This is a genomic window from Burkholderia lata (assembly GCF_902499025.1).
GTDB lineage: Bacteria > Pseudomonadota > Gammaproteobacteria > Burkholderiales > Burkholderiaceae > Burkholderia > Burkholderia lata_C.
The window spans coordinates 1-56,627 of the sequence record NZ_CABVPW010000036.1 but is presented as its reverse complement, the minus strand read 5'-3'; the positions used below and the strand labels follow the sequence as shown (position 1 = coordinate 56,627).

The window sequence follows — 56,627 nt, the reverse complement described above, 5'->3', positions numbered from 1 at the left end:
GCAGGTAGTTCGAGCCGGTCGAACCCTGGTTCATGTGCGTGTCGTGGATGCCGTTGCCTTCCGAATACGAGCGACCGAACACGACGACGTCGAGGCCCTGCGACTGCGCGGCGTTCACGAGCCGCAGCAGCGACGGGATCGGCTCCTGATTCTCGGTGCCGTCCATCACGGCACTCGGGCGCCATGCGCCCGTTTCGTTCAGGATGTCGCTGCGCATGTAGTCGAGCGCGGGCAAGGCTGCCTGCCCCGTCAGGTCCGTGTAGCCTTCGGCCGCGGCCGCGAGCGTCCCCGTGATCGGATGGTGGAAATCGTAGACGAGCTTGTAGTTCAGCAAGTCGTCCGCGTCGTTGGTGCCGACGTTGATCGCGACGTCCCAGTCGCCTCCCGGCAACGCCAGCGTCAGGTGGATGTGATACTGGATCTCGCTGCCGTGCGGCGAGCCTTTCAGCTGCGCCACCGATGTCACCTTCGCCTTCACGAAACCGTAGTCCAGACTCATGCGTGCTCTCCGTGTCCCGATGGGCCGCCGATGCTACACGGCCCATGTGTCGGTTTGCAGGCGACCGGCAACGAGCGGCCGCCCCCATCGCTCCCGCACCGCGTGCGCGGCGCAACAGTCGAATGGAGTCACGTCAGCACGCACAAGTTCGACCCGAATCGCATGGCACGAAAAAAAAGGCTGTCACGGCATCCCGTGACAGCCTTTCGAAAGCCCGTGTGCGACGCGTCCGGCGTATGCCGTCGCGCGCCACCGGGCCCGCTCATTCACTCACTCATTCACCCAGGTACGCGGCACGCACCTTCGGATCGTCGAGCATCTGCTTCGCATCGCCTTCCATCGTGACCGTGCCCGAATCCATCACGTAGCCACGGTCGGCCGCCTGCAGCGCGAGGCGCGCGTTCTGCTCGACGAGCAGCACCGTGATGCCCTCCTTCGAGATTTCGCGCACCACTTCGAAGATCTTCTCGACCATGATCGGCGACAGGCCCATCGACGGCTCGTCGAGCAGCAGCAGCTTCGGCTTCGAGAGGATCGCGCGCGACATCGCCAGCATCTGCTGTTCGCCGCCCGACAGCGTGCCCGCGAGCTGCGTCGCACGCTCCTTCAGGCGCGGGAAGAAACCGAACATGCGATCGACGTCCTTCTTGATCTGCTCGGTGTCGTTGCGCAGGTACGCGCCCATCTGCATGTTCTCGATGATCGACATCCGCGCGAAGATCCCGCGGCCTTCCGGCACCATCGCGAGGCCGCGCTTGAGCAGTTCGTGCGTCGGCATGCCCTTGATCGACTTGCCGTCGTACTCGATGTCGCCTGCCGAATACGCCTTGAGACCCGTGATCGCCTTCATCGTCGTGGTCTTGCCCGCGCCGTTCGCGCCGATCAGCGTCACGAGCTCGCCCTGGCGGACTTCCATGTCAACGCCCTTGACGGCCTGGATGCCGCCGTAGTTGACCTGCAAGCCCTTGATTTTCAACATTGCCGCTGCCATCAGTGCACCCCTGCGCCGAGATATGCCTCAATCACCTTCGGATTCTTCTGCACGTCCTGCGGCAGACCCTCGGCGATCACCTTGCCGTAATCGAGCACCGTCATCCGGTTGCACAGCCCCATCACGAGCTTCACGTCGTGCTCGATCAGGAGAATCGTGCGGCCGTCCGAGCGGATCTTGTCGAGCAGGCGCGTGAGTTCGACCTTCTCGGTCGCGTTCATCCCGGCCGCCGGCTCGTCGAGCGCGAGCAGCTTCGGGTCGGTGGCCAGCGCACGCGCGATCTCGAGACGGCGCTGGTGGCCGTACGACAGGTTGCGCGACGTGTAATCGGCGTACTGAAGCACGCCGACGTATTCGAGCAGCTCGATCGCACGCTCCTTGATCTCGCGCTCTTCCTGCCGTTCGGCCGGCGTCTGGAACACCGCGCCGAGCAGCCCGTGCTTGGTGCGCACGTGGCGGCCCACCATCACGTTCTCGAGGGCCGTCATCCCGCCGAACAGGCGGATGTTCTGGAACGTGCGCGCGATTCCCGTCTTCGCGACCTGATGCACCGCGGTCGGCTTGTATTCCGTGCCGTCGAGCTTGAACTCGCCGGAGTCCGGCGTGTAGAGGCCCGTGATCACGTTGAAGAACGTCGTCTTGCCGGCGCCGTTCGGGCCGATCAGCCCGTAGATCTCGCCTTCCTTGATCTGCAGGCCGACGTCGGACAGCGCCTGCAGGCCGCCGAAGCGCTTGTTCACGCCCTGCACGGACAGTCGGATTTGTTTGTCGCTCATGTGTGTATCCCCTTGTCCGTAGGTTAAGCGCGCACCGGCTTCTTGCTGGCGCGCTTCGCCAGTTTCGCGATCTTGTCCTCATGCTTCGGCGCGGGCCACAGGCCTTCCGAGCGGTACAGCATGATGACGACCATCGCGAGGCCGTACAGCGCCTGACGGATCACTTCCGTATCGACGATGTCATGACCGAACAGCGCGTGCTGCAGCGGGCTCATCGTCGAGCGCAGGAATTCCGGGAAGATCGCGAGCAGCACCGCACCCAGGATCACGCCCGGGATGTGGCCCATGCCGCCGAGCACCACGCACGCGAGCACGACGATCGATTCCCAGAACGTGAACGATTCCGGCGACACGAAGCCCTGGAACGAACCGAACATCGCGCCCGACAGGCCGCCGAACGACGCGCCCATCGCGAATGCGAGCAGCTTCACGTTACGGGTGTTGATGCCCATCGCCTTCGCCGCGATCTCGTCTTCGCGGATCGCCGCCCATGCGCGGCCGATACGCGAGTGCTGCAGGCGCGTACACACCCAGATCACCAGCAGCGAGCACAGCACGAACAGGTAGTAGTACATGTAGACCGACGGCAGCTGGATCCCGAACAGCGAGTGCGTCTGCGCGAGGCTGAAGTCGCCGACGTGCACCGGGTCGATCCCCGTGATCCCCTTCGGGCCGTTGGTGATGTTCACCGGACGGTCGAGGTTGTTCATGAAGATCCGGACGATTTCACCGAAGCCGAGCGTCACGATCGCCAGGTAGTCGCCGCGCAGGCGCAGCGTCGGCGCACCGAGCAGGATCCCGAAGGTCGCCGCGAGCGCCATCGCGATCGGCACGATGATGAAGAACGGAATGTGCAGCCCGTTCGGTGCCAGCGCCGCGATCCACTCGAACTGCGAGGTCAGGTGCGGTGAGCTCAACAACGCCGCCGTGTACGCGCCCACCGCGTAGAACGCGATATAGCCGAGGTCGAGCAGGCCGGCGAAGCCGACCACGACGTTCAGGCCCAGCGCGAGCATCACGTACAGCATCGCGAAGTCGAGCACGCGGACCCAGTAGTTGCCGCCGGCCGAGCCGATGATGATCGGCGCGGCGATCACGAAGACCGCAGTCAGGAGGCCGATGATGACGGTCTTCGCGGTGTTGCGCTCTTCGACGAGCGACGTCGAGGATTCGATCGGTTGAATGGATGTCATGTTGTTTGCTCCCTTCAGTTACGCGCGATCCGCGACACGTTCGCCCAGCAGGCCGGACGGACGGAACACCAGCACGATGATCAGCACGATGAAGGCGAACACGTCCTGGTAGTTACTGCCGAACACACCACCCGTGAGGTTGCCGATGTAGCCGGCCCCGAGCTGCTCGATCAGGCCGAGCAGCACGCCGCCGACCATCGCGCCGCCGAGGTTGCCGATCCCGCCCAGCACCGCGGCCGTGAATGCCTTCATGCCGGGGATGAAGCCCATGTAGAAGTGCACGTTGCCGTATTCGGACGCAATCATCACGCCGGCCAGCGCGGCGAGCGCGGAGCCGATCATGAACGTCGCGGAGATCACGAAGTTCGGGTTCACGCCCATCAGGCTCGCGGTGTTCGGGCTTTCGGCGATCGCGCGCATTGCACGGCCGAGCTTGGTCTTGTGCACGAGCAGCAGCAGGCCGGCCATCACGATGAACGCCACCGCGATGATCACGATTTCAGTCACCGAGATCACGGCGCCGGGCGTCGTGTCGGTTGCCTTGATCACGTTGATCGGATCGGTCGGCAGCAATTGCGGGAACGGCAGCGGGTTGCGCGACCAGATGATCATCGCGGCGGTCTGCAGCAGGATCGACACGCCGATCGCGGTGATCAGCGGGGCGAGGCGCGGTGCGCGACGCAGCGGCCGGTATGCGACCCGTTCGATCGTGAAGCCGACGAACGCACAGACGACCGCGGCAATGCCCAGGCCGATCGTCAGCGTCGCAACGTTGCCGAGTCCGGGGAAATGGTTCTGCAGCACGGTGATGGCCGACAGGGCGACCATCGCGCCGATCATCAGCACGTCGCCATGCGCGAAGTTGATGATGCCGAGAATGCCGTACACCATCGTGTAGCCCAACGCGATGATGGCGTAGACACTGCCGAGCACCAGCCCGTTGAGAACCTGCTGGACGAAAATATCCATTTAAAGCTCCTTGGCCCGTGCTGCCGGAGGACGTTGCGCCCCGCGGGTAAGCGAGGAATCGCGCCTTCTCGGCGACACTGCGGGTACTAGTCGATACCGGTAAGGGTGGATCGTCCCGGCGCGCGCCGCCCGGCCTGTACGGCCGGACTTGCCGCCGGAGCGGATACAAAAACGGCACCGCACTGTTCCGGTGCCGTCATGAGTCCCGTCGCTAAATCGTCACGACATCGAGGACGGTGTTCGTGGCCTCCTTGAAGTCGTAGGGCAGCATGCCGAGACGGCCATCGTCCGGTTGCCCGGCATCCGTGCCTTTTTCCGTCCGGTGCGAGGCAAGCCCCGCACCCGGGCGGATCGGATTCCGTGCCGCGGCGCCTCGCAAGGCGCCGCGAACGACGCAGCCGACATTCGTCAGGACTGCGTCGGAATCCATCGTACGAACCAGACCGCGCGCCGCGACACCATTACTCGCGGCAACGCGCTGTTTCGTCGAATCGAAATGAAAGGGGACCGGCGACATCGGCACGCTGCCCGCATCGCCGGGCACCATGGCCGGCCTGCGTCGATCGGCGCGCACGGTCGCTGTCACGCCACGACCGGCGGCTTGCGGTGTTGCAACCTGCGTGCCCGCTGCCCGGCCGTTCGCCAGGCCAAGCGCGTTGATTTCCTCGATCGCCAAACGTGCCCCGTTTTCCTTGTCCTTGCCCAATTGCGCGATGCGGCACGCGAACGGTGCCGCACGACCGGTTCCGGCGACGCGCACGCCGCTGGCCGGCGGTGCCGCGAACACCGCAGCCTCCCTCCCCGCCTCGTCGTCGCTCTTTTTGCTGCAGCCGGCAAGCATTGCAACCGGTGCGGCGACGGACACGGCGTAAGCCAACTTCACATGCATTGAGTGGTCTCCCGCGCCTTGCCAAAATCCGATTTCAAAGCCATTCAGGCCTGAAAACGGGCGCATTGTAACTCCATTTATAGGACGCCAATAATCCTGATTCGATGGGGTTTTCCTGCATTGCAACCAATTTTGAGAGACGCTTGGATGCGAACAGAGCAACCCGGTTGCACCATTAATCCGAATAATGGTTGCGATTGCAGTTTCGACAGGCAAAAAAAAGCGCGCCGTAAGGCGCGCTTCGGTGTTCCGCAGGTGCGATGCGGCAATCAGGCAGCGGGCGGCAGGTTCAACCCGCGCGGCAGCGGAAACGACACGTTTTCCTCGATACCGTCGAGCGCGCGCACATTGCGCACACCGAGCTCGCGCAGTCGCGCGATCACGGCCTGGGCGAGCACTTCGGGCGCCGACGCGCCGGCCGTCACGCCGATGCGGCGCTTGCCTGCGACCCATGCCGGATCGATCTGGTCGGGCGCATCGACCATGTACGCGTCCACGCCGCGCTTCTCGGCCACTTCGCGCAGACGGCTCGAATTCGAGCTGTTCGGGCTGCCGACGACGATCACGACGTCGCACTGCGGCGCCATGAACTTCACCGCATCCTGGCGGTTCTGCGTCGCGTAGCAGATGTCCTGCTTCTTCGGCTCGCGGATCTTCGGATACTTGGCCTTCAGCGCGCCGATGATCTCGGCTGCGTCGTCGACGGACAGCGTCGTCTGCGTGACGAGCGCGATGCGCTCGGGATCGGCGAGCTCGAGCTTCTGTACGTCCTCGACGCTCTCGACGAGATGCATGCCGCGCTCGACCTGCCCCATCGTGCCTTCGACTTCCGGATGGCCCTTGTGCCCGATCATGACGATGTCGACGCCGTCCTGGCGCATCTTCGCCACCTCGACGTGCACCTTCGTGACGAGCGGGCAAGTCGCGTCGTAAATCCGCAACCCGCGCACGTCGGCTTCGTCGCGCACGGCCTTCGACACACCGTGCGCACTGAAGATCACGGTATTGCCGGCCGGCACTTCCTCGAGTTCCTCGACGAAGATCGCGCCTTTCTTCTTCAGATCCTCGACCACGTACTTGTTGTGGACGATCTCGTGACGAACGTAGATCGGCGCACCGTGCATCGCGATGGCGCGCTCGACGATCTCGATCGCGCGATCGACGCCCGCGCAGAAACCGCGCGGCTGGGCCAGCAGGATTTCGGCATCGGCTGCGACGGTCTGCCCGGACAGCGTATCGGTGGTGCTCATGATTACAGGATTCCGATGATTTTCACTTCGAACGTGAGCGCTTGGCCCGCGAGCGGATGATTGAAGTCGAACAGTGCCGAGGTTTCGCTGACTTCCTTCAGCACCCCGGCATATCGGCCGCCGTCCGGCGCGTTGAACTCGATCAGTTCGCCCGGCGTGAAATCGTCGCCGACCATCCCGTTCTCGCGCAGCGTCGACAGCGTCACGCGCTGGAGCATGTCGGGATTGCGGGGGCCGAACCCTTGTTCGGGGGCTAGCTGAAAAGTCGAGTGGTCGCCGACCCTGAGCCCGAGCAGAATCTGTTCCAGCGACGGCGCCAGTTGCCCCGCGCCCAGCAGCAGCGTGGCCGGTTTGTCGGTGAAGGTGTTGACGATGTCGGCGCCGTCGGCCAGTGCCAGCCGGTAATGCAACGTGACGTGGGAACCGGGCTTCACTTCGGATAGATCGATGAGGCTCATGAATTACTCGTTCAGTCGGCGCCCGATACGGCCGAAAGGCCCGGCGCAAAGCCAATATTGTAAGTCACCTGAGCGCGCAAGGCGGAAAGTGCGACGACGTCGCGCACACCGCCCGCCGCCAATGGAGTTTCAAGCATGCTGTCATCCTGCCCGGCACTGCCCCTGCCGCACGTCGAATGCCGCGACGCCGCCGACCTGCCCGCCGCCCCACCCGGCCGCGTGCTCCCGATCCGCCGGCGCAAGCGCCGTCCTGGCGACTGGCGGCCCGAGCGGCCGCGCGAGCGATTGCTGGAGCGCGGGCCGGCCGCACTGACCGACGACGAACTGATCGCACTGCTGCTCGGCACGGGCAAGCCCGGGCACGATGTATTCGTCACCGCTCGCGCACTGGTCAAGCAGTTCAAGACGCTGCGCGGACTGCTCGAGGCAACCGCCGACGATTTCGAGGCGCACCCCGGCATCGGCCCTGCGCGTTCCGCACGGCTGGTTGCGGTCATCGAGATCGCGCGGCGCGTGCTGAAGGAGAAAGCGCGCGAAAAGAAGCAGATCGATTCGCCCGGCGCGGTCGAGGATTATCTGCGGCTGAAGATCGGGGCGTACCCCTATGAAGTGTTCGCCGCGGTATACCTCGACGCGCGCAACGGCCTGATCGAAACGGAGGAAATCACACGCGGCTCGCTGACGCGCATGGCCGTCTACCCGCGCGAAATCGTGCGCCGCGCGATGGTGCACAACGCCGCGGCGCTGATCGTCGCGCACAACCATCCGTCGGGCGCGGTGCAGCCGAGCGCGGAAGATCGCCGCCTGACCCGCGTGCTGCACGACGCGCTCGCGCTCGTCGACGTGAGGCTGCTCGATCACGTCGTCATCGGCACCAGTGATACTTTTTCGTTCGCACGGGCCGGCTGGCTGTAGACTGTGCGGTTGCGGCCCGCCCGAGGGCGCCGCAACGGCGATGCGAAATTAGGTTTGATTTTCCTGAGATTTTTCTGCTAGAATCGCCGTCTGTATTTTTTCCAACCACAGTTCTAGCCATCGAAGGGCCTTGTCTGTAAGGGCTTCGGCGTTCTGAGTGCAGCCATGGATCACGTGGCGGTGCGATGGAACCTTCACCGGCGATCGAACCCCGAATTTAGCGTATTAGGAGTGCTCTCATGGCACGCGTATGCCAAGTAACTGGGAAAGCGCCGATGAGCGGCAACAACGTTTCCCACGCCAACAACAAGACGAAGCGTCGCTTCCTGCCGAACCTGCAAAACCGCCGGTTCTGGGTGGAGAGCGAAAACCGCTGGGTGCGCCTGCGCGTCTCGAACGCCGGCCTGCGCCTGATCGACAAGAACGGCATCGATTCCGTGCTCGCTGACCTGCGCGCACGCGGCGAAGCCTAAGCCCAAGGAGCACAATCATGGCAAAAGGCGCACGCGACAAGATCAAGCTTGAGTCGACCGCTGGTACGGGTCACTTCTACACGACCACGAAGAACAAGCGCAACATGCCGGAAAAGATGGCGATCAAGAAGTTCGATCCCGTCGTCCGCAAGCATGTGGAATACAAAGAAACCAAGATCAAGTAATCTCCGGTTTCTGCCAGCCTGACGGCGACCGAAAAGCCCCGCACATGCGGGGCTTTTTGTTTTGCGCGCACGCTCCGACGCGACGCGGTATGCTCTCCTCTTTCCGCGGCCACGGCCGCCGGAACGCACAAGATCAAAAGCGTAACGATGGAGATGCAGCATGAAATTCGACGTGGCGATCGTCGGCAGCGGCCTGGCAGGGCTGTCGGTCGCACTCAACCTGGCCAGCACGCGACGCGTCGCGCTGATCGCGAAACGGTCGATGATGGAGGGCGCGAGCGATAACGCGCAAGGCGGCATCGCCGCCGTCCTCGATTCGGCGGACAGCATCGAGAACCACGTCGACGACACGCTGGTCGCCGGTGGCGGCTTGTGCGACGAAGGCGCGACGCGCTACATCGTCGAGCACGGCCGCGAAGCGATCGAATGGCTGATCTCGCAGGGCGTGCCGTTCACGAAGGACGACGCAGCCGAGCTCGGCTTCCACCTCACGCGCGAAGGCGGCCACAGCCATCGCCGGATCATCCACGCGGCCGACGCGACCGGCCATGCGGTGCTCGCGACGCTGTCGGCACGCGCGCGCCAGCATCCGAACATCACGTTCTTCGAAAATCACCACGCGATCGACCTGATCACGTCGGACCGGCTCGGCCTGCCCGGCCGCCGCTGTCACGGTCTGTATGCGCTCGACGTCGACAACGACCGCACGATCACGATCGAGGCGCCGCATACGGTGCTCGCAACCGGCGGCGCCGGCAAGGTGTACCTGTACACGACGAACCCCGACACCGCGACCGGCGACGGCATCGCGATGGCGTGGCGCGCGGGGTGCCGCGTGTCGAACATGGAATTCATCCAGTTCCACCCGACCTGCCTGTTCCATCCGTATGCGAAGTCGTTCCTGATTTCGGAAGCCGTGCGCGGCGAAGGCGGCCTGCTGAAGCTGCCGGACGGCACGCGCTTCATGCCCGCGCACGATCCGCGCGCCGAACTCGCGCCGCGCGACATCGTCGCGCGCGCGATCGACTTCGAGATCAAGAAGCGCGGGATCGACTGCGTGTATCTCGACATCAGCCACCAGCCGGAAGCGTTCCTGCGCGAACACTTCCCGACGATCCACGCGCGCTGCCTCGAATTCGGCATCGACATCGCCAAAGAGCCGATTCCCGTCGTGCCGGCCGCGCACTACACGTGCGGCGGCGTCGTCACCGACCTCGCCGGACGCACCGATCTCGCGGGCCTGTATGCGGTCGGCGAAACGTCGTACACCGGGCTCCACGGCGCGAACCGGCTCGCGAGCAACTCGCTGCTCGAATGTCTCGTGATCGGCCGCGCGGCGGCCGAGGCGATCGAGGCAGCCGGCTTCGACGCCGAAACGCCGGGCACGCTGCCTGCGTGGGACGAAAGCCGCGTGTCGGATGCGGATGAAGAAGTCGTCGTTGCGCACAACTGGGACGAATTGCGCCGCCTGATGTGGAACTACGTCGGCATCGTGCGTACCGACAAGCGCCTCGAGCGCGCGAAGCACCGGCTGTCGCTACTGCGCGACGAGATCCAGGAGTACTACGCGAACTTCCGCGTGACGCGCGACCTGCTCGAACTGCGCAACCTCGTCGACGTGGCAACGCTGATCGTGAAGAGCGCGCACTCGCGCCGCGAAAGCCGCGGGCTGCACTACAGCCGCGACTGGCCGAACTCGCTGCCGAAGGCGCTGCCGAGCGTGCTCACGCCGCGCGCGCGTCGCTGAGCGACACGCCCTTCCCGGCTGCCGCCGCACAAGAAAAAAGCCGTTGGCGTTTGCGCGCCAACGGCTTTTTTTTGTGATCAACGGCGTTCGGTCAGTCGACGATCCGCATCGAATAATCCGTCGCGCGCACGTCCTTCGTCAGCGCGCCGATCGAGATACGGTCGACACCCGTTTCCGCGAACGCACGCACCGTATCGAAATTGACGCCGCCCGACACTTCCAGCACGGCCTTGCCGTTCGCCACGCGCACCGCTTCACGCATCATGTCGAGCGTGAAGTTGTCGAGCAGCACCGACTGCGCACGATGCGCGAGCGCCGTATCGAGTTGCGCAAGCGTTTCGACTTCGACCTGCACGGGCACGCCCGACTCCAGCGCGAACGCCGCGTCGAGCGCCTCGCCGACACCGCCTGCCGCCGCGATGTGGTTCTCCTTGATCAGGATGCCGTCATACAGCGCGAGACGCTGGTTCTCGCCGCCGCCGACGCGCACCGCGTACTTCTGCGCGAGCCGCAGGCCCGGCAGTGTCTTGCGCGTATCGAGGATCTTCGTGCGCGTGCCTTCGACACGATCGACGTAACGGCGCGTCGCGGTCGCGACGCCCGACAGCAGCTGCAGGAAGTTCAGCCCGTTGCGCTCGGCCGTCAGCAGCGCGCGCGCCGGACCTTCGAGTTCGCAGACGGTCGAATCGGGCGCCATGCGGTCGCCTTCGCGATAGCGCCATTGCACGACGATCGCCGGATCGATCCGGGCGATCACCGCCTCGAACCACGGCACGCCGCACAGCACGGCTTCCTCGCGCACGATGATGCGTGCACGGCGACGGCCGCCGGCCGGTACGAGCCGCCCGGTCTGGTCGCCGGTGCCGACGTCTTCCGCGATCGCATCGGCCACGTTGCGCGCGATCGCGTCGTCGAATGCCGCGCCGTATTGCTCGCGGACGATGTTGAACAGCGGGGATACTGAGGAGCTCGCGCCGCCTTCCGCCGGGCCGTCCCCAAGGAAGGTGGCAGCCCCCTCGGGGGGCACCGAACGAATGTGAGCGTGGGGGCTATTCATCATGCAGCCCCCACGTTCGCAAACAATTGCTGGTCGCGCTGCAGATCGCCGCTCGCCTGTACGCGCTTCTTGTGCGCGGCGGCGAAATCGAGCATCCGGTCGATCGGCAGGCGTGCACGCTCGCCGATCGCGGGATCGACGAAGATCTCGTTGTGACCGCGCTCGAGCACGTCGGCGAGGTTCGCGAGGCCGTTCATCGCCATCCACGGGCAGTGTGCGCAGCTCTTGCAGGTCGCGCTGTTGCCGGCCGTCGGCGCCGCGATGAAGGTCTTGCCGGGTGCCGCCAGCTGCATCTTGTGCAGGATGCCGAGATCGGTCGCGACGATGAAGTGCGTCGCGTCGAGCTTGACCGCCGCGTCGATCAGTTGCGTGGTCGAGCCGACCACATCGGCCTGCGCAACGACGTTTTCCGGCGATTCCGGGTGGACGAGCACCTTCGCGTCCGGATACTCGGCGCGCAGCAGGTCGAGCTCGATGCCCTTGAATTCGTCGTGAACGAGGCACGAGCCTTGCCACAGCAGCATGTCCGCACCGGTTTTCTTCTGGATGTAGCTGCCGAGATGGCGATCCGGTGCCCAGATGATCTTCTCGCCGCGTGCATGCAGGTCGGCCACGATCTCGAGGCCGATCGACGACGTGACCATCCAGTCCGCGCGCGCCTTCACGGCCGCGCTGGTGTTCGCGTAGACGACGACGGTGCGATCGGGATGCGCATCGCAGAACGCCGAGAATTCGTCGACGGGGCAGCCGAGGTCGAGCGAACAGGTCGCGTCGAGGTCGGGCATCAGGATTCGCTTGTTCGGGCTCAGGATCTTCGCGGTTTCGCCCATGAAGCGCACGCCGGCGACGACCAGCGTCTGCGCGTCGTGGTCACGGCCGAAGCGGGCCATTTCGAGCGAATCGGCGACGCAACCGCCGGTTTCGTCGGCGAGCTCCTGCAACTCGGCATCGACGTAGTAGTGTGCGACCAGTACGGCTTTTTCACGCACGAGCAATGCCTTGATGCGCTCCTTCAGCGCGACCCGCTCTTCGGCGGACGGTGCATCGGGCACCTTGGCCCAAGCCTGCCCCACGCCGCACACGGTCCCTGCTGCAACGGGCCGGTCGTACTCGACGGGTTTGATCGTCGATTGCATCTCCATATCTCCTGTCGGTGGGAGTTAGTGCTTTAGCACTTACTCCTACCCCATGCTTCGCGGTCGATCCGAGTTAGCGCTTTAGCGCTTACTCCGATCCCATCCCCTGATCTCGCCCCGGAACAACACTTCCACGCTGCCCCAAGCCTCATACCAATCCAGCCCTGCCGATCACCCTTCAAAAACCGGCGGACCAAATAAAAAACCCCGCCAACGCGGGGTTTTTGACGTCCTTAGATTCTAATCGATTTCGAATCAGGCGTAGCGGCGCAGGCGCGTCGCGAATTCCTGCAGCGCCTTGATGCCGCTTTGTTCTGCGCGATGGCACCAATCCTGCAATTGCGCGAGAAGCTGTTCGCGCGATGCGGTCGAACGATCCCAGATCGCGGCGAGATCCTGGCGCAGCTGGAAGTAGGTTTGCAGCTTCTGGCTGTTCGCGAAGATTTCCGGCAGCAGCTTCTTCTGCGGCTCGTCGAGGCCGTCGGCATCCTTGTGGAACCACTTGCGCGCGCCGCGCATCATCTGGTACTTCTCGCCGCCGATTTCCTTCAGGTGCGCGAGCTCCTGACGGTACGCACGCTTCACGGCCTTGCCGTAGCGCGCCATCACTTCGTAGCGGTTCGACAGCACGGCCTGCAGCGTTTCCTGGTCGAGCACCGTCTTCGGCTTGTTCAGGCGCGGCGTCGGCGCGACCTTCTTCACCTTCGCGAGACCGAACGCCGACATGATGCGGATGTACATCCAGCCGATGTCGAACTCGTACCACTTGTTCGACAGCTTCGCCGACGTCGCGAACGTGTGGTGGTTGTTGTGCAGCTCTTCGCCGCCGATCACGATGCCCCACGGGAACAGGTTCGTGCTCGCGTCGGCCGAGTTGAAGTTGCGATAGCCCCAGAAGTGACCGAAGCCGTTCACGACGCCAGCCGCCCAGAACGGAATCCAGACCATCTGCACGGCCCACACGGTGAGACCGATCACGCCGAACAGCGCGACGTCGATCACCATCATCAGGCTGATGCCGAGAATCGGGTACTTCGAATAGACATTGCGCTCGACCCAGTCGTTCGGCGTGCCGTGGCCGAACTTGCGCATCGTCTCTTCGTTCTTCGCTTCCGCGCGATACAGTTCCGCACCTTCGAGGAACACCTTCCAGATGCCGCGCGTCTGCGGGCTGTGCGGATCTTCCTCGGTCTCGCACTTCGCGTGGTGCTTGCGGTGAATCGCGGCCCACTGGCCGGTCAGCATGCCGGTCGTCATCCACAGCCAGAGGCGGAAGAAGTGGCTCGCGATCGGATGCAGCTCAAGCGCGCGGTGCGCCTGGCAGCGATGCAGGTAGACCGTCACGCCGATGATCGTGACGTGCGTGACGGCAAGCGCGAACAGCGCGACCTGCCACCACGAAAAATGCAGGAGCCCGTGGGAAAGAAAATCGAGCAGGGAATTCAACAAGGCAGTTACCTGTGATGAGAGCGACGCCGGCCCGCGCCAAGCGTCAGAAAAATGAAAGCATACCGCGTGTAGACCAGAATTTTACTTCAACCGTTCCAAGTCTTTGTAAAAAATGAATATTTTCTTGCCCTGACGCAACAAACGGAGTCCATGGGCGGACTTGGAAACGCCCGCGATCCGGTTCCGACCGCGGGGTCGATACGATTGGCGGCCGGCGCGCGCTACGCAGCCGGTCCGTGCCCGTCCGCCGCGCCGTTGCCGGCTGCCTCGCCGGCGGCGGGAAAGCCGTCCGGTAACCCGACGACGCGCACTTCGCGTTGCGGGAACGGAATCGAAATCCCGTGCTCGCTGAACAGCCGCCAGATGTTGCGATTCACGGTCGAACGCACGCCGGACGTGCCTTTCGCCGAATCCTCGATCCAGAAACCGAGCTCCAGGTCGATCCCGTCCGCACCGAAGCTCACCAGATACGGGGTCGGAGCAGGTTCTTCCAGCACACGCGGCACGCCCTTCGCGGCATCGGCGAGCAGCGCGAGCGCGTGCTCGACATCGCTCGTGTACGCGACCTGCACCGCGACCTTCGCGTAACCGCGCGTCAGGTACGACGACTGGTTCTGCACGACGTCGGTGATCAGCTTCTCGTTCGGGATCAGCGTCTCGTTGCCGTCGAGGCCGCGCACGACCGTGTAGCGCGTGCGGATCTGCGTGACGATGCCCTGCAGCCCGCCGACGCTGATCGCGTCGCCGAGCCGCAGCGAGCGGTCGAGCAGGATGATGAAGCCCGACACGTAGTTGCTGGCGATCTTCTGCAGCCCGAAACCGAGGCCGACACCCACCGCGCCGCCGAACACGCCGAGCACCGTCACGTCGATGCCGACCAGCGACAGCCCGATCAGGATCGCCGCGAACACGAGCAGCGCGCGGCCGACCCGCGACAGCACGACCTTCAGGTTCGCGTCGAGCGTGCTCGCGCGCGTGAGGCGATCCTCGAGCACCGAGCCGAGCCACATCGCGACCATCAACGTCACGCAGACCCACAACGCGCCCGAAATCACCGACAGCAGCGTGAGGTGCGCATTGGCGACACGGAACTGCACGCTGTCGAGCCAGCCGAGCACGTCGCGCTGGATGCCGAGCACGGTCAGCACCATCGCGGCCCACACGACGGTCGACACGATCTTTTCGACGATCGACAACCACGCATGCGTGTGGCCGTCGCGTGCGAACACGCGCCGCGCGAAGAAGAACAGCACGTAGATCAGCCCGATGCCGAACAGCGGTACGAGCGCGAGCGACAGCAGCGACGTCGACATGAACGGGTCGAACGCGAGCTGCGCGCCGCCCACGAACACGCTGCCGAACAGCGGGAACAGCGCACGCTTCAGGCTTTGCGCGCCCGCACCGGGCGCACGTCCGGCCGCCCGGCGGCGCGCGTCGATCCGGCCGTGCACGAAGCGCGCGGCCACCCACGCGAAGCACAGCGCGCCGATGAGGATCGCCGCCTGCCAGATCATCACCGGCTGGTGGAAATCGCGGATGACCGACGCCAGCCGGTGCGACAGCAGACGGCTCTGCAGATTCTCCATCGTCCGTCCGGCCCGCCGTTACTGCGCAGCGCGCCGTTCGAGCACCGCGGCGAAGAAGCCGTCGGTCGCGTGACGATGCGGCCACAGCGACAGGTAGTCGCCCGTCTCGAGCTCGATGCGCTGGTCATCCAGCACCTTCTGCGCCGGCACCAGCACGAACTCGGGATGGTCGGCCAGGAACTGTTCGACGATGCGTTCGTTCTCCGCGTCGAGCACGCTGCAGGTCGCGTAGACGAGCCGGCCGCCCTTCTTCACCAGGCGTGCGGCACTCGCGAGGATCGACGCCTGCTTTGGCGTCAGCTCGTCGATCGCGGTGCGCGTCTGGCGCCACTTCAGGTCCGGGTTGCGGCGCAGCGTGCCGAGGCCGCTGCACGGTGCATCGACCAGCACGCGGTCGATCTTGCCGGCGAGCCGCTTGATCTTCGCGTCATGCTCGCTGTCGATCAGCACGGGGTTCACGTTCGACAGCCCGCTGCGCGCGAGGCGCGGCTTCAGCTTCGCCAAGCGCTTTTCCGACACGTCGAACGCATAGAGGCGCCCGGTCGAGCGCATCATCGCGCCCAGCGCGAGCGTCTTGCCGCCCGCGCCCGCGCAGAAATCGACGACCATCTCGCCGCGGCGCGGTGCGACCAGCGAGCACAGCAGCTGGCTGCCTTCGTCCTGCACCTCGATCGCACCTTCCTCGAACAGCCGCAGGCGCGTCAGCGCCGGCTTGCCGACCACGCGCACGCCGAACGGCGAAAACGGCGTCGCGCCCGCATCGATGCCTTCCGCGCGCAACCCGTCGATGACCTGATCACGGCTGGCCTTCTGCACATTGGCACGCAGGTCGAGCGGCGCCGGGTAGTTCAGCGCAGCGGCGAGCTGCGCGAGCTCGTCGGCATCGAAACGGGCCGACAACGCCTGGTGGATCCAGTCGGGCAGGTTCGTGCGAATGCGCACCGGCAGGCTCGCCGGGTCGATCTTCGACACGTGCTCGAGCCACGCGGACTCGGTGTCGGACAGGAACGGCTTCAGCGCGTTGCGGCCGGCCGTCTGCATCAGGCCGAGCAGCGTGAGGCGCCGTGCGGGCGTGCCCGTGCCGCTCTCGGCGAGGTGCGAAAACTCCATCTTCCGGCGCAGCACCGCGAACACGGCCTCGGCGATCACGCCGCGCTCGGCATGCCCGAGCTTCGGGTGCGCGCGGAAGAACCGGCTCGTCGTCGCGTCGGCGGGGCCGGCGAACTTCAGCACCTCGGCCAGCAAAGTCTCGGTCTGGCCGATCAGGAATCCGTGCAGTTTCATACGCCCTCACTCGTTTCGGTATGCGGTTGATCCGCGAAAATCCAGCGCGCCTCTTCCGGCGCCACCACTGCACGGCCGTTCTCGAGGCGCAAACGGCCTTCGATGAACCAGCGCACCGCGCGCGGATACAGCACATGCTCGACCGTCAGCACGCGCTGTGCGAGCGCGGCCGCGTCGTCGCCCGCGCGCACGGGCACCGCGCCCTGCGCGACGATCGCGCCGCTGTCGAGCTCGGGAATCACGAAATGCACGCTTGCGCCATGCAGCGCGACCCCCGCGTCGAGCGCCTGCTGATGCGTGTGGATGCCCTTGAAGCTCGGCAGCAGCGACGGATGGATGTTCAGCAGCCGGCCTTCGTATCGTCTGACGAAAGCCGGCGTGAGAATGCGCATGAAGCCGGCAAGGACCACGAGATCGGGCGCGAATCGGTCGATCTCGGCGGCGAGCGCCGCGTCGAAGCTGTCGCGGCCGTCGAACGACCGGTGGTCGACCACCGCCGTCGCCACCCCGTGCGACGCGGCAAAAGCCAGCCCGGCCGCATCGGGCCGGTTGGCGATCACGGCGGCAATCTCGGCCGGCCAGCGTTCCTGCGCGCACGCGCGGACGATGGCCTCCATGTTGCTGCCGCGACCGGAAATCAGGATCACGAGTTTTTTCATCCGCGAATTTTACCATTCGCCCCCGCGTTTCCCCCCTTCTCGGCCGCCGACCCGCCCGAACGTTTATAATCTTCTGCTTTGCGGCATCCCACCGCCCATTCCCCGACGCTGCATCCGCTATCGTGAAAGTCTTCCGCGGCCTGCCCAACGCCGAGAGCCGCGCCCCGTGCGCGCTGACGATCGGCAACTTCGACGGTGTCCATCGCGGCCACCAGGCCCTGCTCGCGCGCGTGCGCGCGGCAGCGGACGCGCGCGGCCTGCCCGTGTGCGTGATGACGTTCGAGCCGCACCCGCGTGAATTCTTCAACCCGGCCGGCGCGCCGCCGCGCATCGCGATGCTGCGCGACAAGCTCGAGGCGCTGCGCGATCACGGCGTCGACCGCGTGGTCGTCGAGCACTTCAACCACACGTTCGCGAGCCAGTCGCCGCAGGCGTTCGTCGAACGCACGCTGGTGAACGGGCTGCACACGCGCTGGATGATGGTCGGCGACGATTTCTGCTACGGCGCGAAACGCGCGGGCACCTTCGACACGCTTAAGGCAGCCGGCGCCCAGTACGGCTTCGAGGTCGAGCAGATGGGCACGGTGGCCGGCAGCGACGGCACGCGCATCTCGAGCTCGGGCGTGCGCGCCGCGCTCGCGGCCGGCGATCTCGATGCGGCCGCGCAGGCGCTCGGCCACGGCTATGCGATCAGCGGCCACGTCGCGCACGGGCTGAAGCTCGGCCGCGACCTCGGCTTCCCGACGCTGAACCTGCCGATCGCACACAAGCGGCCGGCGCTCGCGGGCATCTTCGTCGTGCAGGTGCACGGCCTCGGCCCCGCCCCGCTGCCGGGCGTCGCCAGCCTCGGCCTGCGCCCGACCGTCGACGATTCGGGCCGCGTGCTGCTCGAAGTCCACCTGCTCGACTGGCACGGCGATGCATACGGCAAGCTCATCCGCGTCGAATTCCTGAAGAAGCTGCGCGACGAGGCGAAATTCGACGATCTCGAGGCGCTGTCGCGCGCGATCGCACTGGACGTCGCGAATGCGCGCGCGTACTTCATCGAGCGCGACCGTGCGCCGGGCAGCCGCGCCACGGGCTTCTCGACGTCGGCCACCGACCGAATTAGCTGATCCGGACGGCGGCGCCCCGCGCCGCACCCTCGCGCCGCTCACTCGCGCGCACACCCGATTCACGACGCTCGCGCGTCCCCCGAGATTTAAGATAGCGATCCCATCATGAGCAACAAGAAAGCCGATTCGAAACCGCAGGCCAAGTATCCGGTCAACCTGCTCGACACGCCGTTCCCGATGCGCGGCGACCTGCCCAAGCGCGAGCCGCAGTGGGTCAAGGAATGGGAAGAGCGCGGGCTCTACGAGAAGATCCGCGCGGCCAGTGCCGGCCGTCCGAAGTTCATCCTGCACGATGGCCCGCCGTATGCGAACGGTGACATCCACCTCGGCCACGCCGTCAACAAGATCCTGAAGGACATCGTCGTCAAGTCGCGCAACATGGCCGGCTTCGATGCACCGTACGTGCCGGGCTGGGATTGCCACGGGATGCCGATCGAGATCCAGATCGAGAAGCAGTTCGGCAAGTCGCTGCCGGCGGCCGAAGTGATGAGCAAGGCGCGCGCATACGCGACCGAGCAGATCGAGAAGCAGAAGGTCGGCTTCAAGCGTCTGGGCGTGCTCGGCGACTGGGCCAACCCGTACAAGACGATGAACTTCGTCAACGAGGCGGAAGAGATCCGCGCGCTCGGCAAGATCATCGAGAAGGGCTACGTGTATCGCGGGCTGAAGCCGGTGAACTGGTGCTTCGACTGCGGCTCGGCGCTCGCGGAAGCGGAAGTCGAGTACAAGGACCGCACCGACCCGACGATCGACGTGATGTTCGCGTTCGCGGAACCGGAAAAGACCGCGCAGGCGTTCGGCCTGTCGGCCCTGCCGCGCGCCGAAGGCGGCATCGTGATCTGGACCACCACGCCGTGGACGATCCCGGCGAACCAGGCGCTGAACCTCCATCCGGAAATCGTCTACGCGCTGGTCGACACCGAGCGCGGGCTGCTGATCATCGCGGAAGAGCGCGTCGCCGCGTGCATGGCCGACTTCAAGCTGACCGGCACGGTCGTTGCGACCGCGCCGGGCGTGAAGCTCGCGGGCCTGCGCTTCCACCACCCGCTCGCGTCGGCTCACCCCGGCTACAAGCGTACCGCGCCCGTCTACCTCGGCGACTACGTGACGACCGACACGGGTACCGGCGTCGTGCACTCGTCGCCCGCGTACGGTATCGAGGATTTCGTGTCCTGCAAGGCGCACGGGATGACCGACTCGGACTTCATCAACCCGGTGATGGGCGACGGCCGCTATATCGAATCGCTGCCGCTGTTCGGCGGCCTGTCGATCTGGGACGCGAACCCGAAGATCGTCGACGCGCTGAACGCGGCCGGCTCGCTGCTGCGCAGCGAGAAGTACACGCACAGCTACATGCACTGCTGGCGCCACAAGACGGCGATCATCTACCGCGCGACGTCGCAGTGGTTCGCCGGCATGGACGTGACGCCGCGCGACAACGGCAAGACGCTGCGCGAAACGGCGCTCGAAGGCATCGACGCGACCGCGTTCTACCCGTCGTGGGGCAAGCAGCGCCTGTTCAGCATGATCGCGAACCGTCCCGACTGGACGCTGTCGCGCCAGCGCCAGTGGGGCGTGCCGATGGCGTTCTTCGTGCACAAGGAGACCGGCGAGCTGCACCCGCGCACGCTCGAGCTGCTCGAGGAAGTCGCGAAGCGCGTCGAGCAGTCGGGCATCGAAGCATGGCAGACGCTCGACCCGCGCGAGCTGATCGGCGACGACGCGAACCTGTACGAAAAGAACCGCGACACGCTCGACGTGTGGTTCGATTCGGGCACGACGCACTGGCACGTGCTGCGCGGCTCGCACAAGGATCAGCTGCAGTTCCCGGCCGACCTCTACCTCGAAGGCTCGGACCAGCACCGCGGCTGGTTCCACTCGTCGCTGCTCACGGCGTCGATGATCGACGGCCGTGCGCCGTACAAGGGCCTGCTCACGCACGGCTTCACGGTCGACGGCGAAGGCCGCAAGATGAGCAAGTCGCTCGGCAACGGCATCGACCCGCATGAAGTCGCGAACCGCCTCGGCGCGGAAATCATCCGCCTGTGGATCGCCTCGACCGACTATTCGGGCGAGCTCGCGATCTCCGAGGAAATCCTGAAGCGCGTGACCGAAGGCTATCGCCGCATCCGCAACACGCTGCGCTTCCTGCTCGCGAACCTGTCGGACTTCGACTTTGCACAGCACGCGGTGCCGGTCGACGAATGGCTCGAGATCGACCGCTATGCGGTCGCGTTCTCGCAGCAACTGCAGACGGAGCTGCTCGGCCACTACGAGAAGTACGAGTTCCACCCGGTCGTCGCGAAGCTGCAGACGTACTGCTCGGAAGATCTCGGCGGCTTCTACCTCGACGTGCTGAAGGACCGCCTCTACACGAGCGCGGCCGATTCGCGCGCCCGCCGCTCCGCGCAAACGGCGCTGTACCACCTGACGCACGGCCTGCTGCGCGTGCTCGCACCGTTCCTGTCGTTCACGGCGGAAGAAGCGTGGAAGGTGTTCCAGCCGGCCAGCGACACGATCTTCACGGAAACCTACTACGCGTATCCGGAAGTCGCCGGCTCCGCCGCGCTGATCGAGAAGTGGGCGCTGCTGCGCGATGTGCGCGGCAACGTGACGAAGGCGCTCGAGGAAGCACGCACCGCGAACCGCATCGGTTCGTCGCTGCAGGCCGAAGTCGCCGTGCACGCGAGCGGCGCACGCTACGACGCGCTCACGAGCCTCGGCGAGGATCTCAAGTTCGTGCTGATCACGTCGGCTGCGACGGTCGTCAAGGTCGACGACGAAGCGCAGGAAAGCGTCGACGTGGCCGCGTCGAAGTACCAGAAGTGCGAACGCTGCTGGCACTACCGCGAAGATGTCGGCGCGCATGCCGATCATCCGACGCTGTGCGGCCGCTGCTTCTCCAACCTGTTCGAAAACGGCGAAATCCGGAGCGCTGCTTAACTATGGCGAAAACCCTGTCGAAACCGGCCAGCGGCGCGCTTGCGCCCTGGCTCGGCATTTCGCTGATCGTGATCCTGTTCGACCAGCTGTCGAAGATCTCGATCCTGAAAACGTTCGTGTACGGCGCGCAGCACGAGCTGACGTCGTTCTTCAACCTCGTGCTGGTGTACAACCGCGGCGCCGCGTTCGGCTTCCTGTCGACCGCGGGCGGCTGGCAGCGCTGGGCGTTCACCGCGCTCGGCATCGCCGCGACGCTCGTGATCTGCTTCCTGTTGAAGCGTCACGGCCAGCAGCGGCTGTTCAGCCTGTCGCTCGCGCTGATCCTCGGCGGCGCACTCGGCAACGTGATCGACCGGCTCGTCTACGGCCACGTGATCGACTTCCTCGACTTCCATCTCGGCGCCTGGCACTTCCCGGCGTTCAACCTCGCCGATTCCGCGATCACGATCGGCGCGGTGCTGCTGATCTACGACGAACTGCGTCGCGTGCGCGGCTCACGCTAAGCGCGCATACTCGGCGTCGACGGCCGGCTTCGCGCCGGCCGTTCCGTTTGACCCTTGGAGGCCTGAGTTGGCACACGCAGAACTCGCAGGAAAACACCTCGTTCTCGGCCTGACGGGCGGCATCGCCTGCTACAAGATCGCCGAGCTCACGCGGCTGCTCGTGAAGGCCGGCGCGACCGTGCAGGTCGCGATGACCGACGCCGCTACCCAGTTCATCACGCCCGTCACGATGCAGGCGCTGTCGGGCCGCCCCGTCTACACGAGCCAGTGGGACGCGCGCGTCGACAACAACATGGCGCACATCGACCTGTCGCGCGAAGCCGATGCGATCGTGATCGCGCCCGCGTCGACGGATTTCCTCGCGAAGCTCGCGCACGGGTTCGCGGACGACCTGCTGTCGACGCTGTGCGTCGCGCGCGATTGCCCGCTGCTCGTCGTTCCCGCCATGAACCGCCAGATGTGGCAAAACCCGGCCACGCAACGCAACGCCGCGCAACTGCGCGCGGACGGCGTGTCGGTGCTCGGCCCGGATTCGGGTGCGCAGGCGTGCGGCGAAGTCGGCGACGGCCGCATGCTCGAGCCCGAGGCGATCTATGAAGCGATCGTCGCGCACTTCGCGCCGAAGGTGCTCGCGCACCGGCGCGTGCTGATCACGGCCGGCCCGACGTTCGAACCGCTCGACCCGGTGCGCGGCCTCACGAACCGCTCGAGCGGCAAGATGGGCTTCGCGCTCGCGCGCGCCGCGCAGCAGGCCGGCGCCGACGTGCATCTCGTCGCGGGGCCGGTCGCGCTCGACACGCCGTGGGGTGTCTACCGCCAGGACGTGCAGACGGCCCAGCAGATGTACGACGCGGTCATGCATGCCGTCGCCGATGCCGACATCTTCATCGCGGTGGCCGCGGTCGCCGACTGGCGCGTTGCGCAGCCGTCCGAGCACAAGATGAAGAAGACGGCCGACCACAAAGTGCCCGCGCTCGCGTTCGTCGAGAACCCCGACATCCTCGCGTCGGTCGCGGCGCTGCCCGATCCGCCGTTTTGCGTCGGGTTCGCGGCCGAAAGCGGCGATCTCGACGTGCACGGCGACGAGAAGCGCAAGCGCAAGAACGTGCCGCTGCTGGTCGGCAACCTCGGCCCGCTGACGTTCGGTCGCGACGACAACGAAGTCGTGCTGTTCGAGGCCGCCGGCCTCACGCGCCTGCCGCGCGCACCGAAGGACGAACTCGCGCACACGCTCGTCGCGGAAATCGCGAAGCGCCTGCCCGACAACCGCCTGATCTGATCTCCCGCGCGGCGGCCGTTGCCGCTGCGCCCTTCCCGACCCATCCGACGACCGCATGAAACTCGACCTGAAGATTCTCGACGCGCGCATGCGCGACTACCTGCCCGCCTACGCGACCACCGGCAGCGCGGGCCTCGACCTGCGTGCGTGCCTCGACGCACCGGTCACGCTGCAGCCGGGCGAAACGACGCTCGTGCCGACCGGCCTTGCGATCCATGTTGCCGATCCCGGCTACGCGGCGCTGATCCTGCCGCGCTCGGGCCTCGGCCACAAGCACGGCATCGTGCTCGGCAACCTCGTCGGCCTGATCGACTCCGACTACCAGGGCCAGCTGATGATCTCGACGTGGAACCGCGGCCAGGCCGAGTTCGTGCTGAACCCGTTCGAACGGCTCGCCCAGCTCGTGATCGTGCCGGTCGTGCAGGCGCAGTTCAATATCGTCGATGACTTCGCGGAAAGCGATCGTGGCGAGGGCGGCTTCGGCAGCACCGGCCGTCACTGAACGACGCAACAAGAAAAGGGGCCTCGCGGCCCCTTTTTCTTTTCCATTGCCGTCATTCCTGGACGGTTTGCGCGATCCGCGCGGGTGTCAGGTCGCGCTGCCGCGATTGAGCCGCGATCGCATAGATCACCATCGCGACCAGCACGCCGAGCAGCACGGCCGATGAACCGATCGTGCCGAGCGCAAGGCCGCCCTTCGCAACCGGCTTCGTCAGCAGGTCGCCGACCGTCGCGCCAAACGGACGCGTGAGCACGAACGCAGCCCAGAACAGGAACACGCCCGAGATCCGCGTGAAATAGTGCGCGAGCACGATCACCGCGAGCAACCCGCCAATCAGCAGCGCGCCGCCACCGAAGCCGAGCCCCGAGCTGTCCGCGAGGAAGTCGCCGAGCGCGGTGCCGAGCGTGTTGGAGAACAGGATCGCGATCCAGTACAGCAGTTCGACCTTGCGCGTGCGGATCAGGTCGACCGACAGCGATTCGCCGCTGAGGCGCCACACGGCGAAGATGGCCAGCAGGATCGCGACGAGGATCGACGAGCCGGCCGCATAGCCGAGGCCGAGCGTGCGGTCCATGAAGTCCGACATCGTCGTGCCGGCCGTGCTCGTCGCGACGATCACGGCCCAGTAGATCGCCGGTCGATAGCGTGTCGTCCTGAGCTGCGCGCCCAGCGTGACGAGAAAGAAGCCGAACAGCAGAATGGAGCTCACCGCGTAGCCGACGTTCAGCGTCATCGACAGCAGGTCGCCGCCGGTTTCGCCGAGCGTCGTCGCGCAGATCTTCATGATCCAGAACGCGAGCGTGATTTCGGGAAGTTTGTTCATTCGAACCCCTTTTTGCAGGAAGGCGGCAGGCCGGCGCGGGCCGGCCTGTCTTGCAGACAGGATCGAATGTAGTCGCCGCGGGCTTAACGGAACCTTAGCGAACGGGGAATCGGCGCGGGCGGCCGCGCCGTGACCCTCAACGCGCGTGCTGGTGCCGGTAATGCAGCGCGTACGCGAGCGTGAGCAGCACGACGAAGACGACGCCGACCACCATCGTCATCCGGAATTCGCGCGTGAACGCGGTCGTGAACAGGATCGCCGCGACGAGCCCCGCGCCGAGCAGGCTGCCGAACGGGTGCCCCCACATCCGGAACGCGAGCGCGGGGCCGCGATACTGCGCACGGAAGCGCAGGTGCGTGACGAAGATCATCATCCACGTGAACAACGCGCCGAACATCGCGATCGCCATCATCACGGTGAACGCCGTGTCGGGCGCCAGCGCGACCAGCACGGCCGCCACCGCGACACCGCTCGTCGAGATCCACAGCGCCGCGCGCGGCACGCCGTTGGCGCCAAGCCGGCCGAACACCGCTGGCGCGAGCCGTGCGCGCGACAGGCTGAACATCATCCGCGTCGTCACGTAGAGCTGGCTGTTCATCGCCGACAATGCCGCGATCAGCAGCACGAAGTTGATCACGCCTGCCGCGTACGGCACGTGCGTCGCGGCCATCACCTTCACGAACGGGCTTTCGTCGGTGCCGGCCTGCGTCCAAGGCACGATCGCGAGCATCAGCGATAGCGTCAGCAGATAGAACAGCACGAGCCGGAATACGGTCGAGCGGAACGCGCGCGTGACCGCGTGCTGCGGATCGCGTGCCTCGCCGGCCGCGATCGCGACGGCTTCGATGCTCATGTAGCTGAAGATCGCGACGATCACCGCGACCCAGGTGCCCCACGGCCCCTTCGGCATGAAGCCGCCGTGCGCGGTGTAGTTCGCAAAGCCGATGCCCGATGCGGCCGGCGCCGACCACACGAGATACGCACCGAGCACGATGAACACGACGATCGCCGCGATCTTCAGCAGCGAGAATGCGTATTCGATCGTGCCGTACAGCGTGACGCTCGCGAGGTTGACCGCGATCAGCAGCGCGGAGAAGCCGATCACCCAGTACCAGCCGGGCACGGCCGGGAACCAGTACTTCATGAACACGGCGATCGCGCTGATCTCGGTGCCGATCGCGAACACGACCGCGAACCAGTACGCATAGCGCACCAGGAAGCCCGCGAGCGGACCGACATAGTGCTCGGCATACGCGCCGAACGAGCCGGCCGTCGGATGCGCGACCGTCATTTCCGCGAGCGCGCCCATCAGCAGCAGCGCGATCAGCGCACCGATCGCATACGAAACCAGCACGCTCGGGCCGGCGAGCCCGATCGCGAACCCGCTGCCGAGGAACAACCCCGTGCCGATCGCGCCACCGATCGCGATCATCGCCATCTGCCCTGACGTCAGCGCATGGCGCAAACCCTGTTCGCGCGCGACGATGTCGTCGAACGTCCGTTGTTGTTGTGTCACTGCGTTGCCACTCCCCTGCACCACCAACGCGCCGCCGGCGCCAGATAAAACGAAACGGCGCGGAAGACATCCCGCGCCGTTCGCATGAACTACCCGATTATCGCTTACTCGACTTCGACCGCCTCTTCGTTCGGCTTGTGCGGCGGATTCGCCAGCTTGTCGAACGACAGCTGCACCTTGTCGTTTTCGTCGACATCGACCGTCACGTGACCGCCGTTGACGAGCTTGCCGAACAGCAACTCGTCGGCCAGCGCGCGCCGGATCGTGTCCTGGATCAGCCGCTGCATCGGCCGCGCACCCATCAGCGGGTCGAAGCCGTGCTTCGCGAGATGCTTGCGCAACGCGTCGGTGAAGAGCGCGTCGACCTTCTTCTCGTGCAGCTGTTCCTCGAGCTGGATCAGGAACTTGTCGACCACGCGCATGATGATTTCCTCATCGAGCGAGCGGAAGCTGATGATCGAATCCAGGCGGTTGCGGAACTCCGGCGTGAACAGGCGCTTGATATCGGTCATCTCGTCGCCCGTCTCGCGGCGCGTCGTGAAGCCGATGGTCGCCTTCTGCATCGACTCGGCGCCCGCGTTCGTCGTCATGATGATGATGACGTTGCGGAAATCCGCCTTGCGGCCGTTGTTGTCCGTCAGCGTGCCGTGGTCCATCACCTGCAGCAGCACGTTGAAGATGTCCGGATGCGCCTTCTCGATTTCGTCGAGCAGCAGCACGCAGTGCGGCTTCTTCGTGACGGCTTCGGTCAAGAGGCCGCCCTGGTCGAACCCGACGTAGCCCGGCGGCGCGCCGATCAGGCGGCTCACCGCGTGACGCTCCATGTATTCCGACATGTCGAAGCGGATCAGCTCGATGCCGAGCGTGAACGCGAGCTGGCGCGCCACTTCGGTCTTGCCGACACCCGTCGGGCCGGAGAACAGGAACGCGCCGATCGGCTTGTCCATCTTGCCGAGGCCCGCGCGCGCCATCTTGATCGAGGCCGCGAGCGCATCGATCGCCGGATCCTGGCCGAACACGACGCTCTTCAGGTCGCGGTCGAGCGTCTGCAGCTTGCTGCGATCGTCCTGCGACACGCTCTGCGGCGGCACACGCGCGATCTTCGAGATGATTTCCTCGATCTCGCTCTTGCCGATCGTCTTCTTCTGCTTCGACTTCGGCAGGATACGCTGGGCGGCGCCCGCTTCGTCGATCACGTCGATCGCCTTGTCCGGCAGATGGCGGTCGGTAATGAAGCGCGCCGACAGTTCGGCCGCGGCCGACAGCGCACCCGACGAATACTTGACGCCGTGATGCTCCTCGAAGCGCGACTTCAGCCCGCGCAGGATCGCGACCGTCTGCTCGACGGTCGGCTCCGTCACGTCGACCTTCTGGAAGCGCCGCGACAGCGCCGCATCCTTCTCGAAGATGCCGCGATACTCGGTGAACGTGGTCGCGCCGATGCACTTCAGCACGCCCGACGACAGCGCCGGCTTCAGCAGGTTCGACGCATCGAGCGTGCCGCCCGACGCGGCACCCGCACCGATCAGCGTATGGATCTCGTCGATGAACAGGATCGCGTGCGGACGCTCCTTCAGCACCGTCTTCAGACGCTGCTCGAAATCGCCGCGGTACTTGGTGCCCGCGAGCAGCGCGCCCATGTCGAGCGAGTAGACCTGCGCGTTCGCGAGAATGTCCGGCACTTCGCCGCGCGTGATGCGATAGGCGAGCCCTTCCGCGATCGCGGTCTTGCCGACGCCGGCTTCGCCGACGAGCAGCGGATTGTTCTTGCGGCGACGGCACAGCACCTGGACCACGCGCTCGACCTCGGGCTCGCGACCGATCAGCGGATCGATCCGGCCGTCCTTCGCCATCTGGTTCAGGTTCTGCGTGAATTGCGCGAGCGGCGTTTCCTTCTGCGCATTCGCGTCTTCACTTTCCGCATTCGCGTCGGCCGACTTCGCGGCTTCGCCGTTGTTCGTCTTCGCGATGCCGTGCGAAATGAAGTTCACGACGTCGAGGCGCGTGACGCCCTGCTGCTGCAGGTAGTACACGGCATGCGAATCCTTCTCGCCGAAGATCGCGACCAGCACGTTCGCGCCGGTCACTTCCTTCTTGCCGTTCGACGTCGACTGGACGTGCATGATCGCGCGCTGGATCACGCGCTGGAAACCGAGCGTCGGCTGGGTATCGACATCGTCGGTACCCGGGACGGTAGGTGTGTTGTCGTGGATGAAATTGCGCAGGTTCTGACGCAAGTCCTCGATGTTTGCCGCGCACGCGCGCAACACCTCGGCTGCCGTCGGATTATCCAGCAGGGCCAGCAGCAAATGCTCGACCGTAATGAACTCATGGCGCGCCTGGCGTGCTTCCATGAACGCCATGTGCAGGCTGACTTCCAATTCCTGGGCAATCATGCTTCCTCCATCACGCACTGCAGCGGATGCCCGGCCTGCCGCGCATGGGTAACGACTTGCTCAACCTTGGTCGACGCGATGTCCCGCGTATAGACCCCACAAACCCCTCGCCCTTCGCGATGGACCTTCAGCATGATCTGCGTGGCCGTCTCGCGATCCTTCTTGAAATACTCCTGGACCACCATCACGACGAATTCCATCGGCGTGAAGTCGTCGTTCAGCAGCACCACCTTGTACATCGAAGGCGGCTTGAGCTTCTGCTGCTTGCGTTCCAGGACGGTGCTGTCCTGCTTGTCCGGGATAATCGCCATACACCCATTCTAAACAACTCGGACAGGCCCGCAATCCTGCCATTACCCGACCGACCGGCCGGCGCCCTCCCCGGAATCCCGGAACACGCGATCTTCTTCGTGCCATACGAAAGCCGGCTGCGGTGCCGGCTTTCACGCGTGGCGCGGAACACGAACCGTCAGGGGGAACTGCACCGGAACGTCGTGTCCGCATCCAGTATCCCACAAGCCGGGACGACTCGAACGCGTGTCACTCGAGCCTGGTATATGAGCCGATTATGCGGCTTTTCAAGAGCTCGCGCTCGGCCGCGTGCTGCCAAGCAAAGCCGGAAAAACCCTGAAAATGGGTTCTTTACAACGTCCCTCTAAACGTCTAAAAATTCCACTTGACACTCCAATAAAGAGCGCCAACAATCAAGCTGGCACTTTTTTCAATTTGCCGGTTGGCAAAATGAAAGAGGCCGAAGGTGAGCTTGTGAGGGGGGAACGGCTGTATTTTCCGGTCGTTTAGCTTTTCGAGCGTGCTCGTGGTAAGTAGCAGCGACTGTGTGACAGGGGAAGTAGGAAATGGCAACTGGTATCGTTAAGTGGTTCAACGACGCGAAGGGCTTCGGTTTCATCACTCCCGATGAGGGCGGTGAGGATCTGTTTGCGCACTTCTCGGCTATCACCATGAATGGCTTCAAGACGCTGAAGGAAGGCCAGAAGGTGAGCTTTGACGTCGTTCAAGGACCGAAGGGCAAGCAAGCGTCGAACATCCAGGCCGCTTAAAGGCATCGGATTTCGAATGAAGAAACCCGGCGCATTGCGCCGGGTTTCTTTTTTTGAGGCCGGCCAATCGATAATCGATTGGCCGGCCTTTTCGTTCAATCCCGATAATTGAACACGAATTGTCTTGTCACGCACACAGATCGGATACTCATCCGGCACGTGAAACATAATCGCCACTTCGTTACACGACCTTCAGCGTGCCCATCATGCCGAGATCCTCGTGTTCGAGAATGTGGCAATGAAACATGCGCTCGCCGGGCATGTCTTGCGTGACAAGAATCGTCACGGTCTCGCCGCTGCGAACATTCACGGTATCACGCCACGCGCGGAACGGTTCGCTCGTGCGCGCACCCTGCGACGCGCGCTCGATCACCTGGAACTGCGTGCCGTGAAGATGGAACGGGTGATCCATGTCGGTGGCGTTGCGGATCTCCCAGCGCTCGATGTCGCCGCGGCGGCTCGTCAGCGTCGCACGGTGCGCGGCGTAGGTCTCGCCGTTGATCGTGAAGCGCATGCCCGCCGGCCGGCCGTGCGCCCCGCCCTTCATCATCGCGTCCATGTCCATCTCTTCGCCAAACGCGACCTCCTTGTGCGCGACCGGCTCGCCCAGTGGCGGAATCGCGCGCAGGGTCGCCGGCAGCACACGGGCGGCGGCCGGTGCGAACGCGACGTCAGCCAGAGCCAGCGCCGGATCGGGTGGCAGACTGCCGTGCCCGTCATCGTGCGACATCGACATCTTGCGGCGATCGTATTCGGCCGCCTGCAACACCGCATGCGACGCCTGATCGCCGGCCCGCACCAGCAGCTCGGCGCGTTCGCCCGGCGCGATCAGCAGCGACGTGACGCGGCGCGCCGCACCGAACAGCCCGCCATCGGTGCCCGCATGCTCGAACGCGCGGCCGTCGTCGAACGCGACGCGCAGATAGCGCGCGCTGCACGCGTTCCACACGCGCCAGCGCTCGTCGCCCGCGACGTCGATCCGTGGCCGGCGCGCACCGTTGACCAGCACGAACTGGCCCTCGCGGCCGTTCATCCAGTCCATTATGTCGTTCGGCGCAATCGTGCCGTCGCGCGCAAGCTTCAGGTCCGACACGAACAGGTTGCGTTCGGGCCAGCCCGCCAGCGGATCGTCCGCGGCGCGCACGACAAACGGGCCGGCCAGCCCGCGGAAGACCTGCTCGGCCGTCATCATGTGCGGATGCGGGTGGTACCAGTATGTGCCGGCACTCCCCTTCGGCAGCGTGAAGCGGTACACGCGCGACCCGCCGGGCGCGACCGGATCGGACGGATTGCCGTCCTGGTCGGGCGGCACGGGCAGGCCGTGCCAGTGGATCGTCGATGGCTGCGGCAGCTTGTTCACGAACTTGATCTCGACCGTGTCGCCCTCGTGCACGTCGATCAGCGGACCGACGACGGGGCCCTGCGTGCCCGCGCCGAACTGCCAGAACGTGGTCGGCCGCGCGCCGTGCAGCATCGGGCGTGCCACCGGCTGCGCCACCAGCGTGGCCCGGAACGTACCGGGATCGCGGCTTTCGTTCGCGAGCGTGCGCAGCGGCGCGAGCGGTGCGCCGGCCGGCAGCGCGTCGGCGGCCGCGAGCGCGGCCGGTGCGGACTTGCCGTGCTGCCCGTGCCCCGCCATCCCTGACATGCCCGACATGCCGGGCATGTCGTCCATCGAATCCATGCCGGCCATGCCAGCGTGACCGGCATGCTGCGCCCACGCGGCGCGCGCGAACAGCGACGCGGCCGCGGCACCGATGGCGCGCGACAGGAAGGTTCTCCGTATCATCAATCGTTCCTCGTTATCCATGCTGCGTCGCGCAGCCACCGCGACGCCCGCGCCGGCCGGCTGGAGCGCCGGTGCGCGACGCAAATCCTGATGCCCGCGTCATCATAACCGCAGGCCCATATCGAAAAGCGCCACCGCCGGCCGGGCGGCGATAGGCCGCAGGGTGCGACGACATCACGCCGGATCCGGCACGCACCGATCGGGCGATGCATGGCCCTTCACTCGCGGCCGAAGCATCACTCCCCCCTGCCACTCGTCACGTCCAGGCGATCGCCTGGCGCCTGCCATTCAGCCCCACCGCGACGCCAGTCGCGCCACCGATCCGCAAACCCGCCAATATTTCACGATGCGGAACAAGTCTCTGCGTTGTAAAAATTCGTGGTGCAGGGCACAAATTTGCCGTTTCGCGATGCCAAAAAACGTTCCGCAATACAAAATGAACAAAATAATTATTTGTTTTTAAAAGGGAATTTTTGTTTAGTGAAGCCGTTCTACATGCACCATCCGACCGGGTCGCGGACGTAGACTTTGTTCCATGCACTGACGCTTCGCCACACGGTCGATACGGAACCCGGCGCAAGCAGCCAGTCGGGCCACCGCCGGTCGAACCGGCAAGCGGCACAACAGAATCGCTTGTGATCAGAAAGGGAGAACGGAAATGAAGGGATTTCGCTTTGGTTCAGCGCTCGGGTCGTTCTACATCCTGCCGGGCAACGGTGGCTGGGAAGCGACGTTCGGCAACGCCCTGCTCGGCGCGTTTTCGTGCCCTGAAGTGGCAGCCGACCACATCTCCCGCGGCGACTGCGAGCAACTGTCCGAACTGGACACGGCGACGCTCGAAGTGCCGCACGAAATCGCCGAATGGGAAATCGTTCACGTCTGAATGGCAAGCCAGCAACGAAAAACGCCCCGGGCGTCCGGGGCGTTTTTCTTTTGCAACGGGCGGCAGGCAGGCATGCCCGCCGCGCCGGCACTCGCAACGACTCGCGCGTTTGCGCGACCCGCGTCAGGCGACCGCGTCGACGATGCCGTTCAGCGTCGCGCTCGGGCGCATTGCCTGGCTCGTCAGATCGACGTTCGGACGGTAGTAGCCGCCGATCGCCTGCGCCTTGCCCTGCGCGGCCGCCAGTTCTTCCAGGATGCGCGCTTCGCTGTCGGACAGCGCCTTCGCCACGCCTTCGAACTGCGCCTTCAGCGCTGCATCCTCGGTCTGCTCGGCGAGCGCCTGCGCCCAGTACAGGCACAGATAGAAGTGACTGCCGCGGTTGTCGAGGCCGCCGACCTTGCGCGCCGGCGACTTGTTCTCGTCCAGGAACTTGCCGGTCGCCTGGTCGAGCGTCTTCGCGAGCACGAGCGCCTTCGGGTTCTGGTAGGCGTTGCCGAGGTGTTCGAGCGACGCGGCCAGCGCGAGGAATTCGCCGAGCGAATCCCAGCGCAGGAAGCCTTCCTCGACGAACTGCTGCACGTGCTTCGGCGCCGAACCGCCCGCACCCGTTTCGAACATCCCGCCGCCGGCCATCAGCGGCACGATCGACAGCATCTTCGCGCTGGTGCCGAGTTCCATGATCGGGAACAGGTCGGTCAGGTAATCGCGCAGCACGTTGCCGGTAACCGAGATCGTGTCCTTGCCCGCGCGGATGCGCTCGAGCGAGAAACGCGTCGCGTCGACCGGCGTCATCACGCGGATGTCGAGGCCGTTCGTGTCGTGATCCTTCAGGTAACGCTCGACCTTCGCGATGATCTGCGCGTCGTGTGCGCGAGCCGGATCGAGCCAGAACACGGCCGGTGCGCCGGTCGCACGCGCGCGGTTGACCGCGAGCTTGACCCAGTCCTGTACCGGCGCGTCCTTCGTCTGGCACATGCGCCAGATGTCGCCCGCTTCCACTGCATGCTCGAGCACCACGTTGCCCGCTTCGTCGGTGACGCGCACGACGCCGTCCGCCGGGATCTGGAACGTCTTGTCGTGCGAACCGTATTCTTCAGCCGCCTGCGCCATCAGGCCGACGTTCGGCACGCTGCCCATCGTGACCGGATCGAACGCGCCATGCTGCTTGCAGTCCTCGATCACGGCCTGGTAGACACCGGCGTAGCAACGATCCGGAATCACGGCCTTCGCGTCGTACAGCTGGCCGTCCGGGCCCCACATGCCGCCCGAATCGCGGATCATCGCCGGCATCGATGCGTCGACGATCACGTCGCTCGGCACGTGCAGGTTCGTGATGCCCTTGTCCGAGTTGACCATCGCGAGGCGCGGACGCACTGCGTATTCGGCCTTGACGTCGGCTTCGATCGCTTCGCGCGTGTCGGCCGGCAGGTCCTTCAGGCGCGCGTACAGGTCGCCGATGCCGTTGTTCGGGTTGAAGCCGACCTGCGCCAGCACGTCCGCGTGCTTCGCGAGCGCGTCGCGGTAGAACACCGACACGAAGTGACCGAACAGGATCGGGTCCGAGACCTTCATCATGGTCGCCTTCAGGTGCACCGAGAACAGCACGTCCTGCGCCTTCGCGTCGGCGATCTGCGCGTCGATGAAGCTGCGCAGCGCGTTGCGGCTCATCACCGAAGCGTCGATCACTTCACCGGCCTTCACGGCCGTCTTTTCCTTCAGCACCTTCTTCGCGCCGTCGGCCGTCGTGAGTTCGATCTTCACGCTGCCGGCATCGGCGATCAGCGCCGACTTCTCGCTGCCGTAGAAGTCGCCTTCGCTCATGTGCGCGACGTGCGCCTTCGACGTGGCCTTCCACGCGCCCATCTTGTGCGGATGCTTGCGTGCGTAGTTCTTGACCGACAGCGGCGCGCGGCGGTCGGAGTTGCCTTCGCGCAGCACCGGGTTCACCGCGCTGCCCTTGATCTTGTCGTAGCGGGCCTTGATCGCCTTCTCTTCGTCCGTCGACGGATCTTCCGGATAGGCCGGCAGCTTGTAGCCCTGCGCCTGCAGTTCGGCGATCGCGGCCTTCAGCTGCGGCACCGATGCGCTGATGTTCGGCAGCTTGATGATGTTCGCTTCCGGCTTCAGCGTGAGCTGGCCCAGTTCGGCCAGATCGTCGGAACCCTTCTGCTCGGGCGGCAGGACGTCTGCGAATGCCGCGACGATGCGGCCGGCGAGCGAGATGTCGCGCGTTTCGACGGCGACGCCGGACGAGCGCGTGAAGGCCTTGACGATCGGCAGCAGCGAATAGGTTGCGAGCGCGGGCGCTTCGTCAGTGAGGGTGTAGATGATCTTGGGCGAAGTGGACATGGTCGATGCGTTGCTACGTGAGAATTTGGACTGGGAGCGCCGGCGGGTAACCGGCGGGGAGCGACCGGGTCGGTCGCGAAAGGGGCACGCCGGCTCAGCCGGGCGGTGGTGTTGCGAGGGCCGTCATGTTCTACCTTGCAGGGCCTTCGGCCCGCATGCCGGACCGCCCTGCCAACAAACCTGCCATCCACGAAATGCTCCGGCGCCGGCAGTAGGCGCCGGGGCGGCCGGACATGCGCCGGCCCACCCCGGAAGGGGACTTACATGTTCTCGATCAGCACTTCACCGAAGCCCGAGCACGACACCTGCGTCGCACCTTCCATCAGGCGCGCGAAGTCGTACGTGACGCGCTTCTGCAGGATCGACTTCTCCATCGCGGCGATGATCGTGTCGGCTGCTTCCGTCCAGCCGAGGTGGCGCAGCATCATTTCCGCCGACAGGATCTCGGAACCGGGGTTCACGTAATCCTTGCCTGCGTACTTCGGTGCGGTGCCGTGCGTCGCTTCGAACATCGCGACCGAATCCGACAGGTTCGCACCCGGCGCGATCCCGATGCCGCCGACCTGCGCGGCCAGCGCGTCGGAGATGTAGTCGCCGTTCAGGTTCAGCGTGGCGATCACGTCGTATTCGGCCGGGCGCAGCAGGATCTGCTGCAGGAACGCATCGGCGATCGAATCCTTGATCACGATCTCGTTGCCCGTCTTCGGGTTCTTCACGCGCATCCACGGGCCGCCGTCGATCAGCTCGCCGCCGAATTCCTTCTGTGCAAGCGCGTAGCCGGCGTCACGGAACAGGCCTTCCGTGAACTTCATGATGTTGCCCTTGTGCACCAGCGTGACCGACTTGCGATCGTTGTCGATCGCATACTGGATCGCCTTGCGCACGAGACGCTCGGTGCCCTCGGTCGACACGGGCTTGACGCCGATCCCCGAGGTTTCCGGGAAGCGGATCTTCTTCACGCCCATCTCGTCCTGCAGGAACTTGATCACCTTCTTCGCCTGCTCGGAGCCCGCGGCCCATTCGATGCCCGCGTAGATGTCTTCCGAGTTCTCGCGGAAGATCACCATGTCGATCTTTTGCGGCTCGCGCACCGGCGACGGCACGCCCTTGAAGTACTGCACCGGGCGCAGGCACACATACAGGTCGAGTTCCTGGCGCAGCGCCACGTTCAGCGAACGGATGCCGCCGCCGACCGGGGTCGTGAGCGGCCCCTTGATCGACACCACGTATTCCTTGAGCACCTGCAGCGTTTCGTCCGGGAGCCACACGTCCGGACCGTAAACCTTCGTCGCCTTCTCGCCCGCGAAGATCTCCATCCAGTGGATCTTGCGCTTGCCCTTGTAGGCATGCGCGACCGCCGCGTCGACGACCTTGATCATGACCGGCGTGATATCGAAGCCCGTACCGTCACCTTCGATATAGGGAATGATCGGCTGATCGGAAACGTTGAGCGAGAAGTCCTTGTTGACGGTGATCTTGTCACCGCCTTCCGGAACCTTGATGTGCTGATACGGCATGATCGACTCCAGTGACGTGGCTGAGCAGGTGATGCTGGTCGAAGCTGCGCGCGCGGCGGGGGCGCGGCATGGCCACCCCGTGACGGCAACAGCGAGCCGCTATTCTAGCGCCCCAACCGGGCACTTCGGCATGAAGCGCGGCACTGCGTATCAAGACCCCACTTATGTCTTATATAAGACAGAGGACTTGCCGTTCCGTATTATGCATTAAGATTCCGCCATTTGCCATAGACCGCCCGCCCCCGCTTCCCGCGGCAGGCCGCGCGGGCGCCCCGTCATGAACCTGATCGCCCTCAACAAACCGTTCGGCACGATTTGCCAGTTTTCCGCACACGAGACGCGCCCGTCGCTCGGCGACTGGGTAAAAACGCCCGGCGTCTACGCGGCCGGCCGGCTGGACGCGGACAGCGAGGGGTTGCTGCTGCTCACCGACGACGGCGCGCTGCAGGCGCGCATCGCCGAGCCGCGCCACAAGCTCGTCAAGCGCTACTGGGCGCAGGTCGAAGGCGCGCCGGGCCCCGCCGACCTGAAGGCGCTCGCGCGCGGCGTCGACCTCGGCGACTATGTGACGCGTCCATGCCGCGCCGAATTCATCGAACCGCCCGACACGCTGTGGCCGCGCAATCCGCCGATCCGCTACCGGGCTGCGATCCCGACGACGTGGATCGAACTCGCGATCACCGAAGGCAAGAACCGGCAGGTGCGCCGGATGACGGCGGCCGTCGGCTTCCCGACGTTGCGCCTGGTGCGCGTCGGCATCGGCTCACTGGATGTATTCGCGCTCGGCATTGCACCGGGAGAAACAATCGCACTGCCGCCGCGCGCACCGTGGGACGGTTTCGCGCCCGCCGGATGACGAATTCGGGACGCGCGAATTTTTCGTCATCTTTTTCGTCAACCGCCTGCGAAGATCGCGCGTTAAACCACGCAGATGCCAACCTTAGCTATCCGGCATTGGCAGCTGAACCCGTGTTTGCGTCACGAAAGCGACGTTTTTATCGAATACGATTCGGCGCCCGCAGCGCAATGAGAAATTTCTCGAAGCGTCTGTCAACCGAAAGGTGGATGGCACCGTTAGACGACATGACTCCTATTGCCGGGTCATTTGGTTAATTAACTAAAGCTGAGGAACACAACATGAACAAACTGATCGCCGCTCTGGTCGCTGGCCTCTTCGCAACGGCTGCTTTCGCACAAGCATCGGCTCCGGAAGCTGCTCCGGCTGCTGCTGAAGCTGCTTCGGCACCGGCTAAGCACGCTGCTAAGAAGCACCACGCAGCTAAGAAGCACCACAAGGCATCGAAGAAGGCTGCAGCAAGCGACGCAGCAGCACCGGCAGCTGCTTCGAACTAAGTAAGCTGGCTGTAATAACGCAGTCAAGAACACGCAGTCTTGCCGTTCTTACGGCGTTGAAAGGCAGATCACCGCAAGGCGATCTGCCTTTTTCTTTTTTGTGCCCGTCAGCACGCATCGCGTACCATGCGGGTCTTGTTTTCCAGATAGGAGCCTTGCTGTGCAATTCTCCCTGCGCTCGTCGCTCGGCCGCCTTGCGCGCGCCGCCGTGTTTCCCGCCGCGCTCGCCGTCATGGCGTTCGGCATGCAGGCCGCCAGCGCGCAAGTGCCGCCCGGCGCCAAGCAGCCGAGCGAATTCCCGCGCGTGAAGCTGCGCGCCGGCATGTACGTGATCGACGCGGCCGTCGCCGCGAACGACCCCGACCGCGAACAGGGGCTGATGTACCGTTCGCAGCTCGCCCCGAACGAAGGCATGCTGTTCGTGTTCAACGAGAACGCGGTGCACTGCTTCTGGATGAAGAACACGCTGATCCCGCTGTCGATCGCGTTCATCCGCGCGGACGGCACGATCACCGACATCGACGAGATGAAGGCCGAGACGACCGACAACCACTGCCCGCGCAACAACGGCGTCTATGCACTCGAGATGAGCAAGGGCTGGTTCGCGGCGAAGGGCATCAAGCCCGGCATGAAGCTCGAAGGCCTGCCGCAGGCCCAGTAACGGCCATCGCCGCGGCGTCGCGCCGCGCACCGACCGAAGCCGGCCGCCCGTTGCGCGCCGGCTTTTTTTTCGCCCGCCGGCGATGGCGCCCGACTTGATTCCACCGGTGCCGGCCGCATCTGCAAAAGCCACGCGCAAGCGCTATGCTTTAAGTCTCGCTTGTCCAGTTCGGGCCGGCACTGTCGGCCCGCTTATATCCGAACCTAAGGAGGTTCACGTGCCCCGCAAAACCCCCATCGAGCGCTATCGCAATATCGGGATCAGCGCTCACATCGATGCCGGCAAAACCACGACGACCGAGCGCATCCTGTTTTACACCGGCGTGAGCCACAAGATCGGTGAAGTGCACGACGGCGCGGCCACGATGGACTGGATGGAGCAGGAGCAGGAACGCGGCATCACGATCACGTCGGCTGCTACCACGGCCTTCTGGAAGGGTATGGCCGGCAACTATCCGGAGCACCGGATCAACATCATCGACACGCCCGGGCACGTCGACTTCACGATTGAAGTCGAGCGCTCGATGCGCGTGCTCGACGGCGCATGCATGGTCTACGACTCGGTCGGCGGCGTGCAGCCGCAGTCCGAAACCGTCTGGCGCCAGGCCAACAAGTACAAGGTGCCGCGCATCGCGTTCGTCAACAAGATGGACCGCATCGGCGCCGACTTCTTCCGCGTGCAGCGGCAGATCGGCGAGCGCCTGAAAGGCGTCGCCGTGCCGATCCAGATTCCGATCGGCGCGGAAGATCATTTCCAGGGCGTCGTCGATCTCGTGAAGATGAAGGCGATCGTGTGGGACGACGAAAGCCAGGGCGTGAAGTTCACGTACGAGGACATCCCGGCGAACCTCGTCGAGCTCGCGCACGAATGGCGCGAGAAGATGGTCGAAGCCGCGGCGGAAGCGAGCGAGGAACTGCTCGAGAAGTACCTGCACGACCATGAGTCGCTGACCGAGGACGAGATCAAGGCCGCGCTGCGCAAGCGCACGATCGCGAACGAGATCGTGCCGATGCTGTGCGGCAGCGCGTTCAAGAACAAGGGCGTGCAGGCGATGCTCGACGCGGTGATCGACTACCTGCCGTCGCCTGCCGACGTGCCCGCGATTCTCGGCCATGACCTGCACGACAAGGAAGCGGAACGTCATCCGAACGACGAGGATCCGTTCTCGTCGCTCGCGTTCAAGATCATGACCGATCCGTTCGTCGGCCAGCTGATCTTCTTCCGCGTGTATTCGGGTGTGGTCGAATCCGGCGACACGGTGCTCAACGCGACCAAGGACAAGAAGGAGCGGCTCGGCCGGATCCTCCAGATGCACGCGAACGAGCGCAAGGAAATCAAGGAAGTGCGCGCGGGCGACATCGCGGCGGCCGTCGGCCTGAAGGAAGCGACCACCGGTGACACGCTGTGCGATCCGGCTCACCCGATCGTGCTCGAACGCATGATTTTCCCGGAGCCGGTGATTTCGCAGGCCGTCGAACCAAAGACGAAGGCCGACCAGGAAAAGATGGGCCTGGCGCTCAACCGTCTCGCTCAGGAAGATCCGTCGTTCCGCGTGCAGACCGACGAAGAATCCGGGCAAACGATCATTTCGGGGATGGGCGAGCTTCACCTCGAAATTCTGGTCGACCGGATGAAGCGTGAATTCGGCGTGGAAGCGACGGTCGGGAAGCCGCAGGTCGCGTATCGCGAGACGGTGCGCACGCCGGCGAAGGACGTCGAAGGCAAGTTCGTCAAGCAGTCGGGCGGGCGTGGCCAGTACGGGCATGCGGTGATCACGCTCGAACCGAACCCCGGCAAGGGCTACGAGTTCGTCGACGCGATCAAGGGCGGCGTGATTCCGCGCGAATACATTCCGTCGGTCGACAAGGGCATCCAGGAAACGCTGAAGAGCGGTGTACTGGCGGGCTATCCGGTCGTCGACGTGAAGGTCACGCTGACGTTCGGTTCGTACCACGACGTCGACTCGAACGAAAACGCGTTCCGGATGGCCGGCTCGATGGCGTTCAAGGAAGCGATGCGCCGCGCGAAGCCCGTGCTGCTCGAACCGATGATGGCCGTCGAGGTGGAAACGCCCGAAGACTTCATGGGTAACGTGATGGGCGACCTGTCGAGCCGGCGCGGCATCGTGCAGGGGATGGAAGACATCGCGGGTGGCGGCGGCAAGCTCGTGCGCGCCGAAGTGCCGCTCGCGGAAATGTTCGGCTATTCGACGTCGCTGCGTTCGGCCACGCAGGGCCGCGCGACCTACACGATGGAGTTCAAGCAGTACGCGGAAACGCCGGCCAACGTATCGGAAGGCGTGATCAGCGCGAAAGTGAAGTAAGTACGAGGCGCTCGCGCGCTGCCGCATGCAGGCAAGGCCCGTCCGGTTCCGGACGGGCCTTTTTTCATTCGCGCGCACCGTGCGCGCGGCCTATTTTGATCGTCACGCCCGGCATTTTTTTCGCGTGCCACAATGCATCGCGATTCGTCAGATGGAATGATCCCGATGCCGCCCACCCCCGCCCTGCGCCGCCTGCTGATCCTCTATGCCGGCCTGATCGCCGCGAACGCCGCCGTCTGGCTGTGGGCGCTCGCCGTGTTGCGCGATCATCCGCTGCTGCTCGGCACCGCGGCAATCGCTTACGGGCTCGGGCTGCGTCATGCGGTCGACGCCGATCACATCGCCGCGATCGATGTCGCGACGCGCAAGCTGATGCAGGAAGGCCAGCGTCCGGTGAGCGTCGGGCTGTTCTTCTCGCTCGGCCATTCGACGATCGTGATCGCCGCGACGCTCGGCATCGCGCTGACCGCGTTCGCGCTGCGCGACCGGTTCGATGCATTCCGCGAGATCGGCGGCACGATCGGCACGGCGGTGTCGGCCACCTTCCTGCTCGTGCTCGCGTGCGTGAACCTGGTGATCCTGCGCGACGTGTGGCGGCGCTATCGCGGCACGCGCGGGCACGCGCACGATGCCGTGCATGTGCACCGTCCTGCCGGGCTCGTGTCGCGGCTGCTGCGGCCGCTGTTCCGGTTCGTGTCGAAGAGCTGGCACATGTATCCGGTCGGCGTGCTGTTCGGGCTGGGTTTCGATACTGCAACCGAAATCGGCCTGCTCGCGATCGCCGCCGCGCAGGCGAGCCAGGGGCTGCCGATCTATACGGTGATGCTGTTTCCAGCGCTTTTCACCGCCGGCATGACGCTGATCGACTCGACCGACAACGTGCTGATGATTCACGCGTACGGGTGGGCGATGGACGATCCGCAGCGCAAGCTGCTCTACAACGCGAGCATCACGTTCGTGTCGGCGGCCGTCGCGCTGGCGATCGGCGGGATCGAGGCAGCCGGCCTGCTGGCCGACAAGCTGTCGCTGACGGGTCCCGTGCGCGATGCGCTCGACGCGGTCGGCGAACGCTTCGGCTCGATCGGTTACGGCATCGTCGCAATGTTCCTCGTCTGCTGGATTGCGTCGATCCTGTTCCATCGCTGGCAACGCGCGGCCGACGCGCCGGCGCGCTGAACATAGCTCAGACGTTTCATTCCGGAAACAAAACGCCCCCCAAAGACGTTGCATGCACCGTCGCGCGATCGCTTGCGCCTTGCGCGACGAGCGCTAGCGGCCGGTGGCACGAATCTCGCAGATAGGGATTCGCACGGCGGGCCCGCATGCCGTTCCGCGATCGCGGCTGGCGTCCAGCGCCCGCCCGAAAGCGATCGGCTGCCGACAGGACTACGAACCTTTACCGGCCCCCTGCACCACACGTAGATCGCCGCGCGGCGACGAGGCATCGCGCGCATGGGGAGGCCATGATGCTCAAGACGAAACAACCGTTCCGTACGCCGGGACGGCGCTATCGCGCAACCTTGTTCGCCGCAGCCGCGTTCGCGTGCTGCTGCTCCTATGCCGTCGCACAAGACGCGACACCGGACGCCGCGGCCGATGCAGTGGCCAACGCGGACGCCATCATGACACTGGTCGACGACGCATCGCCGTGCGCAGCCAATCCGGCTGCGTGCGCGGTGCACGTCTTCGCCGGTGGGCATGTCGGCGGTAATGGCGCGGGCACGAACGGCAATGGCAGTGGCAGTGGCAGTGGCAGCGGCGGCAGCCCCGGTGGCGGAAATGGCAATGGCGGCGGCAGCGGCAACAACGGGAACGGTACCGTCGGACCTGCTGGCGTCGGCGGAACGACAAGCGGAACATCCGGCGGCACGAGTGGCTCAGGCGGCTCGGGTCGCGGAGGGAATGCGTCTGGCAGCGGGGGGTCGGGTGGTGGTACTTCCGGTGGCGGTACTTCAGGCGGCGGTACTTCAGGCGGCGGCACTTCCGGTGGCGGTACTTCAGGCGGCGGTACTTCAGGCGGCGGCACTTCTGGTGGCGGTACTTCAGGCGGTGGCACTTCCGGTGGCGGTACTTCCGGTGGCGGCACTTCCGGCGGCGGCACTTCCGGTGGCGGTAGTTCCGGTGGCGGTACTTCAGGCGGCGGTACTTCCGGCGGCGGTACTTCAGGCGGCGGTACTTCAGGCGGTGGCACTTCCGGTGGCGGTACTTCCGGTGGCGGTACTTCAGGCGGTGGCACTTCCGGTGGCGGTACTTCCGGTGGCGGTACTTCCGGCGGCGGCACTTCCGGTGGCGGTACTTCCGGCGGCGGCACTTCCGGTGGCGGTACTTCCGGTGGCGGAGGTCATGGCGGACACGGTGGCCATGGTGGTGGTGACGGCGACGGCGGTGGTCACGGCAACGGCGGCCATGGCGACGGTGATGGCGGTGGTCACGGCAATGGTGGCCATGGCGATGGTGACGGCGGCGGCCACGGCAACGGCGGCCATGGCGACGGTGATGGCGGCGGGCACGGCAACGGTGGCCATGGCGATGGTGACGGCGGCGGGCACGGCAACGGCGGCCATGGCGACGGTGATGGCGGTGGCCACGGCAACGGTGGCCACGGCAATGGTGACGGCGGCGGGCACGGCAACGGTGGCCATGGCGATGGTGACGGCGGTGGGCACGGCAATGGTGGCCATGGCGATGGTGACGGCGGTGGGCACGGCAGTGGTGGCCATGGCAATGGTGACGGCGGCGGCCACAGCAACGGTGGCCATGGCGATGGTGACGGCGGCGGGCACGGCAACGGTGGCCATGGCGATGGTGACGGCAGCGGGCACGGCAATGGTGGCCATGGCGATGGTGACGGCGGCGGGCACGGCAACGGTGGCCATGGCGATGGTGACGGCGGCGGCCACGGCAATGGTGGTGGCCACGGCGACGGTGACGGCGGCGGCCACGGCAACGGTGGTGGCCACGGCGACGGTGACGGCGGCGGCCACGGCAACGGTGGTGGCCATGGCGACGGTGACGGCGGCGGCCACGGCAACGGTGGTGGCCGCGGCAATGGCAACGGCGGCCAGGGCAACGGTGGCCACGGCAACGGCGGTGGCAACGGCAATGGCAATGGCAATGGCAGTGGCGGCGCCGGCAATGGCGGGGCCAACGGTGTCGGCAACGGCCATGGCACCGGGACCGGCAATGGCGGCGGTCACGGCAACAGCGGATCGTCCGGAGGCAACCACTGACCTGCCGCGTTGCCCGGCCGGGTGTCGTCAGAGCATCTCGAGCGCGCGCTTGCTGCGTGGCGGACGGAAGTAGGCGTCAAGCTGCGCGCGCTCGTCATCGCTGAACATGAAATCGAGCGCGGCCCGGTTGTCGCGCACGTGTTCGAGCCGCGACGCCTTCGGGATCGCGAAAACGCCCGGCTGCGCGAGCACCCATGCGAGCGCGACGCGCATCACCGACACCCCGCGCTGCCGCGCAATCTCGTCGAGCGGCGAATGTTTCGGCAGCCGCCCGTGATCGACCGGACTGTAGGCCATCGCCGGCATCCGGTGCTCGGCGAGCCACGGCAGCAGGTCGAACTCCGGGCCGCGCCGCGCAATGTTGTAAAGGATCTGGTTGGTCGCGCACGCTTCGCCACCGGCTTCATCGACGAGTTCGGCCATGTCGGCCGTATCGAAGTTGCTGACGCCCCAGTGACGGATCTTGCCCGCGCGCCGCAGCGCCTCGAAGCCTTCGACCGTCTCCTCGAGCGGCACCGAGCCGCGCCAGTGCAGCAGGTACAGGTCGAGGCGATCGGTACGCAGGCGCTTGAGGCTCGCGTCGCACGCGGCGACGACACCGCGCCGGCTCGCATGGTGCGGATAGACCTTGCTGACGAGGAACACGTCGTCGCGCAGGCCCGTGAGCGCCTCGCCGACCAGTTCCTCGGTCGCGCCGTCGCCGTACATCTCGGCCGTATCGACCAGCGTCATCCCGAGCGCGACGCCTTCGCGCAGCGCGGCGATCTCGTCCGCGCGCCGGGCGGGCCGCTCGCCCATTTCCCACGTGCCCTGGCCAAGCTTCGGAATCGTCTCGCCGTCCGGCAGGACGACCGTGGCGATCGTGTCTGTCATGCGTTCCTCGTTGCGGATTCGTGGCCGCGCACCGCGGCCCAGCCATGGAATACGACGCATCAGTGTAGTCAATCGGCGCGCGATTCACCTATTGCACGGCAAAAACCGGCTATAACGGCGCCACGTGATGACTTAGAATGGCCGCAATCAGATCGATACCCACTCCATGAAGGCATCCACGGACGACCGCTGGCAGGACCTGCGCCCCGACCCCGACAACGACACGCCGCTCTACCTGCAGCTCGCCCGCAAGCTCGGCGATGCGATCCACGACAACCGCTGGACGGCCGGCGAGGCATTGCCCTCCGAGCGCGTGCTGTCCGATGCGCTCGGCGTCTCGCGCATCACCGCGCGCAAGGCGATCGCGCTGCTCGTCGAGCAAGGCCTGATTCGCCGCACGCAGGGCGCCGGCAACTTCATCCAGCCACGCTATGAAGATCCGCTGTCGCGGCTGTCGAGCTTCAGCGAAATGCTCGAACGGCGCGGCTTCAAGCCGAGCTCGCAATGGCTCGCGCGCGAGATCCAGCCGGCGAACCGCGACGAAGTGATCCAGCTCGGGCTGTCGCCGGCCGCATCGGTCACGCGCCTGAAGCGCCTGCGCCTCGCCGACGGCATCGTGATGGCCGTCGAGAATTCGACGTTTCCCGCGACGCTGATCCCCGATCCGCAGGCGATCGGCGGCTCGCTGTACAGCTATCTCGAAGCACGCGGCACGCCGATCGTGCGCGCGCTGCAGCATTTCCGCGCGGTCAACGCGACTGACGAGATTGCCGAGCAGATGGGCATCGCGCCGCACGACGCGCTGCTGCTGATCACACGAATCGGCTATACATCCGACCAGCGCGCGATCGAACTGACCGATACCTACTGCCGCAACGACTACTACGACTTCGTCGTCGAGCTGCGCAAGTAACACCCGCCACGCCGCCGGCGCTCACAGCCAGCGCGCATCGTCGGTGCCGAGCGGCACGGGCGGGCGCGTCAATGAAGGTGGTGTCGCCGACAACCGCTCGGCCGGCCGCACCGCGTCGAGCGTGCCGAACGGCGACGCAATGCGCTCGATCCGGTCTCTCACGTCAGGGCGCGCGAAATCGGGCGCCTGCAGGCCGTCCGGCACGATACCGAACGACTGCAGCCAGCGTCCCGTCTGCGCGAGCGACAGCCGCACGTGCCAGCTTCCCCCCTCTCGCGCCCGGCGCACGAGCGCGATCATCGCACCGAACGCCGCGAGATAGCCGGTTGCGTGATCGAGCGCCTGGCACGGCAGGTGGCGAGGCCCGTCCGCGTGCGCGGCCTGCTGCTCCTGCCACGCGATCCCGCTCGCCGACTGCACGAGGCTGTCGAAGCCACGCCGCTGCGCCCATGGCCCCGCGTGCCCGTACGCGGATATCGATACGTACACGATGCCGGGCCGCCGCGCCGCCAGCGCGTCCGGCGCGAAGCCGCGCGCCGCGAGCGCGCCGGGCCGGTACGACTGCAGGAACACATCCGCGTCGCGTGCGAGCGCGTGCAGCGTATCGATACCCGCCGCGTCCCGCAGGTCGATCCACGTCGAACGCTTGCCGCGCCCGTTGTCGATCACGAGCGGCGCAATGTTCGGCAGGTGCGGGCCGTTGACGAGCAGTGTCTGTGCGCCGTGCGACGCCAGCGTGCGGCCCGCGACCGGCCCCGCGATGATGCGCGTGAGATCGAGCACGCGCACACCGGCGAGCGGCTGGCTGGCTTCGCCGCGGCCGATCGGCTCGACCGGCGCGTCGCCGATCCGCTCGATCTCGAACAGCGGCAGCGATGCAATCGCGCGCGCCTGCTCGAGCGACGCCCACTCGTCAGGTGTTCTGATCAATGCGGCGCACAGTCCGGCCTCGGCCAGTGCGGTATCGAGCGCGGCGCCGTCCCGCGTGCGGATCGCCGCCGCAACGTCGTCCCGCTGCGCGCCGCAGCCGAGTACGTCGAGAATCCCGATCAGGTGATGCGGGAAGTTCGCGTGCAACTGGATCCAGCGTCCGTCGCCCGTCTCGAAGAAACCCGTCACCGGATGACGCAACTCCGGCGGCGGACCATCGTCCACGCGCAGGTAGCGCTCGCTGCGGAACGCGATGAGCGCGTCGCGCACCGACACGTCGACGGATTGCGCGATGCCCGTGCGAAGTCGATGGCATTCGGCCGCCGCAAGCCCGGCTGCCGCTACCGTCGCCGCGGCCAGCGTGCCGACCCGGAACGTCGACGGCAGTGTCGGATCCTGCCCTGTCACGGTCGCACGGGCCAGCGCGTCGAGGTCGCCGTGTGCGAGCCGCCACAGATGCGTCAACGCGAGTTCGGGTGTCATGGCGGAATGGGCGGTGGGGAGACAAGATCGAGTCTAGAAGTCGCGGCAGTCGCGAGCAATCCTGATTGCGCGAGCCAGCGCCTCACGCACGGTCGAAGCGCCGGTGCGTCTCCTGCGCCCCCGCCGGAGCGGCCAGCACCCCATCCCCGGCGCGCTGAGAGCCTGCCGGCATCGCCGGTGCCGGCGGGCTCCCTCCATGCGCCCGTGAACCGCAGCCTGCTGCACTCGCTGCCGCGTTGCACAACCGGGCGCCGCTGCCGGCAAGCGGCCAAAGTGCGTCGGCTCGCCCGCCGCCGTGCCGACGCGAAACGCTTGGGCGGCATCGCCGAACGGTCGCTCGATCAACGCGTATCGGAGCCCGGCTCGCCGATCACGCAGATCGCCGATAACCGCACGGCTGGCCGGATCGCGCATGCGCTCGAACGATGCGCGGTCAGAACGCCGATCCAGCCCCGAGCGTGCTAAGTCGGCAGCGACGCGGGCGCGTGACGCCGGCCGTCACGCCACGCGGCGAGCGGCCGCCACCACGCCTGCGCGGCGCGTCTGGCCGCCACCTCGACAGGACCGAACGCAAACGTCGCACTGTGCGACTCCGCGCTGACCCATACGCGCATGCCGGGCATCAGCATCAGCGAATCCCCGACGCCGAGCCAGTGATCGTCGTGCCGCCCCTCGATCGTCACCCAGACCTCGCCGTCGGCTACCTCCAGCGAGGTGCGATCGACGATCCGCCACCGACCGGCCGGCTCGTCGCCGTCGATCACATAAAGTCGCAGTTCGCGCATGGCAGCCTCCTGGTCGCACGGGTCCGATGGCATCAGTATTTCGGACAGTGGCAGCACACGGACAGATACGGCTGCAGACACTTTCGGCTGAACTGTACTGGTCACTCGACGAGGACGGGCACCCGCCGGCCGGACTTCGCGGCGCCCTTGCGCGGAACCTGCACAGCGCGATGGCTTTCCCTACAATGTCGGCTGTCCCGCGCCATCATCCCGCCCCCAATGTTCCAGCGCCCGCCTGCCGCCGCCCCCGGCGAAAAGAACCTCACCGTGATGCTGTGGCTCGTCGCAACGGGCTTCTTCATGCAGACGCTCGATTCGACGATCGTCAACACGGCGCTGCCGTCGATGGCCGCGAGCCTCGGCGAATCGCCGCTGCGCATGCAGTCGGTCGTGATCGCGTACTCGCTGACGATGGCGGTGATGATCCCCGTGTCGGGCTGGCTCGCCGATACCTTCGGCACGCGGCGGGTGTTCTTCAGCGCGATCCTGGTGTTCTCGCTCGGCTCGCTGCTGTGCGCAAACGCGCATACGCTGACGCAGCTCGTCGCGTTCCGCGTCGTGCAGGGCGTCGGCGGCGCAATGCTGCTGCCGGTCGGGCGGCTCGCGGTGCTGCGCACGTTCCCGGCCGAACGCTACCTGCCCGCGCTGTCGTTCGTCGCGATTCCCGGCCTGATCGGCCCGCTGATCGGGCCAACGCTCGGCGGCTGGCTCGTGAAGATCGCGTCGTGGCACTGGATCTTCCTGATCAACGTGCCGGTCGGCGTCGCGGGCTGCATCGCGACCTTCTACTCGATGCCCGATTCACGCAACCCGGCCGTCGGCCGCTTCGACCTGAAGGGCTATCTGCTGCTGACGATCGGCATGGTCGCGATCTCGCTGTCGCTCGACGGCCTCGCCGATCTCGGGATGCAGCACGCGGCCGTGCTCGTGCTGCTGATCCTGAGCCTCGCGTGCTTCGTCGCATACGGGCTGTATGCGGTGCGTGCGCCGCAACCGATCTTCTCGCTCGAGCTGTTCCGGATCCACACGTTCAGCGTCGGGCTGCTCGGCAACCTGTTCGCGCGGATCGGCAGCGGCGCGATGCCGTACCTGATCCCGCTGCTGCTGCAGGTGAGCCTCGGCTACTCGGCGTTCGAGGCCGGGCTGATGATGCTGCCGGTGGCGGCGGCCGGGATGTTCTCGAAGCGGATCATCACGCGCCTGATCACGCGGCACGGCTACCGCAAGGTGCTGCTGGCGAACACGATCATGGTCGGCGTGATGATGGCGAGCTTCGCGCTGATGCACGACACGGTGCCCGTCTGGGTAAAGGTCGTGCACCTCGCGCTGTTCGGCGGCTTCAACTCGATGCAGTTCACCGCAATGAACACGCTGACGCTGAAGGATCTCGGCACGGGCGGCGCGAGCAGCGGCAACAGCCTGTTCTCGCTCGTGCAGATGCTGTCGATGAGCCTCGGCGTCACGGTCGCGGGCGCGCTGCTCGCGACGTTCACCGGTATGCTGCGCACCGTGACGCCGAGCAATACGCTGCCGGCGTTCCATGCGACGTTCATCTGTGTCGGCATCATCACGGCAGCTTCCGCATGGATCTTCGCGCAGCTCGCGCCCGAGATCCGCAGCACCGCGCGCAAGACCGACCCGTCCGAGCGCGCCTGACGCACAAGCCTGACGCACAACACGCAGCACGCGCCGAACCGGGTCGGCACGCACCATTACGGTGCAGCGCGGCCCCGCGATGCGCATTTGAAACGCCTGCAATACCCGGCGGCCCGACCGCGACGCGCCGCCGCACGGGGTACGATGCCGTGCACGCTTCTTGCTCGCCTATTCTCTAGGTAAACTGGCAGTCTTCCTTCGGCCGACATCATGAGCATGATCGAAATCGATCCCCCCGGCTTTCAGCCGCCCCGCCCCGTCGCCGGCGACGACGGGAACCGGCGCACCGTGCTGTACGGCGGCTACACCGTGTTCAGCGTGTTCCAGCCCGTTTTCTCGGTGTCGCACCGCCGCGCGATCGGCTATCACGCGTCGCTGCGCGCGCACGACGAGGAAAGCCGCCAGGTGGCGTCGCACGAGGTGTTCACGCAGGCGGCGCGGCGCGGCGACCTGCTCGAGCTCGGCCGGCTCGCCGAATCGCTGCATCTCGGCAACTTCCATGCGTTCGACAGCCATGACGAATGGCTCTTCCTGAGCCTGCATCCGGCCGCGTTGATGGACACCGTCTACAGCGACGCGATGCTCGCGAACCTGAAGGCGCTCGGGCTGCCGCCGCACCGCGTGGTGCTCGAGGTGCCCGAGCAGGCGGGCGGCGAGACGCCGCGCTACGCGGCGATCGTCGACGGGCTGCGCAAGGCCGGCTTCCTGATCGCACTCGTCGGGTTCGGCGCGAAACATTCGAACATCGACCGCGTGTGGCACCTGCATCCCGACATCGTCACGCTCGACCGCGGCATCCTCGCGCAGGCGAGCGAGCACTCGCATCTCGAACGCGTGCTGCCGGGGCTCGTGTCGCTGCTGCACGAATCCGGGCAGCTCGTGCTGATGGGCGGGCTCGCGACCGAGCGCGACGCGCTGATCGCGCTCGAGTGCGACGTCGATTTCGTGCAGGGCCAGTACTTCGCCGGGCCGAGCGTCGAACCGGTGCAGCCGCAGGCTGCCGCGGGCTGCATGGATACGCTGTCGGCCGCGTTGCGGCTGCGCGTCGCGGAACGCGAGCGCACGCAGGCGGAACGGCTCGCGCCGTACGTCACGGCGCTCGAGGAAGCGAGCCGCAAGCTCGGCGCGGGCGAACCGCTCACCGACGCGGCAGCGGTGGTACTCGGGCTGCCCGAGACCGCGCGCTGCTTCCTGCTCGACGCATCGGGGCGGCAGATCGGCGACAACGTGCTCGCACGCGGCAGCGTATCGCAGCGCGCCAAGCGTTTCCGGCCGCTGCTGCATTCCGAAGGCGCGAGCTGGGAGCGTCGCCCGTACTTCATCGACGCGATGCGCGCGCCGGGCCGCGTGCACCTGACGCCGCCCTACCTGTCGATCAACGAGGCGCACCTGTGCGTGACCGCGTCGATCGCCGCGCCGGTCGCGACCGGCATGCAGGTGCTCTGCGTCGACATCAACTGGGAAGCGGCACTCAACCGCGAGTGAACGCGCCGCCGCACCGGCCTTCTCATGCGGCAGCGGCGGTCTTGCGTACGATCAGCCGGTGTACGCGCTTGCCGGACGACGCGCTGACGACCTCGTGCTCGTCGATCACCAGCGTACCGGCGCCGAGCGCCGCCCGCATCCGCGCCGAATCGAGCGGCGTGTAGAGGCGGCCGCGCTCGTCGCGCAATGCCCCGTTTCCGGCCACCCGCCAGCTCATGTACAACGTGCCGCCCGGCATCAGCAGCTCGGCCAACCGTGTGGCTGCGGCCGCCGCTTCCGCCTGTTCGAGATGCATGACGACCGTTTCGCACAGTACGTTGCGAAACGCGCCGGACGGCACGCCGGCCAGCGCCGGCAGCGCGGCCAGCTCGAAGGTGAGGTCCGGATGGCGGCGCCGCGCCTCGTCGAGCAGCGCGGCGCTCGCGTCGTAGCCGCGCACGTCGAAGCCGCGCGACGCGAGCCAGGCCGTATCGCGCCCGGCTCCGCAGCCGACATCCGCGGTCGGTCCCGGCGAGAAATGCTGCTCCAGCAGCGCGTACATGTCGTCGGGCGCAGCCTGGTCGAGCCAGTCCTGCGCGTATTGCGCGGCATGGGCGTCGTACGCATCGAGAGTCGGGCGATCCACCATGGTGACAGCTCCGCAAAGGCGTCGTATGACGCACCCCGCATCTTAGCCGTTGAACACCCCGTGCGGCATCACGCACGCTCGCACCGTGCGACGGGTTGCGCGGCCTACGCGGCCCGCACGTCGCCCGCGCGCAGCGCCTGCGCGGTCAGCTCGGCCCACAGCGCCTCGCCGCGCCAGGCAGGGCGCACCGCTGCACGTTCCGCATCGTGCACGAGCGCACACAGTCGCGCATTGACGGGCGCCTGCGCGCCGAAGTGCGCGGCCAGCTTCACGACCTCGCCGTTGATCCACTCGACTTCCGTTGCCCGCCCCGCCGCAAGATCGTCGGACATCGACGAGCGCGCGAGCGGGTCGATCGCGAGCATCCTGCCGCCGAGCACGCGAAAAGCGGCATCGGGCAGGTCGAGCACGGCCGGGATCCACGTGGCCGGCAATGGCGTCAACCGCGCGGGCCGGATCGCGGCCCGCGCCAGCCAGTGCAACGCTTCGCGCTGGGCGAGCGCGACGCAGCGCCGGTACGCGCGTTGCGCGAGTTCGTCGCGCAGCGGCAGGTTCGCGAGCGCGTTGACCGCGTTGTTCAGGTTGAGCAGCAGCTTTGCCCACTGCACGGCCCGCATGTCGCGATGCAACGCGAGCGGCAGCCCGGCGCGCACGAATGCACCGGTGAACGGCTGCAGCGCGGGGGACGCATCGGCCGCGAGCGCGCCGGCCGAGCCCTGGTGAAACGCACCGGGCGCGCGCTCGATCACGTTGAACGGCACCATGCCGGCCAGCACGGTTGCGCCCGGCAGCGCTTCGCGCAGCACGTCGGCGTTGTGCAAGCCATTCTGGAAGCTGATCACGATCGTGCCGGGCCGCAGCACGCCGGCAAGCTGCGCCGCAGCCTCATGCGTCGCGGCCGATTTCACCGCCACGAGCACGAGCCGCGCGGCCGCCGCAGCCGCCGGATCGGTCGAGAACGCGACATCGGCCGGCGCAAGCGTCGCGCGATAGCCGCGCTGGTCGGTCAGCGTCAACCCGTGCCGATGAAGCGCGTCGCCGATCCGTGCGCGGCCGACGAGCGTCACATCCGCACCGGCCGCCGCGAGCCGTCCACCGAGATAGCAGCCGACGGCGCCCGCGCCGAACACGCAGACCGATGCGTCAGACATGCGAATGCGCGCCACCGTGCACGGGGCCGGCCCGCCGCTCGACTTCACGGCGCACGTCGCCGCGCAACCCCGCGAAGAACGCGACCTCGGCGACGACGAACAGCGGCCCGACCATCAGGCCGACCAGATCGTCGACGAACGCGGGCTTGCGCCCCTCGAACCAGTGCCCGACGAACTGCACGATCCAGCCGACCACGAACGCGCCGATGCCGATCGCGAGCCATTGCGCGGTCGGCAGCAACGCAAGCGCTTGCGCGGCCCACAGGCCGAGCGCGAACAGCGCGGTCATCACGATCCCGAACCGCAGGTCGAGGCGCAGGTAGAACACCGCGAACGCGACGGCCAGCAGCAGCGCCGGCGACAGCGCAATGCCGCCCAGCATCCCGAGCGCCGGCCGCGACAGCAGCACCTCGGCCGCGAACACGATCATCGGAATGCCGACCAGATGCGTCGCGATGTTGCGCGCGTCGCGGTGGTAGGCCGCATACTGGGAAAGATGGTCTTCGAGCGTCTTCATCGCGTCTCCTGGTCGGTGGTTGAGCGCTATGATGCGCGTCACGCCCGAGAACCTCTGTCAGCTACCCGACATCGCGTGCCCATGCCCTCTTCGCTCGCCCCGTACCTGCCGCAGATCGAAGCGAACCCGTGGTTCGCCGCGCTGCCGCCCGCGTTGCGCGCGGATCTGCTCGGCCGCGCGGCGCTGCGCCGGCTGCCGGCCGGCCATGCGCTGTTCCGGCGCGGCGACCCGCCGTGCGGGCTGTACGCGGTACTGGCCGGTTCACTCACGATAGGTGCGGTCGACCCACAGGGCAAGGAAGCGCTGCTGACGGTCGCCGAGCCCGTCACCTGGTTCGGCGAAATCGCGCTGTTCGACGGCCAGCCGCGCACGCACGACGCGATCGCACTCGACGACGCGCTGCTGCTGCACATCCCGCAGACCGCGCTGCTCGCGATCCTCGACGCGACGCCGCAATACTGGCGGCAATTCGCGCTGCTGATGGCGCAGAAACTGCGCCTGAGCTTCCTGACCGTCGAATCGATGAGCGTGATGCCGGCCGCGCAGCGGCTCGCCGCCCGCCTGCTGATGATCGCCGACGGCTACGGCGGGATCAGCGCCGGCCGCACCCGCATCCGGCTGTCGCAGGAAAAGCTCGCGGCCATGCTGTCGCTGACGCGGCAGACCACCAACCAGTTGCTGAAGGCGCTGCAGGCCGACAGCGTCGTGCGGCTGCACGTCGGCGAAATCGAACTTGTCGACGTCGATGCGCTGCGGCGCGCGAGCGGATTGCCCGACGGCATCCGCTGAGCCCCGGCACGACCGCCCCGCGGCCTCCCCGCCGTCGCTGCGTTGCGCTATCGTGGCGGCACGTCCGTCCATCCGCCCGCACTGCCTTGAGCACGTCGACCGCCTCCGCTCCCTCCCGCCATCCGTGGCCGGTATTCGTCGCGTTCCTGCGGCTCGGCCTGACATCGTTCGGCGGCCCGGTCGCGCATCTCGGCTACTTCCGCACCGAATTCGTCACGCGGCGCGGCTGGCTCACCGAGCGCACGTATGCGGATCTCGTCGGGCTGTGCCAGTTCCTGCCGGGGCCCGCGAGCAGCCAGGTCGGGATGGCGATCGGCCTCGCGCGCGCCGGCTACGCAGGCATGTTCGCGGCGTGGCTCGGCTTTACGCTGCCGTCTGCGTTGCTGATGATGCTGTTCGCGCTCGGCGTGCACGCGACGGGCACGCCGATCGAAGCCGGCGCGCTTCACGGGCTGCGCATCGTGTCGGTCGCCGTGATCGCGCAAGCCGTGTGGGGCATGGCACGCACGCTGTGCCCGGATGCGCGCCGCGTCACGCTGATGGCCGCGGCCGCTTGCGTCGCACTGCTCGCGCCGGCCGCGTGGACGCAGGTTGCGGTGATCGTCGCGGCCGGGTTGGCCGGCCTCGTGCTGCTGCCGCAGCCGCCGCGTGGCGCACACGATCCGTTGCCGCTGCACGTGTCGCCCCGCGCGGGCGTGCTGTGGCTCGTGCTGTTCGCGGCGCTCCTCGTCGTACTGCCGTTCGCGGCCCGCGCGCTGCGCTCCGACACGCTTGCCGTGGTCGACGCATTCTTCCGCACGGGTGCGCTCGTGTTCGGCGGCGGGCACGTCGTGCTGCCGCTGCTGCAGGCGGCCGTCGTCGCGCCCGGCTGGGTCGGCGATGCGGCGTTCCTGGCCGGATATGGCGTCGCGCAAGCCGTGCCGGGGCCGCTGTTCACGTTCTCGGCGTTCCTCGGCGCGTCGCTGCGCCACGCGCCGAACGGCTGGCTCGGCGGCGCGATCGCCCTGGTGTCGATCTTCGCGCCGTCGTTCCTGCTGGTGGCCGGCACCGCGCCGTTCTGGGAGCGCCTGCGCCGCAGCACGCGGATGCAGGCTGCGCTCGCGGGCGTGAACGCGGCCGTCGTCGGGCTGCTGCTCGCCGCGCTCTATCACCCGGTCTGGACCGACACGATCGCGGCACCGCGCGACCTGGCCGCCGCGCTCGTCGCATTCGTCGCGCTGGTGTTCTGGCGCGTGCCGCCGTGGGCCGTCGTGATCGCGAGCGCGGCGCTAGGCTGGGGGCTCGGCGTCCTGGCCTGACCGGGCACGCGCGGCCGCTCCACGTCGACAGAAAACAAAAAAGCCCTCGAAACGAGGGCTTTTTTTGCTGGGTGCCGCGCGCCGTCGCGGCGCGCAGGCGCCGGACCTTACGCGAAGTTCTTCGCTGCGAAGTCCCAGTTCACGATGTTCCAGAACGCTTCGACGAACTTCGGACGTGCGTTGCGGTAGTCGATGTAGTACGCGTGTTCCCACACGTCGATCGTCAGCAGTGCCTTGTCGGCGGTCGTCAGCGGCGTTGCGGCGTTGCTCGTCGACACGATGTCGAGCGAACCGTCAGCCTTCTTCACGAGCCATGCCCAGCCCGAGCCGAACGTGCCGACTGCGGCCTTCGTGAACGCTTCCTTGAATGCGTCGTACGAACCCCACTTCGCGTTGATCGCATCGCCCAGCGCGCCCGTCGGTGCGCCGCCGCCGTTCGGCGACAGGCTGTTCCAGAAGAACGTGTGGTTCCAGATTTGCGCGGCGTTGTTGAAGATGCCGCCCGACGACTTCTTCACGATCTCTTCCAGCGACAGGTTTTCGAATTCCGTGCCCGGGATCAGATTGTTCAGGTTCGTCACATAAGCCTGATGGTGCTTGCCGTAGTGGTACTGGATCGTCTCGAGCGAGATGGTCGGCGCGAGTGCGTCTTCAGCGTACGGGAGCGGCGGGAGCGTATGAGCCATGGCGATTCCTTCGTTGAGTATGTAGGGAGGCTGTGTTGGATGCTGCCGAGCGTCCGATTGTAGGCGAGGACGAATAACCCCGCAAACTCACGGGCCATTTATCCGCGGTATGCGGAAAAGCGATGTTGACGCAACGTCCGGCAGGACGACCCGGCGTTGCGCAGCATCCGTTCCTGCGCGCGATTTGCCCGTTACGCGCCCTGCGCTGCGCTCGCGCCGGTTACGTCAGATCGTATCGGTCAGGCGCGGCTGCACGTCGGCGAGCGACACGTCGGCCGAGCCTTCCGCGAGATGCACGGTCAGGCGGCGCTGCGGCTTCAGCGCGTTCGGCGTGCGCACCGCGCGGCCCGTCTGTGCATCGATCAGCGCCGCATAGCCGCGCTCGAGCGTGCGCTGCGGGCTCAGCACCTCGAGCCTTGCCGCACAGGCTGACACGCGAGCCGTGTCGCGTTCGTGACGGCGCTGCAACGCCAGTGCAAGACGCTGCGACAGCCCCGCGAGCGCCTGGCGCGCCTGCGACGGATCGGGCCGCGCGCGCTGCCAGCGCAGCTGCGCGAGGGCGAAACGCGCACGCGCGTCGCGCACCGGCCGCGACGCCGCCGATGCAAGCCGCACCGCGAGCTGCTCGACGTGCGTGCGCTGGCGCTGCAGCCGCTCGGCCGGGCTCACCA

Annotated in this window: 52 protein-coding genes (1 of these 52 running past the window's edge); 22 read left to right on the top strand and 30 right to left on the bottom strand. The window is 66.3% G+C overall.

Going from position 1 to position 56,627, the window contains the following annotated elements; translation table 11 throughout:
* From BDI24065_RS30395 to BDI24065_RS41415, 9 genes are all read right to left on the bottom strand, one after another.
* Positions 1 to 499: the 5' portion of a DUF2278 family protein gene (locus BDI24065_RS30395; RefSeq protein ID WP_175034339.1), read on the bottom strand. Its footprint begins 173 nt before the window's first position; 499 of the gene's 672 nt are visible here — the first part of the coding sequence; its start codon is at positions 497 to 499; the stop codon falls past the left edge of the window.
* A 274-nt stretch (positions 500 to 773) separates the two neighbouring features.
* Positions 774 to 1,490: an ABC transporter ATP-binding protein gene (locus tag BDI24065_RS30390; RefSeq protein ID WP_011352944.1), complete on the bottom strand. Its 717-nt coding sequence runs from the start codon at positions 1,488 to 1,490 to the stop codon at positions 774 to 776.
* The gene (locus BDI24065_RS30385; RefSeq protein ID WP_174917512.1) at positions 1,490 to 2,266 is read right to left on the bottom strand and encodes an ABC transporter ATP-binding protein; all 777 of its coding nucleotides are present in this window, start codon (positions 2,264 to 2,266) and stop codon (positions 1,490 to 1,492) included. Before BDI24065_RS30385 ends, BDI24065_RS30390 begins: the two co-directional genes overlap by 1 nt.
* A 23-nt stretch (positions 2,267 to 2,289) precedes the next feature.
* A complete protein-coding gene (locus BDI24065_RS30380; RefSeq protein ID WP_175034338.1) occupies positions 2,290 to 3,459 on the bottom strand; it encodes an ABC transporter permease subunit in 1,170 nt (389 codons plus the stop codon).
* 18 nt (positions 3,460 to 3,477) lie between these two features.
* Complete coding sequence (locus tag BDI24065_RS30375) at positions 3,478 to 4,428, bottom strand: branched-chain amino acid ABC transporter permease (protein WP_011352947.1); 951 nt, start codon at positions 4,426 to 4,428, stop codon at positions 3,478 to 3,480.
* Positions 4,429 to 4,639: 211 nt separating this feature from the next.
* Positions 4,640 to 5,317, bottom strand: coding sequence for an amino acid-binding protein (locus tag BDI24065_RS30370; RefSeq protein WP_254609881.1), 678 nt, complete (start codon positions 5,315 to 5,317; stop codon positions 4,640 to 4,642).
* Positions 5,318 to 5,586: 269 nt separating this feature from the next.
* The gene (ispH, locus tag BDI24065_RS30365) at positions 5,587 to 6,567 is read right to left on the bottom strand and encodes a 4-hydroxy-3-methylbut-2-enyl diphosphate reductase (protein WP_011352949.1); all 981 of its coding nucleotides are present in this window, start codon (positions 6,565 to 6,567) and stop codon (positions 5,587 to 5,589) included.
* A gap of 2 nt (positions 6,568 to 6,569) precedes the next feature.
* Positions 6,570 to 7,025 (bottom strand): FKBP-type peptidyl-prolyl cis-trans isomerase, encoded by a 456-nt coding sequence (locus BDI24065_RS30360; protein ID WP_175034336.1) that lies wholly within the window; start codon positions 7,023 to 7,025, stop codon positions 6,570 to 6,572.
* Between the two features lie 11 nt (positions 7,026 to 7,036).
* The gene (locus BDI24065_RS41415; RefSeq protein ID WP_256989988.1) at positions 7,037 to 7,162 is read right to left on the bottom strand and encodes a hypothetical protein; all 126 of its coding nucleotides are present in this window, start codon (positions 7,160 to 7,162) and stop codon (positions 7,037 to 7,039) included.
* Between BDI24065_RS41415 and radC the strand changes: the two genes are divergently transcribed.
* The 4 genes from radC to nadB all read left to right on the top strand — a co-directional run bounded on the left by radC (position 7,161) and on the right by nadB (position 10,345).
* Positions 7,161 to 7,940: a RadC family protein gene (radC, locus tag BDI24065_RS30355; protein ID WP_175034335.1), complete on the top strand. Its 780-nt coding sequence runs from the start codon at positions 7,161 to 7,163 to the stop codon at positions 7,938 to 7,940. The genes BDI24065_RS41415 and radC overlap by 2 nt on opposite strands.
* A 239-nt stretch (positions 7,941 to 8,179) precedes the next feature.
* Positions 8,180 to 8,413: a 50S ribosomal protein L28 gene (gene rpmB / locus BDI24065_RS30350; protein ID WP_004186391.1), complete on the top strand. Its 234-nt coding sequence runs from the start codon at positions 8,180 to 8,182 to the stop codon at positions 8,411 to 8,413.
* Positions 8,414 to 8,430: 17 nt separating this feature from the next.
* Positions 8,431 to 8,598: a 50S ribosomal protein L33 gene (rpmG, locus tag BDI24065_RS30345; RefSeq protein WP_006478046.1), complete on the top strand. Its 168-nt coding sequence runs from the start codon at positions 8,431 to 8,433 to the stop codon at positions 8,596 to 8,598.
* 160 nt (positions 8,599 to 8,758) lie between these two features.
* Positions 8,759 to 10,345 (top strand): L-aspartate oxidase, encoded by a 1,587-nt coding sequence (gene nadB, locus BDI24065_RS30340; RefSeq protein ID WP_175034334.1) that lies wholly within the window; start codon positions 8,759 to 8,761, stop codon positions 10,343 to 10,345.
* A gap of 91 nt (positions 10,346 to 10,436) precedes the next feature.
* On the opposite strand, the gene nadC is transcribed toward nadB, so the two are convergent.
* The 6 genes from nadC to purN all read right to left on the bottom strand — a co-directional run bounded on the left by nadC (position 10,437) and on the right by purN (position 17,516).
* The gene (gene nadC / locus BDI24065_RS30335) at positions 10,437 to 11,402 is read right to left on the bottom strand and encodes a carboxylating nicotinate-nucleotide diphosphorylase (protein WP_254609884.1); all 966 of its coding nucleotides are present in this window, start codon (positions 11,400 to 11,402) and stop codon (positions 10,437 to 10,439) included.
* Positions 11,402 to 12,538 (bottom strand): quinolinate synthase NadA, encoded by a 1,137-nt coding sequence (nadA, locus tag BDI24065_RS30330; protein ID WP_175034333.1) that lies wholly within the window; start codon positions 12,536 to 12,538, stop codon positions 11,402 to 11,404. The genes nadC and nadA overlap by 1 nt, the downstream gene beginning before the upstream one ends.
* 255 nt (positions 12,539 to 12,793) lie before the next feature.
* Positions 12,794 to 13,987 carry a DesA family fatty acid desaturase gene (locus BDI24065_RS30325; protein WP_039368179.1) on the bottom strand — a complete coding sequence of 398 codons (1,194 nt, stop codon included), beginning with the start codon at positions 13,985 to 13,987 and terminating at the stop codon, positions 12,794 to 12,796.
* Between the two features lie 221 nt (positions 13,988 to 14,208).
* Positions 14,209 to 15,573 (bottom strand): mechanosensitive ion channel family protein, encoded by a 1,365-nt coding sequence (locus BDI24065_RS30320; RefSeq protein ID WP_175034332.1) that lies wholly within the window; start codon positions 15,571 to 15,573, stop codon positions 14,209 to 14,211.
* 18 nt (positions 15,574 to 15,591) lie between these two features.
* Entirely contained in the window at positions 15,592 to 16,857 is a 1,266-nt protein-coding gene (locus BDI24065_RS30315; RefSeq protein WP_011352957.1) for an RsmB/NOP family class I SAM-dependent RNA methyltransferase, read from the bottom strand.
* A complete protein-coding gene (gene purN / locus BDI24065_RS30310; protein WP_011352958.1) occupies positions 16,854 to 17,516 on the bottom strand; it encodes a phosphoribosylglycinamide formyltransferase in 663 nt (220 codons plus the stop codon). The genes BDI24065_RS30315 and purN overlap by 4 nt, the downstream gene beginning before the upstream one ends.
* A gap of 122 nt (positions 17,517 to 17,638) precedes the next feature.
* Between purN and BDI24065_RS30305 the strand changes: the two genes are divergently transcribed.
* From BDI24065_RS30305 to dut, 5 genes are all read left to right on the top strand, one after another.
* The gene (locus BDI24065_RS30305; RefSeq protein WP_175011512.1) at positions 17,639 to 18,631 is read left to right on the top strand and encodes a bifunctional riboflavin kinase/FAD synthetase; all 993 of its coding nucleotides are present in this window, start codon (positions 17,639 to 17,641) and stop codon (positions 18,629 to 18,631) included.
* Between the two features lie 105 nt (positions 18,632 to 18,736).
* A complete protein-coding gene (ileS, locus tag BDI24065_RS30300) occupies positions 18,737 to 21,574 on the top strand; it encodes an isoleucine--tRNA ligase (RefSeq protein ID WP_175034331.1) in 2,838 nt (945 codons plus the stop codon).
* Positions 21,575 to 21,576: 2 nt separating this feature from the next.
* The gene (gene lspA, locus BDI24065_RS30295; RefSeq protein ID WP_122946090.1) at positions 21,577 to 22,077 is read left to right on the top strand and encodes a signal peptidase II; all 501 of its coding nucleotides are present in this window, start codon (positions 21,577 to 21,579) and stop codon (positions 22,075 to 22,077) included.
* A gap of 67 nt (positions 22,078 to 22,144) precedes the next feature.
* The gene (gene coaBC, locus BDI24065_RS30290) at positions 22,145 to 23,356 is read left to right on the top strand and encodes a bifunctional phosphopantothenoylcysteine decarboxylase/phosphopantothenate--cysteine ligase CoaBC (protein ID WP_175034330.1); all 1,212 of its coding nucleotides are present in this window, start codon (positions 22,145 to 22,147) and stop codon (positions 23,354 to 23,356) included.
* Positions 23,357 to 23,411: 55 nt separating this feature from the next.
* Positions 23,412 to 23,858, top strand: coding sequence for a dUTP diphosphatase (gene dut / locus BDI24065_RS30285; RefSeq protein WP_175034329.1), 447 nt, complete (start codon positions 23,412 to 23,414; stop codon positions 23,856 to 23,858).
* A gap of 52 nt (positions 23,859 to 23,910) precedes the next feature.
* Here the strand turns inward: dut and BDI24065_RS30280 are convergent, their stop codons facing one another.
* The 4 genes from BDI24065_RS30280 to clpS all read right to left on the bottom strand — a co-directional run bounded on the left by BDI24065_RS30280 (position 23,911) and on the right by clpS (position 28,904).
* On the bottom strand, positions 23,911 to 24,681 hold the full coding sequence (locus BDI24065_RS30280) for a COG4705 family protein (RefSeq protein WP_175034328.1): 771 nt from the start codon (positions 24,679 to 24,681) through the stop codon (positions 23,911 to 23,913).
* 136 nt (positions 24,682 to 24,817) lie between these two features.
* Positions 24,818 to 26,197, bottom strand: coding sequence for an amino acid permease (locus tag BDI24065_RS30275; protein ID WP_175034327.1), 1,380 nt, complete (start codon positions 26,195 to 26,197; stop codon positions 24,818 to 24,820).
* A 104-nt stretch (positions 26,198 to 26,301) separates the two neighbouring features.
* Positions 26,302 to 28,593 (bottom strand): ATP-dependent Clp protease ATP-binding subunit ClpA, encoded by a 2,292-nt coding sequence (gene clpA, locus BDI24065_RS30270; RefSeq protein WP_175034326.1) that lies wholly within the window; start codon positions 28,591 to 28,593, stop codon positions 26,302 to 26,304.
* Complete coding sequence (gene clpS, locus BDI24065_RS30265; protein WP_006398529.1) at positions 28,590 to 28,904, bottom strand: ATP-dependent Clp protease adapter ClpS; 315 nt, start codon at positions 28,902 to 28,904, stop codon at positions 28,590 to 28,592. The genes clpA and clpS overlap by 4 nt, the downstream gene beginning before the upstream one ends.
* A 546-nt stretch (positions 28,905 to 29,450) precedes the next feature.
* Here clpS and BDI24065_RS30260 point away from each other — a divergent pair.
* Positions 29,451 to 29,654: a cold-shock protein gene (locus tag BDI24065_RS30260; RefSeq protein ID WP_006478030.1), complete on the top strand. Its 204-nt coding sequence runs from the start codon at positions 29,451 to 29,453 to the stop codon at positions 29,652 to 29,654.
* A gap of 181 nt (positions 29,655 to 29,835) precedes the next feature.
* Here BDI24065_RS30260 and BDI24065_RS30255 read toward each other — a convergent pair whose 3' ends face one another.
* Positions 29,836 to 31,443 carry a multicopper oxidase family protein gene (locus BDI24065_RS30255; protein ID WP_175034325.1) on the bottom strand — a complete coding sequence of 536 codons (1,608 nt, stop codon included), beginning with the start codon at positions 31,441 to 31,443 and terminating at the stop codon, positions 29,836 to 29,838.
* Positions 31,444 to 32,101: 658 nt separating this feature from the next.
* Here BDI24065_RS30255 and BDI24065_RS30250 point away from each other — a divergent pair.
* Entirely contained in the window at positions 32,102 to 32,326 is a 225-nt protein-coding gene (locus BDI24065_RS30250; protein ID WP_006490888.1) for a hypothetical protein, read from the top strand.
* A 123-nt stretch (positions 32,327 to 32,449) separates the two neighbouring features.
* Here BDI24065_RS30250 and BDI24065_RS30245 read toward each other — a convergent pair whose 3' ends face one another.
* The gene (locus tag BDI24065_RS30245; protein ID WP_175034324.1) at positions 32,450 to 34,678 is read right to left on the bottom strand and encodes an NADP-dependent isocitrate dehydrogenase; all 2,229 of its coding nucleotides are present in this window, start codon (positions 34,676 to 34,678) and stop codon (positions 32,450 to 32,452) included.
* 260 nt (positions 34,679 to 34,938) lie between these two features.
* Entirely contained in the window at positions 34,939 to 36,195 is a 1,257-nt protein-coding gene (icd, locus tag BDI24065_RS30240) for an NADP-dependent isocitrate dehydrogenase (RefSeq protein ID WP_006478026.1), read from the bottom strand.
* Positions 36,196 to 36,472: 277 nt separating this feature from the next.
* Between icd and BDI24065_RS30235 the strand changes: the two genes are divergently transcribed.
* The 6 genes from BDI24065_RS30235 to BDI24065_RS41195 all read left to right on the top strand — a co-directional run bounded on the left by BDI24065_RS30235 (position 36,473) and on the right by BDI24065_RS41195 (position 43,762).
* Positions 36,473 to 37,051: a pseudouridine synthase gene (locus tag BDI24065_RS30235; RefSeq protein WP_175034323.1), complete on the top strand. Its 579-nt coding sequence runs from the start codon at positions 36,473 to 36,475 to the stop codon at positions 37,049 to 37,051.
* A 281-nt stretch (positions 37,052 to 37,332) separates the two neighbouring features.
* On the top strand, positions 37,333 to 37,548 hold the full coding sequence (locus BDI24065_RS30230; RefSeq protein ID WP_011352970.1) for a hypothetical protein: 216 nt from the start codon (positions 37,333 to 37,335) through the stop codon (positions 37,546 to 37,548).
* Positions 37,549 to 37,708: 160 nt separating this feature from the next.
* Complete coding sequence (locus BDI24065_RS30225) at positions 37,709 to 38,209, top strand: DUF192 domain-containing protein (protein ID WP_011352971.1); 501 nt, start codon at positions 37,709 to 37,711, stop codon at positions 38,207 to 38,209.
* Positions 38,210 to 38,426: 217 nt separating this feature from the next.
* Positions 38,427 to 40,532 (top strand): elongation factor G, encoded by a 2,106-nt coding sequence (fusA, locus tag BDI24065_RS30220; RefSeq protein WP_175034322.1) that lies wholly within the window; start codon positions 38,427 to 38,429, stop codon positions 40,530 to 40,532.
* Between the two features lie 165 nt (positions 40,533 to 40,697).
* Complete coding sequence (locus BDI24065_RS30215) at positions 40,698 to 41,708, top strand: HoxN/HupN/NixA family nickel/cobalt transporter (RefSeq protein ID WP_175034321.1); 1,011 nt, start codon at positions 40,698 to 40,700, stop codon at positions 41,706 to 41,708.
* 290 nt (positions 41,709 to 41,998) lie between these two features.
* The gene (locus BDI24065_RS41195) at positions 41,999 to 43,762 is read left to right on the top strand and encodes a hypothetical protein (RefSeq protein WP_254609883.1); all 1,764 of its coding nucleotides are present in this window, start codon (positions 41,999 to 42,001) and stop codon (positions 43,760 to 43,762) included.
* A 27-nt stretch (positions 43,763 to 43,789) separates the two neighbouring features.
* Here the strand turns inward: BDI24065_RS41195 and BDI24065_RS30205 are convergent, their stop codons facing one another.
* On the bottom strand, positions 43,790 to 44,635 hold the full coding sequence (locus BDI24065_RS30205) for an aldo/keto reductase (protein WP_175034319.1): 846 nt from the start codon (positions 44,633 to 44,635) through the stop codon (positions 43,790 to 43,792).
* Between the two features lie 166 nt (positions 44,636 to 44,801).
* On the opposite strand from BDI24065_RS30205, the gene BDI24065_RS30200 reads away from it, so the two are divergent.
* A complete protein-coding gene (locus tag BDI24065_RS30200; RefSeq protein WP_011352976.1) occupies positions 44,802 to 45,548 on the top strand; it encodes a GntR family transcriptional regulator in 747 nt (248 codons plus the stop codon).
* A 21-nt stretch (positions 45,549 to 45,569) separates the two neighbouring features.
* Here the strand turns inward: BDI24065_RS30200 and BDI24065_RS30195 are convergent, their stop codons facing one another.
* Positions 45,570 to 46,961 carry a CoA transferase gene (locus BDI24065_RS30195; RefSeq protein WP_175034318.1) on the bottom strand — a complete coding sequence of 464 codons (1,392 nt, stop codon included), beginning with the start codon at positions 46,959 to 46,961 and terminating at the stop codon, positions 45,570 to 45,572.
* A gap of 461 nt (positions 46,962 to 47,422) precedes the next feature.
* Positions 47,423 to 47,746 carry a DUF2917 domain-containing protein gene (locus BDI24065_RS30190; RefSeq protein ID WP_175034317.1) on the bottom strand — a complete coding sequence of 108 codons (324 nt, stop codon included), beginning with the start codon at positions 47,744 to 47,746 and terminating at the stop codon, positions 47,423 to 47,425.
* A gap of 219 nt (positions 47,747 to 47,965) precedes the next feature.
* Between BDI24065_RS30190 and mdtD the strand changes: the two genes are divergently transcribed.
* Together mdtD and BDI24065_RS30180 are read left to right on the top strand one after the other, a co-directional pair.
* Entirely contained in the window at positions 47,966 to 49,402 is a 1,437-nt protein-coding gene (mdtD, locus tag BDI24065_RS30185) for a multidrug transporter subunit MdtD (RefSeq protein ID WP_175034316.1), read from the top strand.
* A gap of 210 nt (positions 49,403 to 49,612) precedes the next feature.
* A complete protein-coding gene (locus tag BDI24065_RS30180) occupies positions 49,613 to 50,887 on the top strand; it encodes an EAL domain-containing protein (RefSeq protein WP_175034315.1) in 1,275 nt (424 codons plus the stop codon).
* A gap of 22 nt (positions 50,888 to 50,909) precedes the next feature.
* On the opposite strand, the gene BDI24065_RS30175 is transcribed toward BDI24065_RS30180, so the two are convergent.
* The 3 genes from BDI24065_RS30175 to BDI24065_RS30165 all read right to left on the bottom strand — a co-directional run bounded on the left by BDI24065_RS30175 (position 50,910) and on the right by BDI24065_RS30165 (position 53,183).
* Positions 50,910 to 51,515 (bottom strand): methyltransferase domain-containing protein, encoded by a 606-nt coding sequence (locus BDI24065_RS30175; protein ID WP_175034314.1) that lies wholly within the window; start codon positions 51,513 to 51,515, stop codon positions 50,910 to 50,912.
* Between the two features lie 104 nt (positions 51,516 to 51,619).
* A complete protein-coding gene (locus BDI24065_RS30170) occupies positions 51,620 to 52,666 on the bottom strand; it encodes a 2-dehydropantoate 2-reductase (RefSeq protein ID WP_175034313.1) in 1,047 nt (348 codons plus the stop codon).
* Positions 52,659 to 53,183, bottom strand: coding sequence for a DUF962 domain-containing protein (locus BDI24065_RS30165; RefSeq protein WP_175034312.1), 525 nt, complete (start codon positions 53,181 to 53,183; stop codon positions 52,659 to 52,661). Before BDI24065_RS30165 ends, BDI24065_RS30170 begins: the two co-directional genes overlap by 8 nt.
* 81 nt (positions 53,184 to 53,264) lie before the next feature.
* On the opposite strand from BDI24065_RS30165, the gene BDI24065_RS30160 reads away from it, so the two are divergent.
* A complete protein-coding gene (locus tag BDI24065_RS30160; RefSeq protein ID WP_175034311.1) occupies positions 53,265 to 53,972 on the top strand; it encodes a Crp/Fnr family transcriptional regulator in 708 nt (235 codons plus the stop codon).
* Between the two features lie 86 nt (positions 53,973 to 54,058).
* On the top strand, positions 54,059 to 55,270 hold the full coding sequence (gene chrA / locus BDI24065_RS30155) for a chromate efflux transporter (protein ID WP_175034310.1): 1,212 nt from the start codon (positions 54,059 to 54,061) through the stop codon (positions 55,268 to 55,270).
* A 107-nt stretch (positions 55,271 to 55,377) separates the two neighbouring features.
* Here the strand turns inward: chrA and sodB are convergent, their stop codons facing one another.
* The gene (gene sodB, locus BDI24065_RS30150) at positions 55,378 to 55,956 is read right to left on the bottom strand and encodes a superoxide dismutase [Fe] (RefSeq protein WP_011352986.1); all 579 of its coding nucleotides are present in this window, start codon (positions 55,954 to 55,956) and stop codon (positions 55,378 to 55,380) included.
* A 225-nt stretch (positions 55,957 to 56,181) separates the two neighbouring features.
* Positions 56,182 to 56,627: exodeoxyribonuclease VII large subunit (locus BDI24065_RS30145; RefSeq protein ID WP_302479480.1), on the bottom strand; the 446-nt coding region annotated here is incomplete at its 5' end.

Excerpts from the sequence above, each read along its gene's own strand:
- BDI24065_RS30205 (WP_175034319.1), bottom strand. The coding sequence starts at position 44,635 with ATGACAGACACGATCGCCACGGTCGTCCTGCCGGACGGCGAGACGATT.
- BDI24065_RS30170 (WP_175034313.1), bottom strand. The coding sequence starts at position 52,666 with ATGTCTGACGCATCGGTCTGCGTGTTCGGCGCGGGCGCCGTCGGCTGC.
- BDI24065_RS30280 (WP_175034328.1), bottom strand. The coding sequence starts at position 24,681 with ATGAACAAACTTCCCGAAATCACGCTCGCGTTCTGGATCATGAAGATC.
- BDI24065_RS41195 (WP_254609883.1), top strand. The coding sequence starts at position 41,999 with ATGCTCAAGACGAAACAACCGTTCCGTACGCCGGGACGGCGCTATCGC.
- BDI24065_RS41415 (WP_256989988.1), bottom strand. The coding sequence starts at position 7,162 with ATGCTTGAAACTCCATTGGCGGCGGGCGGTGTGCGCGACGTCGTCGCA.
- BDI24065_RS30190 (WP_175034317.1), bottom strand. The coding sequence starts at position 47,746 with ATGCGCGAACTGCGACTTTATGTGATCGACGGCGACGAGCCGGCCGGT.
- nadA (WP_175034333.1), bottom strand. The coding sequence starts at position 12,538 with ATGCAATCGACGATCAAACCCGTCGAGTACGACCGGCCCGTTGCAGCA.
- BDI24065_RS30165 (WP_175034312.1), bottom strand. The coding sequence starts at position 53,183 with ATGAAGACGCTCGAAGACCATCTTTCCCAGTATGCGGCCTACCACCGC.
- clpA (WP_175034326.1), bottom strand. The coding sequence starts at position 28,593 with ATGATTGCCCAGGAATTGGAAGTCAGCCTGCACATGGCGTTCATGGAA.
- nadB (WP_175034334.1), top strand. The coding sequence starts at position 8,759 with ATGAAATTCGACGTGGCGATCGTCGGCAGCGGCCTGGCAGGGCTGTCG.
- BDI24065_RS30255 (WP_175034325.1), bottom strand. The coding sequence starts at position 31,443 with ATGATACGGAGAACCTTCCTGTCGCGCGCCATCGGTGCCGCGGCCGCG.
- dut (WP_175034329.1), top strand. The coding sequence starts at position 23,412 with ATGAAACTCGACCTGAAGATTCTCGACGCGCGCATGCGCGACTACCTG.
- ileS (WP_175034331.1), top strand. The coding sequence starts at position 18,737 with ATGAGCAACAAGAAAGCCGATTCGAAACCGCAGGCCAAGTATCCGGTC.
- BDI24065_RS30370 (WP_254609881.1), bottom strand. The coding sequence starts at position 5,317 with ATGCATGTGAAGTTGGCTTACGCCGTGTCCGTCGCCGCACCGGTTGCA.
- BDI24065_RS30380 (WP_175034338.1), bottom strand. The coding sequence starts at position 3,459 with ATGACATCCATTCAACCGATCGAATCCTCGACGTCGCTCGTCGAAGAG.
- BDI24065_RS30260 (WP_006478030.1), top strand. The coding sequence starts at position 29,451 with ATGGCAACTGGTATCGTTAAGTGGTTCAACGACGCGAAGGGCTTCGGT.
- BDI24065_RS30195 (WP_175034318.1), bottom strand. The coding sequence starts at position 46,961 with ATGACACCCGAACTCGCGTTGACGCATCTGTGGCGGCTCGCACACGGC.
- BDI24065_RS30250 (WP_006490888.1), top strand. The coding sequence starts at position 32,102 with ATGAAGGGATTTCGCTTTGGTTCAGCGCTCGGGTCGTTCTACATCCTG.
- BDI24065_RS30215 (WP_175034321.1), top strand. The coding sequence starts at position 40,698 with ATGCCGCCCACCCCCGCCCTGCGCCGCCTGCTGATCCTCTATGCCGGC.
- BDI24065_RS30160 (WP_175034311.1), top strand. The coding sequence starts at position 53,265 with ATGCCCTCTTCGCTCGCCCCGTACCTGCCGCAGATCGAAGCGAACCCG.
- rpmB (WP_004186391.1), top strand. The coding sequence starts at position 8,180 with ATGGCACGCGTATGCCAAGTAACTGGGAAAGCGCCGATGAGCGGCAAC.
- BDI24065_RS30320 (WP_175034332.1), bottom strand. The coding sequence starts at position 15,573 with ATGGAGAATCTGCAGAGCCGTCTGCTGTCGCACCGGCTGGCGTCGGTC.
- purN (WP_011352958.1), bottom strand. The coding sequence starts at position 17,516 with ATGAAAAAACTCGTGATCCTGATTTCCGGTCGCGGCAGCAACATGGAG.
- lspA (WP_122946090.1), top strand. The coding sequence starts at position 21,577 with ATGGCGAAAACCCTGTCGAAACCGGCCAGCGGCGCGCTTGCGCCCTGG.
- BDI24065_RS30200 (WP_011352976.1), top strand. The coding sequence starts at position 44,802 with ATGAAGGCATCCACGGACGACCGCTGGCAGGACCTGCGCCCCGACCCC.
- mdtD (WP_175034316.1), top strand. The coding sequence starts at position 47,966 with ATGTTCCAGCGCCCGCCTGCCGCCGCCCCCGGCGAAAAGAACCTCACC.
- BDI24065_RS30245 (WP_175034324.1), bottom strand. The coding sequence starts at position 34,678 with ATGTCCACTTCGCCCAAGATCATCTACACCCTCACTGACGAAGCGCCC.
- BDI24065_RS30315 (WP_011352957.1), bottom strand. The coding sequence starts at position 16,857 with ATGAAACTGCACGGATTCCTGATCGGCCAGACCGAGACTTTGCTGGCC.
- BDI24065_RS30175 (WP_175034314.1), bottom strand. The coding sequence starts at position 51,515 with ATGGTGGATCGCCCGACTCTCGATGCGTACGACGCCCATGCCGCGCAA.
- radC (WP_175034335.1), top strand. The coding sequence starts at position 7,161 with ATGCTGTCATCCTGCCCGGCACTGCCCCTGCCGCACGTCGAATGCCGC.
- clpS (WP_006398529.1), bottom strand. The coding sequence starts at position 28,904 with ATGGCGATTATCCCGGACAAGCAGGACAGCACCGTCCTGGAACGCAAG.
- rpmG (WP_006478046.1), top strand. The coding sequence starts at position 8,431 with ATGGCAAAAGGCGCACGCGACAAGATCAAGCTTGAGTCGACCGCTGGT.
- BDI24065_RS30360 (WP_175034336.1), bottom strand. The coding sequence starts at position 7,025 with ATGAGCCTCATCGATCTATCCGAAGTGAAGCCCGGTTCCCACGTCACG.
- sodB (WP_011352986.1), bottom strand. The coding sequence starts at position 55,956 with ATGGCTCATACGCTCCCGCCGCTCCCGTACGCTGAAGACGCACTCGCG.
- BDI24065_RS30230 (WP_011352970.1), top strand. The coding sequence starts at position 37,333 with ATGAACAAACTGATCGCCGCTCTGGTCGCTGGCCTCTTCGCAACGGCT.
- nadC (WP_254609884.1), bottom strand. The coding sequence starts at position 11,402 with ATGAATAGCCCCCACGCTCACATTCGTTCGGTGCCCCCCGAGGGGGCT.
- BDI24065_RS30235 (WP_175034323.1), top strand. The coding sequence starts at position 36,473 with ATGAACCTGATCGCCCTCAACAAACCGTTCGGCACGATTTGCCAGTTT.
- BDI24065_RS30390 (WP_011352944.1), bottom strand. The coding sequence starts at position 1,490 with ATGGCAGCGGCAATGTTGAAAATCAAGGGCTTGCAGGTCAACTACGGC.
- BDI24065_RS30180 (WP_175034315.1), top strand. The coding sequence starts at position 49,613 with ATGAGCATGATCGAAATCGATCCCCCCGGCTTTCAGCCGCCCCGCCCC.
- BDI24065_RS30375 (WP_011352947.1), bottom strand. The coding sequence starts at position 4,428 with ATGGATATTTTCGTCCAGCAGGTTCTCAACGGGCTGGTGCTCGGCAGT.
- icd (WP_006478026.1), bottom strand. The coding sequence starts at position 36,195 with ATGCCGTATCAGCACATCAAGGTTCCGGAAGGCGGTGACAAGATCACC.
- ispH (WP_011352949.1), bottom strand. The coding sequence starts at position 6,567 with ATGAGCACCACCGATACGCTGTCCGGGCAGACCGTCGCAGCCGATGCC.
- BDI24065_RS30385 (WP_174917512.1), bottom strand. The coding sequence starts at position 2,266 with ATGAGCGACAAACAAATCCGACTGTCCGTGCAGGGCGTGAACAAGCGC.